The sequence below is a fragment of the Ciceribacter sp. T2.26MG-112.2 genome (assembly GCF_900492205.1).
In the GTDB taxonomy this organism is placed as follows: Bacteria; Pseudomonadota; Alphaproteobacteria; order Rhizobiales; family Rhizobiaceae; genus Allorhizobium; species Allorhizobium naphthalenivorans_A.
This window is the reverse complement of record NZ_UEYQ01000028.1, coordinates 1-43,720: the sequence shown is the minus strand read 5'-3', so window position 1 is coordinate 43,720 and position 43,720 is coordinate 1. Positions and strand designations below refer to the sequence as shown.

At 59.5% G+C, this 43,720-nt stretch carries 38 protein-coding genes; 14 read left to right on the top strand and 24 right to left on the bottom strand.

Translation table 11 applies throughout. From position 1 onward, the window contains the following. Positions 1 to 135 precede the first annotated feature (135 nt). The 11 genes from DYZ14_RS21515 to DYZ14_RS21470 form a co-directional block, all read right to left on the bottom strand. Positions 136 to 474 (bottom strand): hypothetical protein, encoded by a 339-nt coding sequence (locus DYZ14_RS21515; protein WP_232365630.1) that lies wholly within the window; start codon positions 472 to 474, stop codon positions 136 to 138. Between the two features lie 15 nt (positions 475 to 489). Beyond that, complete coding sequence (locus DYZ14_RS21510) at positions 490 to 1,320, bottom strand: hypothetical protein (RefSeq protein ID WP_232365629.1); 831 nt, start codon at positions 1,318 to 1,320, stop codon at positions 490 to 492. A gap of 3 nt (positions 1,321 to 1,323) precedes the next feature. Next, positions 1,324 to 1,548 carry a hypothetical protein gene (locus tag DYZ14_RS24480; RefSeq protein WP_232365628.1) on the bottom strand — a complete coding sequence of 75 codons (225 nt, stop codon included), beginning with the start codon at positions 1,546 to 1,548 and terminating at the stop codon, positions 1,324 to 1,326. A gap of 134 nt (positions 1,549 to 1,682) precedes the next feature. Then, positions 1,683 to 2,912, bottom strand: coding sequence for a hydrolase (locus DYZ14_RS21505; RefSeq protein ID WP_154722599.1), 1,230 nt, complete (start codon positions 2,910 to 2,912; stop codon positions 1,683 to 1,685). Beyond that, complete coding sequence (locus tag DYZ14_RS24180) at positions 2,909 to 3,109, bottom strand: hypothetical protein (protein WP_195950074.1); 201 nt, start codon at positions 3,107 to 3,109, stop codon at positions 2,909 to 2,911. Before DYZ14_RS24180 ends, DYZ14_RS21505 begins: the two co-directional genes overlap by 4 nt. Before the next feature lie 64 nt (positions 3,110 to 3,173). Further along, positions 3,174 to 4,829 (bottom strand): RNA-directed DNA polymerase, encoded by a 1,656-nt coding sequence (locus DYZ14_RS21495; protein WP_154722597.1) that lies wholly within the window; start codon positions 4,827 to 4,829, stop codon positions 3,174 to 3,176. A gap of 64 nt (positions 4,830 to 4,893) precedes the next feature. Then, complete coding sequence (locus DYZ14_RS21490) at positions 4,894 to 6,609, bottom strand: ATP-binding protein (RefSeq protein ID WP_154722596.1); 1,716 nt, start codon at positions 6,607 to 6,609, stop codon at positions 4,894 to 4,896. Continuing rightward, complete coding sequence (locus DYZ14_RS21485) at positions 6,602 to 7,798, bottom strand: SIR2 family protein (RefSeq protein WP_154722595.1); 1,197 nt, start codon at positions 7,796 to 7,798, stop codon at positions 6,602 to 6,604. The genes DYZ14_RS21490 and DYZ14_RS21485 overlap by 8 nt, the downstream gene beginning before the upstream one ends. A gap of 273 nt (positions 7,799 to 8,071) precedes the next feature. After that, positions 8,072 to 9,226, bottom strand: coding sequence for a trypsin-like peptidase domain-containing protein (locus DYZ14_RS21480; RefSeq protein ID WP_445292599.1), 1,155 nt, complete (start codon positions 9,224 to 9,226; stop codon positions 8,072 to 8,074). Between the two features lie 482 nt (positions 9,227 to 9,708). Then, positions 9,709 to 15,273: a DUF3320 domain-containing protein gene (locus DYZ14_RS21475; protein ID WP_154722593.1), complete on the bottom strand. Its 5,565-nt coding sequence runs from the start codon at positions 15,271 to 15,273 to the stop codon at positions 9,709 to 9,711. Positions 15,274 to 15,526: 253 nt separating this feature from the next. After that, positions 15,527 to 15,811: an SOS response-associated peptidase family protein gene (locus DYZ14_RS21470; RefSeq protein WP_210209313.1), complete on the bottom strand. Its 285-nt coding sequence runs from the start codon at positions 15,809 to 15,811 to the stop codon at positions 15,527 to 15,529. Between the two features lie 332 nt (positions 15,812 to 16,143). On the opposite strand from DYZ14_RS21470, the gene DYZ14_RS21465 reads away from it, so the two are divergent. Next, entirely contained in the window at positions 16,144 to 18,084 is a 1,941-nt protein-coding gene (locus DYZ14_RS21465; RefSeq protein WP_154722592.1) for a DNA cytosine methyltransferase, read from the top strand. Positions 18,085 to 18,228: 144 nt separating this feature from the next. On the opposite strand, the gene DYZ14_RS21460 is transcribed toward DYZ14_RS21465, so the two are convergent. The 5 genes from DYZ14_RS21460 to DYZ14_RS21440 all read right to left on the bottom strand — a co-directional run bounded on the left by DYZ14_RS21460 (position 18,229) and on the right by DYZ14_RS21440 (position 22,742). Beyond that, entirely contained in the window at positions 18,229 to 18,852 is a 624-nt protein-coding gene (locus DYZ14_RS21460; protein ID WP_154722591.1) for a hypothetical protein, read from the bottom strand. A gap of 21 nt (positions 18,853 to 18,873) precedes the next feature. Then, positions 18,874 to 19,620 carry a hypothetical protein gene (locus DYZ14_RS21455; protein ID WP_154722590.1) on the bottom strand — a complete coding sequence of 249 codons (747 nt, stop codon included), beginning with the start codon at positions 19,618 to 19,620 and terminating at the stop codon, positions 18,874 to 18,876. Between the two features lie 8 nt (positions 19,621 to 19,628). Further along, complete coding sequence (locus DYZ14_RS21450; RefSeq protein ID WP_210209312.1) at positions 19,629 to 20,300, bottom strand: phosphoribosyltransferase; 672 nt, start codon at positions 20,298 to 20,300, stop codon at positions 19,629 to 19,631. Beyond that, entirely contained in the window at positions 20,301 to 21,065 is a 765-nt protein-coding gene (locus DYZ14_RS21445) for a DNA-processing protein DprA (protein WP_232365627.1), read from the bottom strand. A 513-nt stretch (positions 21,066 to 21,578) separates the two neighbouring features. Beyond that, on the bottom strand, positions 21,579 to 22,742 hold the full coding sequence (locus tag DYZ14_RS21440) for a DUF2235 domain-containing protein (RefSeq protein WP_232365626.1): 1,164 nt from the start codon (positions 22,740 to 22,742) through the stop codon (positions 21,579 to 21,581). A 442-nt stretch (positions 22,743 to 23,184) separates the two neighbouring features. Between DYZ14_RS21440 and DYZ14_RS21435 the strand changes: the two genes are divergently transcribed. Continuing rightward, a complete protein-coding gene (locus DYZ14_RS21435) occupies positions 23,185 to 24,327 on the top strand; it encodes a hypothetical protein (protein WP_195950073.1) in 1,143 nt (380 codons plus the stop codon). 124 nt (positions 24,328 to 24,451) lie between these two features. Here DYZ14_RS21435 and DYZ14_RS21430 read toward each other — a convergent pair whose 3' ends face one another. Together DYZ14_RS21430 and DYZ14_RS21425 are read right to left on the bottom strand one after the other, a co-directional pair. Beyond that, entirely contained in the window at positions 24,452 to 26,326 is a 1,875-nt protein-coding gene (locus DYZ14_RS21430; protein WP_154722588.1) for an AAA family ATPase, read from the bottom strand. A gap of 10 nt (positions 26,327 to 26,336) precedes the next feature. Further along, the gene (locus DYZ14_RS21425; RefSeq protein WP_154722587.1) at positions 26,337 to 26,960 is read right to left on the bottom strand and encodes a hypothetical protein; all 624 of its coding nucleotides are present in this window, start codon (positions 26,958 to 26,960) and stop codon (positions 26,337 to 26,339) included. Positions 26,961 to 27,267: 307 nt separating this feature from the next. On the opposite strand from DYZ14_RS21425, the gene DYZ14_RS21420 reads away from it, so the two are divergent. Both DYZ14_RS21420 and DYZ14_RS21415 read left to right on the top strand, forming a co-directional pair. After that, positions 27,268 to 27,699 carry a MerR family transcriptional regulator gene (locus DYZ14_RS21420; protein WP_154722586.1) on the top strand — a complete coding sequence of 144 codons (432 nt, stop codon included), beginning with the start codon at positions 27,268 to 27,270 and terminating at the stop codon, positions 27,697 to 27,699. A gap of 493 nt (positions 27,700 to 28,192) precedes the next feature. Next, a complete protein-coding gene (locus DYZ14_RS21415; protein WP_154722585.1) occupies positions 28,193 to 28,789 on the top strand; it encodes a type II toxin-antitoxin system VapC family toxin in 597 nt (198 codons plus the stop codon). On the opposite strand, the gene DYZ14_RS21410 is transcribed toward DYZ14_RS21415, so the two are convergent. Then, on the bottom strand, positions 28,779 to 29,459 hold the full coding sequence (locus DYZ14_RS21410) for a hypothetical protein (RefSeq protein ID WP_154722584.1): 681 nt from the start codon (positions 29,457 to 29,459) through the stop codon (positions 28,779 to 28,781). The two genes, DYZ14_RS21415 and DYZ14_RS21410, sit on opposite strands and share 11 nt — an antisense overlap. A 586-nt stretch (positions 29,460 to 30,045) precedes the next feature. Here DYZ14_RS21410 and DYZ14_RS21405 point away from each other — a divergent pair. The 10 genes from DYZ14_RS21405 (at position 30,046) to DYZ14_RS21360 (ending at position 39,205) form a co-directional block, all read left to right on the top strand. Beyond that, the gene (locus tag DYZ14_RS21405; protein ID WP_154722583.1) at positions 30,046 to 30,444 is read left to right on the top strand and encodes a hypothetical protein; all 399 of its coding nucleotides are present in this window, start codon (positions 30,046 to 30,048) and stop codon (positions 30,442 to 30,444) included. Between the two features lie 92 nt (positions 30,445 to 30,536). Continuing rightward, positions 30,537 to 30,695, top strand: coding sequence for a hypothetical protein (locus tag DYZ14_RS21400; RefSeq protein WP_154722582.1), 159 nt, complete (start codon positions 30,537 to 30,539; stop codon positions 30,693 to 30,695). 93 nt (positions 30,696 to 30,788) lie between these two features. Next, positions 30,789 to 31,226: a hypothetical protein gene (locus DYZ14_RS21395; RefSeq protein ID WP_154722581.1), complete on the top strand. Its 438-nt coding sequence runs from the start codon at positions 30,789 to 30,791 to the stop codon at positions 31,224 to 31,226. Further along, complete coding sequence (locus DYZ14_RS21390) at positions 31,211 to 31,432, top strand: hypothetical protein (RefSeq protein ID WP_154722580.1); 222 nt, start codon at positions 31,211 to 31,213, stop codon at positions 31,430 to 31,432. The genes DYZ14_RS21395 and DYZ14_RS21390 overlap by 16 nt, the downstream gene beginning before the upstream one ends. After that, positions 31,422 to 31,781, top strand: a complete 360-nt coding sequence (locus tag DYZ14_RS21385) for a hypothetical protein (RefSeq protein WP_154722579.1) — start codon at positions 31,422 to 31,424, stop codon at positions 31,779 to 31,781. Before DYZ14_RS21390 ends, DYZ14_RS21385 begins: the two co-directional genes overlap by 11 nt. 712 nt (positions 31,782 to 32,493) lie before the next feature. Next, positions 32,494 to 32,844, top strand: a complete 351-nt coding sequence (locus tag DYZ14_RS21380; protein WP_154722578.1) for a hypothetical protein — start codon at positions 32,494 to 32,496, stop codon at positions 32,842 to 32,844. 82 nt (positions 32,845 to 32,926) lie between these two features. Next, a complete protein-coding gene (locus tag DYZ14_RS21375; RefSeq protein ID WP_154722577.1) occupies positions 32,927 to 33,781 on the top strand; it encodes a hypothetical protein in 855 nt (284 codons plus the stop codon). Between the two features lie 18 nt (positions 33,782 to 33,799). Continuing rightward, entirely contained in the window at positions 33,800 to 36,061 is a 2,262-nt protein-coding gene (locus DYZ14_RS21370; protein WP_154722576.1) for a hypothetical protein, read from the top strand. 79 nt (positions 36,062 to 36,140) lie between these two features. Further along, positions 36,141 to 37,214, top strand: coding sequence for an ATP-binding protein (locus tag DYZ14_RS21365; protein ID WP_154722575.1), 1,074 nt, complete (start codon positions 36,141 to 36,143; stop codon positions 37,212 to 37,214). Beyond that, positions 37,211 to 39,205 (top strand): TniQ family protein, encoded by a 1,995-nt coding sequence (locus tag DYZ14_RS21360; protein ID WP_195950071.1) that lies wholly within the window; start codon positions 37,211 to 37,213, stop codon positions 39,203 to 39,205. The genes DYZ14_RS21365 and DYZ14_RS21360 overlap by 4 nt, the downstream gene beginning before the upstream one ends. Before the next feature lie 274 nt (positions 39,206 to 39,479). Here DYZ14_RS21360 and DYZ14_RS21355 read toward each other — a convergent pair whose 3' ends face one another. From DYZ14_RS21355 to tnpA, 5 genes are all read right to left on the bottom strand, one after another. After that, positions 39,480 to 40,391: a phage exclusion protein Lit family protein gene (locus tag DYZ14_RS21355; protein WP_154722573.1), complete on the bottom strand. Its 912-nt coding sequence runs from the start codon at positions 40,389 to 40,391 to the stop codon at positions 39,480 to 39,482. 505 nt (positions 40,392 to 40,896) lie between these two features. After that, positions 40,897 to 41,142: a hypothetical protein gene (locus DYZ14_RS21350; protein WP_154722572.1), complete on the bottom strand. Its 246-nt coding sequence runs from the start codon at positions 41,140 to 41,142 to the stop codon at positions 40,897 to 40,899. Between the two features lie 83 nt (positions 41,143 to 41,225). Next, complete coding sequence (tnpC, locus tag DYZ14_RS21345) at positions 41,226 to 42,827, bottom strand: IS66 family transposase (RefSeq protein ID WP_154722571.1); 1,602 nt, start codon at positions 42,825 to 42,827, stop codon at positions 41,226 to 41,228. A gap of 69 nt (positions 42,828 to 42,896) precedes the next feature. Next, a complete protein-coding gene (gene tnpB / locus DYZ14_RS21340) occupies positions 42,897 to 43,250 on the bottom strand; it encodes an IS66 family insertion sequence element accessory protein TnpB (protein ID WP_154722570.1) in 354 nt (117 codons plus the stop codon). Next, entirely contained in the window at positions 43,247 to 43,636 is a 390-nt protein-coding gene (gene tnpA / locus DYZ14_RS21335; protein WP_154722569.1) for an IS66-like element accessory protein TnpA, read from the bottom strand. The genes tnpB and tnpA overlap by 4 nt, the downstream gene beginning before the upstream one ends. Positions 43,637 to 43,720: the final 84 nt, after the last annotated feature.

Below are 43,720 nucleotides of genomic sequence, written 5' to 3'. Positions count from 1 at the left end.
TTCAAGAACAGTTCGGCCCATCAGCCCAAAACAACGAAGGAGAAACGCAGGAACTTGACCCCGACCAACAACACGAACGATACCTAAAGGCGGGTCAATTCTCGGTGGAAACGCCGGGTCAGCTCTCAGTGGAAATCAACACTCTCCGGTTTCCGGGTGGATCAGCGTCCCGGACTTTCTGGCCTCGGCGAACTCCTCCACAGACAGCTCGTGCTCCGTGTCGTCGTCATCGACGAGCATAGCGTGGGACTCAAGGATTGCGAGCCTCGAAGACGTGAGCAGATTGACGGCCGCCAGGACTTCCATGTCGATGGTCTTCCGCCCTGCCGCCTCGGAAAGCGTGGTGAAAGTCAGAAATCGAAGCTGATCCACCGGCTTCGATGCGACGAAGTCGATGATGTCGAGGCATACCAATCCGACTGGGAACTCGCCCCAGCGCGTCCGGTATTCCTCCCTGATTTCATCAAGCTTCACGTCATGCTCCGATGACTAGCTGCCGAGGTGATGCGCGATCCTGGATCTGACGTAGTCGTAGTCCTCATGCCCCATGCATTTACGAATTACAACGCGATCAAGTACCGGGTTGGTCGAGCCGGCTGCCCTCGAACTGCTGTTTACACTCAGCTCCGGCTCTGAGTTCAATTTCTTTCCGATGACCCGGTGCCAAAGGATGCTGAGCTTGAAGGGTTCGATCGGCGTGTCTAGTGCCGCCTTCCCGCCTTTGTGGTAGGTTTCGTTCCGAAGGTCCAGCTTCCGCCTCCTCATCTTCTCGTGCTTCAGCGATGCCGTCGTCGTCCCGAAGCCGAGTTCAACGACCGTTCCCTCGGTGCTGTCGTTGTACATCTTGTCGATCAATGGAAACACGTTGATCGGCTCCGGCATCGCGACGCCGGTCAGTTTGGTGAACTGCGTGAGGGCCATTTTTCTCGCGGCAACGGCAATATCCGAAAGCGTGCCCTCCGGGAAGTCGATCCGGACATCCAGCGTGTCTCCGTTCGTGGGTATCCATATGACGTCGAAGGCATGAAAGCGGATCGTCTTGACGCCGATGATCTCCTCGTAGTCATCAAATGTAGCATCGCCTGCGTCGGATAGGGCAGCCACGTCGATGTGCTCACGGATGGTGGTCACTCTCGCCGAGGAGAAAACCAGACCGACGCCGTCTTCGTTCTCCTCGACCGAGGTGAGCACGAGACCCGCGGGAGCGGCCTTGAGCTTCGCCTCCGATAGCGTGGCTGGATAGCGTTCTGAGAACACCGTCTCCAACGGCTCGATCGAAGCGAGCTTTTTCCGGATGGCCGCGAGGTCCGCTGGATCCAACTTTTAGAAGCTGACGAGCTTCTCACCGCAGAGCTGATGAGACTTGAGGGCGTCGATCAGTTCGTCGATCTTTTCCTCGCTCGTCTTGGGGTTCTCGCTGACCTTTTTAAGGGTGTTGTTCCATCCCTTCCCACGCGCGATTCCGATGTCCGCGAATATCCGGCGACCTACCGGCCATGGCGCCCGTTCGCGAAGACTCTGCAACACATCCGAGACCGGCACGTCCATTCTGAAAGCTCCAAGAATTCGTGACTGCGAGACTATCCGTGAATCCTGTGAAGTCCAGATTATTAAGCGGTTACCCACATGAAGACGGTGGGACGTGACCGATGCCAAGCGGGAAGCATCGACAGCGCGCGTGCCTACGTGCCGGAGATGTAAATATCAAAATCCATCCGCAGCCTTCCAACGCTGTCTACCTGGATAGCGCCATGGGACCAGAAGTCTCTCAGAACCTCGGCATGGGGATGCCGGTATCGGTTGTCGGTCGGCTCCGAGCAGATGATGCTAGCCACCGGGCAGAGCCTCTCCGCAACACCTGCGTGCCAACTGCTTTTGGCGCCATGATGCATCACCTGCAGGATTCCCATCTTCGTCATTCTCGTCGACGAGCCGTAGAATTTGATCATCGCGTTCAGGCGATCGGGAGTGTCGAGCAGACCATCGCCTGGACTGAGCTGAGCAAAGCGCTCCCACACGCCAGGCTCGATCCGAGGATCCCACCCATACGCGTCGGCACGCAATGAATGGTCGAGCGGGCCCGAGTACAGGAACAGGGAGATCTGGTTGCGCCTGAAGGAAGTCTTCCCGAATGTCCTGTCGTAGAGAGACCGCAGTTTCTTCAGGGCAACTGCAGGCGACCCCCGGCTTGGGTTCACCAGCCTTCGTATCCAGGGTTCGGCTGCGGAGAGGAACGCGGCATCCGCACGCCCCCTGAGATCGGCGTCGTTGTAGGGGACGAATTCCCAGAACGGCAGAACCAGCCTCCCGCCTTTGGCCAGATAGCGGACGCGGGGATCATCGAAGGTCTTGGCGGCAGAAGCCGGTCTCTCGCTGTCGGGCGGCGCGCCATAATTGACCTTGAGTTCGCGCGGGCGATCGTCGTCAGGAACTGGGGTGAACGGCAGGTCCGGATCGCCCTCCCCTTCGTCCTCGCGCCCGGAAGCAGGCACGAATATCACCTGCCCTATCTCCTGACCGGGGATCGCGAGCAGATAGCCAGCGGGATTCACGAAGAAGCGGAAGAGTGGGTCATCGGTCGCGACGCCTTCCTGTGCTGCAATCACAAGCCTCTGCCAGAGAGGTATGTACGGCAGCAGAACCATGCGGATGGGATGCCGGGAAACGAACCTCTCGAACCCGCTTACGTGATCCCGATCGAAGTGGGACAGAACTGCGAAGTCTATCGCTCCCGCCCCCGAAGCCGTGTGCTCCTGACCGAAATGAAGCAGCGAACCCAGCAGATGGCGATCGGATGAGGCCGTGCCGCAGTCAAACACCCAACTCACGACGTGATCGTCGTACTTGAGCCGCCCGGATGAAAACAGGCCCTGTCCGACTGGCCACCAGTCAAGCTCGAGATGCACATTCATACCTGAGCAGCCATCGCCTGATCGTTGCCATCGCCGGACGTCGGAACCCAGATCTCCGACTCCTCATCACCGTAAGCTTCCGCATTCCTATCAAAAACACACGCCCCTACCCAAGCACATACAACGGCGTCCAATATGTCCTCGAACGCCTTCATTTCGTAACCTCGCGCGTCAGTCGAAGGTAACGTCAGCGTCATCGAGACCCCCTGCTCCTGCGGAAACAACGAAATTCGCCAACCTTCCTGGCAATCCGCATCCAATTTAGAAGAGGTCATCGAAATCAGGACGCTCAGGCAAATCTTCCTCGTCTTCGTCAGCCTCACTACCTCCATAGTCAGCACCGTAGTCCTCTATGGCAAAATCCGGCATGTCATCATCATCGTCAGGCTCGTCGAAAACGCGCGGCCGAGCGCTCCATTCGATAATACTGGCCTTTTGTTCATGCAGTATGCGCATCGCGAGAGGTAGGCTCCCATCAATCCAGGCCGCATCCCCTTTCTCAAGATGAATTAACTCGAGGGAAAGCGGCCATGCGCTGCCAGCCAAGGGGTTGTCTGCGACAACCTCGCGAAGCTTCGACCAAAGGCGACGGTCGGTTGTCATTCGCTTGGCGTGCATATGAGCCAGCCACGCAAGAACAAGCGATCCGCTGTTCGATAGCATAAGATCCGAGGTCGTCCTCGGCACTTTCGCGCCAAGTTCCTTGATGAGCCAAAGTGCCCATATCGCCTCCGAGTCGCGACCCAGGGAGGCGTTTTGAGTGACGGTAAGTGTCGCAACCTCATTCCACAAACCGACGTCAACCTGTTTCGGATAAATGCGGTGTCTCCAGGCAACCACGCGAGCCACGTAATCGGTCGTGTGTGGAAACTGGACAGCGCACTGCGCAAGAAAGTGTTGAAGGAGATCCCAATCGCGCGACCATAACCTGCGCTCGTCAATCACTCGGATGGCGTGACGTATGAGACCGTCGTCATTGGTGGTAGTCGCCCGCTCGATCATGCTGGTAAGCACTCCCAGAGCTTCGTTCGGATTGGAGCCAGGTTCGAGAGACGCTATGATTTCCTTGTCGAATTCGAAGGGCCAGTCATCGGCGAACACCTCCCGCATCGAAACTATCTTCGTCTTGCCTTCGTTGATGTCCAGTTCGAATTCGCGAAGGGATGCCCGGAGATTCTGCAGGTGCTTCTCGCATTCTTCGTATGTGTTGCCCGCTATCCAGTAGTCATCGACATGTCGGACATATGTTGGTCGAGCCCTTCCTGACCTCCGGACGAAGGCTCTGTCCACCGCTGCCATCAAAAGTTCCGATGCAACCTTGGAAGTGTCGGGGCCCACCGCGATACCGACCGTCTGCCGCGACTGGGAATTCCGGAGGATGAAGTCCAATCGGTTTCCGAAAACCGCGGAGGATTGCGGGCTTGAATCCGTTTTAGCCTCGCGTTTTCCGTTGATGGCCCAGGGAAAGCTATGCGTGTAGATCGACGGGAAGAAGCGCGCAACATCTGTTATCAAGCAGTACTTGAACCTCGAGAAGGCTCGCAGCCTGATACGCGGCAACTCCGAATGCGGTGTAATCCGGACGTGCCGGTTGCCAGCGATTTGGAATATTGGCTTCGATACGGAGCCGGACGATGCTTCGACCTGCGGGAGCAGCGACGGCCAATGCTTCTCGTAAAACAAGCCGGCATCACGGATAAACGCGGGGTGTGGAACCCCAAAAATCCGGCGCTGTCCTCCTCGCTTGCTTGCGTTGTAGGTCGCCGCTTCGCCTACTACCTTCGCGACTACGCCATAGGCGCCACCTATTGGGGCGAGATGAGCCCAGAGATTTCGTGTAGTGAAGACAGGCGGAAGGTTCTCCGGAAGAAGGCCTTTTGTCGCGAACAGTTCTGCGCTGGGTTGGACTGCGGCCATGCTTCCTAGTTAATCCTTCTATTCCGGGTCAGATGTCCGAGCCAGCGTGATGGCGAAATTTGAGCTACGTTGTCATCCAGGTCGCCTCAACGTTTTCCTCAAGGCGAGGCTTGTGAACGGGGGCGTTCAATATGATCGGCATCGGCATGATCGAATCCGCCCCGACGATCAATGCCTCACCGTCTCGTAGATTTGGCAGGAAGGCCGCAGTTGAAAGGTCAAGGACGCCACTTGCGTTGATGACCACCAATTGGTCTCGCTCGTTGATCAGACGATGCACGACAAACATTCCGATCTGCGACAGCACATCTTCCGGGATATCGCGAGGCCGCTGTGTGGCCAGGAGGCATGTCAGGCCATACTTCCTGCCCTCCTTGGCGATCAATCCAAATGCATCGAGCAGGACCTTGTTGTTGTCATCGCCGATGCTCTTGTTGAGGAACTGATGGGCTTCGTCGATGGCTACAACAAGTGGCGTTTTCTGGAAATCCCCTTGGCGCGCGCGCCCCAGAAGATACCGTCCGATCGCGTTCACCACCAGTTCGCGCGTGTGCTGCTCGAAAGCCAAGTACCGCATGGAAACCCTCAGTACGCGCAAGTCCGGGTCAGCGACAAATTCCCCGATCACCTTCGTAAGATCGGTCATGTATTCGGGCGGCGCGAATATAGGAGCCATCGGCTGCGATTTCTGGAAAGTGGTGATCCGCATGCAGAGAGTGATGCAACTGTCGTAGGAGTTCGGGTGCCTCGCGCCCCAGTGGTGTTTCTGCCCATTGGGATCTGTCGGATAGACGCACTCCTCCAGGACCTGCTCGACAAGATCCTTGAACTCGAAGAATGCCGAAGGCGCATGCAGCGCCTCATCGTTCACCACGATCGCATGATTGATCGGCTTTTTCGCTTTGCCCGCCTTGATGAGAACTGTCGTGTCTGCATCCACGAGCGTCGGGTCGAGCTGTATCAGCTTGAGGCTCTGGATGGCGTCGCGGAGCTTGGGAACCTGAACGCCAGGACTGGGCTGCAAGAACGCGAAGAGATCCATCTCCGTCAGGTGAAAGTAGGGGAATGATACAAAGTGCCGCTTGTCAGCGACTCCGTCACGGGTGCCGCCAAGATGGACGTGTCTGACTGGGCCTCGGAGGGTATGGTACTCACCCGTAGGGTCGAGAAGGACTATCTTCCCACCTCTCTCCGCCACCTGCTCGACCAGACGTGCTGTCGACCAGCTCTTGCCGCCCCCGGTCGTTCCGAGTACCGCGCAGTGGCGCCCGAAGATCGAAGAGGGGGGCAGGGAGACACGCGTTTCCGGCGCTCCGCTCAGATGTCCGAGCTCTATTAGCCCGCCCTTGCTGCCATTCGTTGAAACGATCGCGTGTCGGACGAAGTCCGGATGGGCAAGATATACGTAATCCCCTACCCTCGGAACTTCTCCAATCCCTCGACTTGATCGGTTGGAATTGAGATCTACCGACCCCAGGAGCTTGATCATGCCGATTGGATTCGGAATTTCGTCGCCTTCATTGCGCTCCGGCTCGACCGACAGACGATCGCGGTCTGGGAGTTGAATTTCAGTTATGCGACCAAGGATCGCACAACCATAGGATTCAATAACGACAAACTCCCCCACCTGCCCTCTCGCAACGCGGTGCCCTGCATATTGCGATGGCGTGACCTCGGTGGCGAACGGAAAGTTGACCCGCACTCCGAGCGGGCTCACGCGCGAAACCGAACCTAGATAGCGCGATCGCTCGAAAGGATAGCTAGGGGGCAATTCAGCCATGCTTCTGCCCCAAGCTGCGCATCCGCTCCGTATGCCTCTCAAGTTCGGTCTCGGCAATCACGTCCGGCACCAGCGGCACGACACCCTCGAAAGTGCCCGCGATCAGAGCGAGTCTGGCGTCGCCATTTTCGATCAACGTGCCGATCGCGTTCAAGTAACTGTTGCCATCGTTTTCGCTTGCCTTTTCGATGTCCGGATTGATTACCACCAAGTTGAGAGACAAGTTCGCCTTGATGGCACCTAATATCGGTTCGGAAATATGCTTGTCGTTAAAACCGAATCCAATGACCACAAGGGTGGTGTTCGGAGTGCGAAGCGACGCTTGGAGAGTCCCCATCATCTCAATGTACGGCTGGCTGAACGCGAGTTCGTATTTGGTTGACCGTGGGTAGATCAGGAGTGGCTTCCGTGTCCCTGGTTTTTTGGCAATCTGCCCCGTGCGAGGACTCAATTCCCAATCGATCGAACCGTGGATCTTGTAGAGATGGAAGAGGTTCTCGATGAAATCGGACTTCTCTTCCCCCGCTGAGCGGCGCACGACATCGTAGGAGAACTGGGCAGAGTCGAAATGAGCGTCACTTCCAAAAGCGAAACCATCGACGACGATGAAGCCAGACCGTTTGGCGGCGGCCTCGAAGCAGAGATCATAGTTGGTTGTAAAGAGCTTCGTCCTCGCACGTCTAGACGAACGCCTCGCCACCCTGCGTAGGAAGGCCTCGTGGATAGGAACGCCCACGGCATCTTCCATGAAATCGACTTCATCCCGGATGATGCCCTCGGCGATCGTGAGCAGTTTCCGAATAGTATTAGCATTGTCCTCCGGTAGGAACTCCGCTGCCATCGTGGCACGGGACATGAGGTACTCGAGATCAGTCGTATCCTCGGGCACGTTCGCCGACGACACAAATTTTGTCCATCGCGGCCCACCCTCGAGTTCCTCAATCATGTCATCGGCTTCGAATCTGCCCCTAATTTTGGCGAGCAGATCTCCCATGGTCGGGGCCGCCCGCTTGCCATCCTTCATGACGGAGAGCGACGTGCCCAGACCCGTAAGTATGACAAGGTTCTGGGCACGGACCGCAGACGAAAGGACTCGGCGGATGTCGGTCGATGCCGGATCGGGCGCATCGTCTACAGGATCGAGGACCCCCATCCACTTGCCTGATCCCTGCGAACTCTTGATTTTCAATGCCGACTCCCCCGTTCTGGAGAAGTCTTGCCACGTGTTCCGTCGATTGCAACCGGGTTTGAGATCACACTTGAAGTTTCACGACGTCGCCATGCTTTCGCAGCCCAATCAGATCCGTCACGGCTACGGCGACAGTAACGACTGGCTCCCTCTTATTGATGTTTCTGATCGCTGTTGCGCACGATAGCCGATGAACGTCCGGCCAAAAGACGATCAGCCGGCGCCCCTATGTCGACAAACCTCAGAAGTCGATGTTATCGTCAGTGATCTCCATCACTTCACTCCCAAGTCCACACCCTTCGTCGCCCTCGGCCGGCCGAGCGCGTTCTTCAACCAGCACTCCTTCTTCTTGGAGACATAGGCGAAGGCACGGCAGGCATTGTCGCCGACGCAAGCGACAAAGCACTCCAGATAATTGGTCTGCCTGATCCGCTTGTAGTCGCCGCCGGGAAGATCCATTCCCGAATAGCTCGTGAAGTCGGACATGATCACGTCCGCCGCCTTCGACGCCGAGTAGGCTACGATTGCGTCAGCGTTCCGGATCAGCACGACGACATCATTCTTCAGGAAGCAGAACCGATGCTTCGCGTTATAGGTCACCGCCTTGCACTGGCCGTCGCTCTCGCAGGCCGCCCGACAGCCCTGAAAGGTTACATCCTTCAGCGTGGCATAATCGAAGCCAATGGCATCGTAACCGCGGGCATCCAGCAGGACCGTCGAAACCGAGGATCGGGGAAGCGAAGTCACCGTCTCCCTCCCCTGCGGCGAGGCCTCGACTTCGGGTTTCCCGTAGCACAGAACTTGATGAACGGACGGCGTGACCTTGTCCGCGAGATCGGCGGTTGAAAGCGTGGACTGTCCGTCCTGCCGGTCTCCGGACTGGCTCGCGAGGTTCTGCGACTGCATGAAGAGATCGGCCACGGACCCTCGAATGGCGAAGTTGACGTTCTGTGCCGTGATCCCGATCTGATCGGCAGCCTGCTTCGAGAAGGTGGCGCTCGTGATCCCCAGCAGGAAACCGTCTCGATCCACGACGGGGCCACCGGAGTTTCCCGGCTGGATCGGCGTCGAAATCTGGATGTAGCGCGTGTCGTTCCGGAGGCCGGCGAGCGCGTTTACATTTCCGGTCGTGATCTTCACGGAATCCGCCAGCAGGTCCGCAAGGGGATAGCCGATAGCGACGATGTCCTCGCCGAGGCGGATAGGTGCGCGCCTGAAGGTAAGAGGAACCATCGGTGTGTCTGCGTTCACTTTGATCAAGGCGAGATCGTTGGTCGCGTCAATCCTCGGATCGGTCGCAACACCCCTGCCCTTCACCTCCACGCGGTCGCAGCCATCTACGACATGGGCGTTCGTCATGAGCCAGCCGTCCGCGGTGATGGCGAATCCTGTTCCGGAGGATCTCGGTTCCTCGGCGGAGGCATCCATCACCACGGCAACCGCAAGGATTCCGGCCACAACAATCCGCGCAAACATCTTCATCGTCAGCCCCTCAATACAAGGCAACCTAAACTCTCTGGGCGAAGGAATTCAATGAGGTCATTTGCGAAGGTAGCTCTTTGCACCACTGTCGGTGTAGCAGAACCGCCCGCCACGAGGCCCTGTTCAGAATGCCCCTGAACGACACAGGCACTCCTCATCTGCTGCCGGGGCCCTCGAATGCGATGCGCCGCCCATCAGCCCCATGGCACTGCCCATCGTGGCGGTGCATGATTTCTTGCTCGCGCTCACCGAGCCGTCGTTACAGATGAACGTATCGCCACGGCAACCTGCTATGCCGCCCTTTCTCCCACTGCAGGGAGTATTAGCGGCCTGAAGGTTCGTTGCATGCAATAGAATGGCGACGACTACGACGACGCTCCAGGGACCACGGCAAGCCCGAAAGCGTTTAGTCGCTCCGGAGAAAACCATCATGCGGATGCAGTCGCCGATCCCAAGGTGAGCATTCCATCACGAACCTGCAGGGTCCCTTGCGCTGTCAGCAGCTCGATCCGGGACACGATGAAATCTCTCAACTGACTGCTGGTTGCGCGGAATCCCAGCCCCCTGGCGATGGCATTGACGGCTTCGTCCGCGGTTGCGCCGAAGCTCGTCTCGATGATCGAGGTGAGCCCCTCGTCGATCTCCATCGGCGGGATCATGTCGCTCCTGCGCAGTCCGGACGAGGCGACCATGCTGCGGTCGCGCATGCGAACTATGGCGCCTGGCCAGAGGAGGAAATCTCCTGAGCGAAGAATCTCCCCCGAGTTCACGGCGACACGGATGGCGTTGCCGACATGTGCATCGATCCGGCTTCCCGCCCGTTGGAGACCCCAGGCAGTCCGGATCCGGGTCACCACCTCGTCCCTATGCACGGGGCCTTCAACCTCGACCGTCTCCTTGATCAACTTGACCAGCGTCCCTGTAGGAACGTCATGAAGCTCGCCCTCGATATTTGGCTTCAGCGAAGCCTCCTCGTAGAGGTTCGAGCCACCTCCATCCGTCGATACCGGTTGCAAACCGATCTCCGTCACGGTGGCGCGTTCGATTGTCACGACTTCCACCGGAACCGCCCGAGATGATGCATGCGTGTGATCTGCTCCAGACAAAGCATTCGTCTTAGCCTGTTCGATGGCGGCAATCAGGCGGTCGAGTTCGGCCTTGGGCCTCTGGAACCAATCCGAACTCCATATGCGGTGGATCGTCCAGCCATGATCCTCAAGCACCGCTTGTCTCAGTCGGTCACGGTCACGCGCCGAGCGGGAGTCATGATAGGATGCGCCGTCGCATTCGATCCCGATAAGGTAGCGGCCGGGGACCGCCTCGTCCGCGACGGCGAGATCGATGAAGAACCCGGCAATGCCGACCTGTGGATGAACCTGGTATCCCCTCTCCTGGAGGGCCGCCATCACCTGTTCCTCGAACACGCTGTCCATCGCCCGGTCAGAGCGCTGTGACATCGAAAGCCGCCCTGTCCGCGCGTAGTGAAGGAAGAGCTTGAAGGCAAACACCCCCTTCCCCTTGCCGCGTTCGAGATCGATGTCCTCGTCGGTGATGGAAGCGTATACTTCGCAGCGTCGCTTGGCGCGGCTGATCAGGACATTGAGGCGCCGCTCGCCGCCTTCGGCCCCCAAGGGTCCAAAGCGCATGCCCATGTAACCCTGGGCATTCTTTGCATATGCAACGGAGATCAGGATCACGTCGCGCTCGTCGCCCTGGACGTTTTCGAGGTTCTTCACGAAGAACGGTTCGTGGGGATGAGAGTGGAAGAATTCCTCGGTCTGGGGATTGAGACGGCGCAGCAGTTCCAGTTGGTCCTGGATTTCGCGCCGCTGCTTGATCGAGAACGCCGCAACGCCGAGCGAAAGATGCGGCGAATGCACGGCGTGGCGGATGATCGCCTCGGCGACGACCTTGGCCTCCACCTTGTTCACGCCATCCTCGAACACTCCGCCCGGCACATGATGGAAACGCAGCCCCATCCCGGCTTCCTGCGTGTATGGGCTCGGCACGATGAACAGCTTGTTGTCGTAGAATTGCGAATTCGAGACCGCAATGAGCGACTGGTGGCGGCTGCGGTAGTGCCAGCGCAGCATGCGCTCCGGCAGACCGCGGGCAGAGAAGAGGCCGAGGATGCTCTCGATGTCCGAGACTTGAGCACCTTCCTGATCATCATCGTCCTCGGATCCACCCGAGGTCATTTTCGAAAAGAACTTCGTCGGGGGTAGCTGGCGTTCGTCGCCAACGACGATAACCTGCTTAGCACGGGCGACAGCGCCGAGCGCATCGACAGGCTGAATCTGACTTGCTTCGTCCATGACAAGGAGATCGAATTCGAGAACGCCCGGCGGAAGGAACTGTGCGATCGACAGTGGGCTCATCATGAATACTGGTTTCAATGCCTGGATCGCGGGTGACGCCCGCTGCATGAGTTGCCGGATCGGCATGTGCCCGCGACGGCGCGCCATCTCCGCGCGCAGGATGCCGACAGGTCCGATACCACTGATTGAGGGGATTTTTCGATGATGCGCCCGCACGACTTCCAGGCGAGACAGGCTCATGCGGCTGCGGTCGAGCGATGCGAACTCACCGACCAGTCTGCCATGCACCTCGCCATCGAAACGGGCGAGTTCAGGATCCTGGGCATGCTGATGACGCAGGATCTTTTCGTAGAATGCCATTTCGAAATGGGGAATGATATCGGACGTGGAAATGCGGCCGTCCTCGAGACGCTCGACAACGGCACCGACACCCATGTTCGCGGCATCGCCTGCACGGGCATTGTAGGCAGCAAACTTCGAAAGCTGCTCCTCGTTCTCGATCCAACGGAGCAGCTTGGCGCCGATCTGGGACAATTGCGCGCCGGCCACATCGCCTGTTCCAAAGAGCACATCCAGGTCCGCCTTCAGGAACTGAAGGATTTCCGACATGGTGGTCGCGAAGGCATCTCCTTGAGCTGCAGCCTGCCGCGCCTTCTCGGCCACCCCCACACGATCGGCGACACGAGTAGCAAGAAGCCTGATGTCGCCATTCCGCGATATCCAGTCACAAATGACGGACAGCTCCTGCCACTCGGACAATGAATCCTTCCAAAGCCCCCCGAATGCCGCTCCGCCGAGATCCGCCGACGCATCAATGGAGCTTCTGCGAACCTGCGCGGCCGCAAGCCGCTCGAGGGCAGCAATCCGGCCTCCGGCATCATCCGGCAGAGTGCGCACAAGAGGCGAGAATGCGCGGTCAGCGCCCGCGATCTCCTTGATGACCGCGGCCGCCTGCGTCAGTACAATCTCATCCGGCCCGATGGCATTGGGAAACAATGCTGCCGTCCGGTCGCCCAGATCGCTCCAGAGCGAAAGCAACTGCCTCCGCGTCTCTTCGAGCAGCGTGCGAACCTGCTGGCCGCGCGCGGCTACGGAGGACTTGTCGGTCAGCCTGCTTGCTATCATCCTCGCTTCAGCGCCTACGCCTCGGAGACTCCTCATCCAGAGCACCAGACTCTCAAGTGGCTTCGGGTCGGATCGTTCGCCGCGCCAGTCTGCGCCGAATGCCGCGCGTCCGAGACTGTCGCCGTCCTTGATGACAGATCTGGCCTCCTTGCCCTTTTGAAGAAGGTCCAGCAACTGCACCGTTTCGGCCGGCGGCGTCTCGGACATGACGGTCTTCAGAAGAGCCTTCGCCTTCCGCCAGTCCCCGTTGAGGAACTTCAGGAACTTGTGCCCATGCATCGCGACGGCGGTCCGGGCCGGGACCAGATCGATATCCCACGCCTGATCGGCGATCTTGCCGGAAATATCCGTCCTCACCTGCCGATAGGTGGCGACCGCCTCGGCGAGATCGCCGGCCTGATCGAGGCCCCGCTCCCATATGGCAGCGACGAAGGCATCAGGGCTTGCATCGGGGGCATCCGCAACGCGCTCGCCGATCGTGACCAATCGGCCAATGGATCCCAGCGTTGCCGATGCATTCACACCCAACATCGTCTTCAGTGTGGCGGCAGCGTTCAGGAATCTCGGCAGCAGGCTGTCCAACTGCGCGAGTGTGGCAAATCCGGTCTGCGGGAATGACTTCGGCAGCCTGCAGAACGATGTCAGAAGAGGCTGCGGATCCGTCCGCCACGCATCGTCAAGCATCTGCGCCCTAACCTGCTCGGAAAGGCGCTGGAACTCCGAACCGTCGCGGATCACGCTGGCGATGTCTTGGAGCGACGTTTTCCAGACAGGATTGGCCAACGCTTCCGCCGACTGACCTACCGGGCAACTCGCGACACGCTCTGCGAGCGCGAGGTCGTCCTTGAATCCTGAAATCGAGGCCGCCGGCTCACGATGGAGCACATCGGTCACGTCCCCCATGGAAGCAGTCAGCTTCGAAAGGTCCGACGACGCATCCGACAATCTCTTCGTCAACCTCTCCAGATCGAGCGGAGTGATACCTGTCACGCCCACACCATGCCAGGCGTGCTGCGAGGGCAGACCGATGTCCTCGATCCGCTGGGCAAGTTCCGAAAGGATGGCGACAATGCGTTCCCGGAACTCGGGAGTCCACGAGATGGAATCCGCAAGCTCGATATCCGACGGAGGCATTCCCAAGCGCCTCAGGCGCGACAGATGACCCATGACCTGATACGGGGACAGTTGGTATGGGCGGTACACTTGGTGAAGCCGAGCCGGATGGGCGTTCAAGCTGTCCCGCGCCTCGACAAGTCGGCGGTCCAGGGCATCGCCGGCTTCACCCTTCGGCGCTCCCAGTTCCCAGACATGCTGCAGTTCTGCAAGGATCGCCCTTTTGTTGGCTTTGTTCGAATGCAATTCAAGGCATGCGTCGCCTACTCCTGCCTGATCGAGACGCCGCTTCACCACTTCGAGCGCAGCCATCTTTTCGGCAACGAACAGGACCGTCTTTCCATCCGCCACAGCCGAAGCGATGATGTTGGCGATCGTCTGCGATTTTCCGGTGCCCGGCGGACCCTGTATGACGAGGTTCCGCCCTCGCCTGGCTTCATGGATCGCGATGGTCTGGGAGCTGTCGGCATCGACGATATGAGTCATCTCCCTCGGAGAGATGTGCTCGTCGATGCTGGCATCGTCCGGCAGGAGATCCTCAGCGCGGGTGAAGCCGTCGGATACGAGCGAGGTGATGAGCGGCCGGTCCGTAAATTTGGCATCCCTGGGCCAGAGGTTCGGATCCAGGTCGCGATACATCAGGAACTTCGCGAAAGAAAAGAAGCCAAGGATGATATCATTTGGCTGTACCGACCAATCGGGCTTGATCGAGACAGCAGTGGCAACCTGTTCGGCATAGCGCTCGAAGGAGAAGTCATCTGACGCTTCAAAATCTGGCATGCGAATCTTATGGATGCGGTCCAGGAAGGCTTCGAGTGACAAATTGGATGCGAAATCCTCGGACCTCGCCCGCAGCTTGAAACGCTCTGCCGCACTGCCACGCTCCAGCACCACCGGCACAAGGATAAGTGGCGCGTAACGGACGTTCTCGGCATTGTTGGGGTCAATCCATTTCAGCGTGCCAAGGCCAAGGTAGAGAATGTTTACACCCTGCTCCTCCTCTAAGGTTCGGGCGTCAAAATAGAGGTCAAGGAGACGTTTCTGAAGCGCGTTCGGCGTCATTCGCGTCTGGAACTTTGTGTCGCTGTGTCGCACCAGCCTCCCCGTATCGTCCCGATCATCGTCATCGGGCAGAGGGAGCTCAATCAGCTCTTCCCCGGCATCGCCGTCCTTAGACTCCCGCCCCTTCGCCCCTGCCAGAAACGTCATCGCCTTTCCCTCAGTTACCAGGATCCTGAAGATCTCGGCAGACTGTTCATCGACGATGTCGATGGTTTTGGCACTTTTTGAGAACCGGGGAACGTTTAGAAGTCGGTTTCTCGCAGAAAGATCGAGTAGTTCTGTCCGGGCACGCTCGATTTTTACCTCGACCGACAGATTGCTCTGAAAAATCGACTCCTCGGACGTGTTACTGGAATTGACGACAGTGTCAGACATCTTGCACCTCTTCCCTTAGGGGAACTGATGCATAGTCGAGGCACGGTGGTCCAGAGCCTAACTGGCAACTTCCGCGTTTATTTTGAGTACACCTGAGTCGGGAGCGAAATGAACGATATCACAGGGTGTACCAGTTTTTGGTCCGATTGAACCCAATATTGGTTCACCAACTGTGGCAACCGCTCCTGTGTCGAAGGGCCTCCGTGGCGTTGATTGCAGCCGAACCGAATGGCATCCCTGCAGTCGATGAAGATCATATGGACAGCGCTTGCAGGTCCGCTGCGGCAGCCTTCTTCTTGACCCATAGATCCGTCGTCCGCTCCATCTCGAAGTCTCCATGCAGCCAAAGTTCGTATTCGCGCCGACGGAAAAGGACCAGCATGCGATCATGAACAGTAGAGACGGCCTCATTGGCACCTGTCATCACACCTGAGTAAACGGGTCCCCACTCGTCTGAAACACGCCAGAGCCCGGCCCAGCGAAAAACGGTTCGCCGCGGACACTGAAACATGTCCTCGTTATCTTCCGCGAGAGCCACCGCCCGTCCCTTTCAGCCATCGGGTGGGCGCATGTCACTATTCGCTTCTTCGACAGCTCCGACCTCAGGAATTCCATCGGGTGGACGCGCAGCGTCGGCCCGGTATGCGAGTAACCACGACACCTTCGAGAGTCGCCGACGAATAGCTCATGACATCCAATCGTGTTGTCCCGCGAACGGATATCACGGACATCGTATTTCATTCCGGTTAGGACAACAGTGCATCATCATGAAATCGTTGATCGATCGCATTTGAACGAATCTTTTCCCGGGCCCTTAACGCGAGTGCCGGTATCGGTCCTGTGACTGATTTCGGGACAGACGGGGACGGTATGAATTCCAAGGCGGAAGCGCTGGCGGCGGCGAAAAGACGGATCCTCGAACTCCAGGCCCAGATGTCCGACCGTATCCTGAAGATGGCGGCCGAGGTCGAGAAGCTGACCGCCATCGTCACGGAGCGCGAAGCACGTGAATTCCTGAGGGTCTCGTGCAACGTGGCCTCCGCGGAACTGTCGACCTACGTGAGGTTCGCGGCCACCTTGAAGGGCTGCGAGGAGACCCTCAAAAAGGCGCGCGCTTCCTTCCCCGTCGTGAAGGCTCTAGTCTCGGCCGAGACCGATACCCGCACCGAGATCCTGGAGCGAATGGATATTGGCGCGCGGATCTCCACGCAGGACATCATTGCGATCCGCAAGCGCCTGAAGGAGGCGAAGCTCACGCCTCAAGAGGTGATGGCAGCGCGGAACGGCAGGCTGGCGGCTGCCGCTGCTCGTCGCCAGGGCGCGATGGCCGCCATGGACTTCCAGGAGCGCCTGTATGAATTCGTCCGGGACATCCTCTCCGTCAAGCACGCATCCGAACTTCTGGATCCTGACATCCGCACAACGGCCGGGACCCTGCGGTCGGAGTTCGAGGATCTCTTCGGTGCCGATCACCGCTCGCCGGGCAACCTGAAGCCGAAGTCCCCGGAGCGGGAGCTTTCGAAGGCATACTACGCCCTCGTCCACCTTGACGAAGGTACCTTGGGGCTGGCTACCGACGTCGAGGAATGGGCGGAAGGCGATCACCACCCATGGCTGGTGTCGCTTCTGTCTCTGTCGGGCCGCCCGTATGATCGGCAGGCCTTCGGACACAGTCCCACGGAGAAGCTGTCGCATCCACTGGAACGTCTCACCGTGGTGGAGCTGTGCGCCGGAGCTGGTGGCATGTCCATCGGGCTCGAGAGAGCTGGTTTCGAGCACGTCGGCGTGTTCGAGTTCGATCCCGATGCGGCCGCAACATTGCGAGCCAACAGGCCCGACTGGACCGTGATCAAGGACGACATCAAGACCATCGACTTTACTCCCTATCGGGCGCTCGAAATCGACCTGGTCGCAGGAGGCGTCCCATGCCAGCCCTACTCGATCGAGGGACATGGCCTTGGAAAGGACGATCCCCGCGATCTCTTCCCGAATGCCGTCCGCATCGTGGCCGAAATCAAGCCCAAGGCGTTCGTATTTGAAAACGTCGAGGGGTTCCTTCACGGAAAGCATAGCGACCACGTCGCCGATATCCTGAGAGGGTTCCGGAAGGCTGGCTACAAGACCGAGATCCACCGCATCCAGTCGGCAGACTTTGGAATTGCCCAAGTGCGGCGACGCGTGCTCATCATCGGCCTGCGCCATGACATCGCGGATGCCTTCCGTATGCCTCCCGGGTTTCTCGCCCGCCGCCTCAATGTCGGCGACGCGCTCGTGGATCTGATGGCGGAAAATGGATGGGAAGGCGCCCACGAATGGGCGCGGCAGCGGAGAGAGCAGCCTGTTGTCGACCGCCATGGCGAAGTCGTCGCCTACGGAGCTCAGGCATCGACCGTCGTCACGGGCAGCGGCAAACGGCGCCGGAACGAGCAGTCTGTTCAGAAGGCGATGGGTTACGACACCACCGGATCCCCGGAGAACGCACCAACGGCCGAAGAGGCATCAAAGCCCGGCTTCATGCCGTCGTTGACGCTGCGCATGAAAGCGAAGCTCCAGGACTTCGATGACGACTGGCATTTCGTCGGCGGCAAGGTTTCGACGGCCCGACAGATCGGCAATGCTGTGCCACCGAGATTGGCACAGGCGGTTGGCATGTCGCTGTACTCCGCGATCAAAGGGGTGCAGTGGGATTGGGAGGCCGCGCTGTGGCCTAGCGAGAAAACTCGGCAGCTTGTTGAGGCTCCATCGATTGTGTCCGCACTTGGTCCGCACCGGGCCGAGGCGGAGCGTGGAGGCGCTGTGGAATTGGCATGACCATCTTCATGCCATCGCGCGCTTCCAGTTGGAGGTGGAACGCGTGCCCAGCAGCGCCGCGTTCAACCCGCAACGATTCGTGCCGTCAGTTTCAATGGCCCGACGCCGCTGGCGTGTGATCTCCATAGTAACCGACACTGTCGATCATTTCCGACAGCTCTTGCCCGTCTCCGGATGCTCCCAGCCTTCCATCAAGGCGGCAATACGTTCCGCTCTCCCCGGATGCGTCCGCCCCGGCCGCTCGCTCAAGATCGGCAGCGTGGCCAACGTCGCCTCCAGCGGCCGCTTCATCAGGCGCATGGCGGCCCCAGCGAACCTGTCGGCTTCTAGCTCCTGCTTGGGATCGGTGGGCGTCCCGATGTGGCCGCAATAGATGTGCCCGACCTCGTGGGCGACAATGACCTCGGCCCCGTCAGAGCCGACGATGGGGCTGAGACGGCGGTCGTAGACGATGATTTTGTTGCTGTCCAAGATGGTCGCGATCGCGTTGCCGCCGATCTCGCCATTCATGGGGTAGTTCATGCAGTCGTCGCCCTTGAGCCCCATGGCGTCGCAGATGTCGAACAACATGAACGAGTAGTCCTCGAACGCTGGTTCGACCTTCACGAGCTGATGATCATATAGCATGTGAACACCCGGGTTCTTCTCGCCGAGATCAACGGTCATGTCGCCGGCGTGGGCGGCGCTGGTCAGGAACCAGATAAGTTCGACGACGACGAATGCGGTCAACGCGCCTGCGACGAAAGCCTTCCAACGCTGCCAGGTCATTTCCAAAAACTTCCCTTCGATCTACTCTGCGACCTCCTGCGCCTTCGTCGTAGCGCCGGTAAAGACCTTGATCAACTCCTGCTTCTGCAGCGCGGCCCTCTCGCGCTTTGCCGCCTCTCGACGTTCGTCTTCAAGTGCATAGGCTTCTGCCTGAAGCTGCCGCTGCTCTTCTATCGCTTCGAAGTAGCCGTTCATGTGTTCAAGCTTCTTCTCGAACCCTTCTCGTGGCCTGTAGTACCGTAGGCGTTCCGGGCGCTTGATTTTGTATCGGCGGCACAGCTTGTCGATGATGTCCAACGTTGTCAGGCCGATCTTGGAATAGTCCTGTGCCCGGTGCTCGAAAAAGTTGTCGAAGTCTGGTGGAGTGACGTCGAGCGATCCATGAGCGGAGTGGACATTGCGCAGCGTGTTCTCGAGCCACAGGACATCATCCGTGAGCTTGGGATCAAGGAGCTCCCAGTTCGCGCCCTCCGGAAACTTGAGGTCTGGCGTCTCGGTTCGAAACCTGAACTCGCTGTCGTCTTGCGGGTTGAACTCCGGGATGTTGTTCATGGCCGCGCCGTAACAGAGGCCTGAGAAGTCATCCAAGATCAGCACAAGCTGGAGAGTCAGATAGCGAGCGCTGCGCTTCGACTTCCGGCGGTCGAGGTAGACGTCTTTCACGATCCCGATAGTCCCCGCGATCACCTGGCCGAACAGGGCCGCACAGGCACCGATGAGTGCCGCGATGATGGCTATGTATTCCGGCTTTGCGAGTAGTTCGAGCATATCCTTACTCACTCGCCTTCATATTCGTGAATTTCGTTCACCAGTTCGATCTCTTGGCGGCCGTATGGCTTGAGTTGGCAGTCGTACACCGTCTTGCCGCAGACGACGGCGAACAGCACATTTGCTCCTGCCTCCTCGAGCACCTCCATCATCGCCAACAGGGTTCCTCCGGTTGACAGGACGTCATCGATGAGAACGACGTCCTTGCCGTCGACGTCGGCGATCACCTCGAGATGCGGTTTCCAGTATTCCCTGTTGTGATGCCCACCTTCATGGGATTTGGCCAATTTCTTCGTCCATCGCACGCCGTCGGTGACGCGATCCTCGAAGTCCCGGCCGACCATGGCCTCTTCGAGCATTTCCAACGATCTGTAGGTGGCTGCGTTCTTGAGCGCGTCCTTCGACGGCACCGGGATGAGTAGGACGTCGTCCTCGACCTCACTGTCATCTTTGTTGAGACAGTAGGCTATGAAGAGGCCGAACATCTCCCGTGCGACGCCGATGTTGGCGGCGGTGACCTTCACCGTCCTGTTCTTCATCTGGATCAGGAACTTGTTCTTGTAGGTGCCGAACTTGACGGCCCAGACGAACATGTACGATTCCCAATACTCAGGGGGACGTTTTTTGATGTGCTTATTGGCCCGCTCTGAGTAGTAGGCACTGATGAAATGGACGCGCATTCATGCGATCCGGTCGAGGATGTCGTTGACGCTCCTAAGGACCACGGTTTTCGGCTCACGTCGAAACCGCTCAGGCCACGACAGGTCCTTGTTGTCCATCACGGACTTCATGATGAACAGCCAGCGGCCGAGCCGAATGCATTCGGATGCCTGATGGAGCGTTCCGGAGGTGTCTGATGCCTCGACGATTACGCTGCCGTCGGAGAGCGCCGCCATGAGGCGATTCCGCTTGGGGAAGTCGGATTGGAACGTCCGCTGACCCGGATGGAGATGAGAGATCAGAAGATGGCTCTCATAGATCTCGCGTTGCAACGCGGCGTTCTCGGCCGGATACACGCTCTCCAAGGGCGTGCCTATGACCGACACCGTGCGGCCGCCAGCCTTTATCGCGGCGGTGTGGGCGGCCGTATCGATACCCTTGGCAAGACCGCTGGTCACGACGACGCCCGCGTTTGCCAGCTCCCTCGCAACGCGCGACGCGCGCATCAACGCCTCAGTCGAAGCAGACCGTGCGCCGATGACGGAGATCGACTTGAGCTTGAGGAGGCCGAGATCGCCGGAGCAGAAGATCATGGGATCGCGCTCTTCTGGCTTCTTGAACAGGCCCTCCTGCTCTTTCAGCATTGGACGGCCAGCGTATTCCATGAGTTCGCCAAGCGGAATCGAAGTCACGTGCTGAGGCGGGACGTATCCCGACCGCTTCACCACTGTTTTGGATGGCGCTGATGTCGCGCCTGCCTCATGATCCAAATCCATATTTAGCATTTCTGCTCCCCTGAAATGCTTGCTTTCGCGACGCTAACGCGATTCGGGCAAGGCAGAGAAGATCAACCGTCGGTTTTGCACTGGTTCTTCGAGAATTGAGCGTACGGTCTGACCGCTACACTATCAACGTCGGATGCCATTATTTGGTTCTTCCTGCGACGACATCACGCGCCACGAATTCAGCGAGCAGGACACAAGACAACCACGCCGCCGAATCCGTGTGCGGAATTTATGTTCTCTTTATGTTCCAGTTTGGGCGGTGTCAATCTTGTCGGCGGGGTCGCACCGACCTACGCCAAAGATTGCAGTCGTCGCGGGCCGCTCTAGCGGCATCGGATTGCCAGTGAGCATGTCGACGGAAATACCGCATCCGGCTATCTCCCGGTCTAGGACAATGCCCGTATGATGTTGCGGCTATGCCTCGTCAGCCCTGTTAGGCGCTGCACGTCTGCTAATGGCGCGAAGCTGCCACCTCTTCAGGGTGAAAGGTTGAGAAATTGCAGAGTCCTTTCATCACTGCGCAGCGATGTCGGGTGAGTCTGCCCTCACCGAATCTAAAATATCCGCAGGATTGACGCCTTTGCGATTGCCCCAGTCTAAAAGATTCGGTGGGCGGTAGTTGCTATCATCCCGCCATCTTGCGAAAACTGAAGCATCGATTGTCTCATTGACCCTCGCATGAGTTCCAGTGGCTCCGGAAAATGGTTCTGGTGCAATCGGTCGGTAGTCTCTCTTGCTCACCCAGGAATACGCGCCCCTGAGGAACTCTACGTACGAGTCCGAGATAGCGCCCCGATGTTCATCTCCATCCAGTTCAAGTTCGTTGCGAAAAGCTAGTCCCAGATTTGCCGCCTTCTCCATCATCCAACGCAGCGGTATCTGCGCCAGGGTATCGTTGAAGCAACCGCCGCCAACGTTTGCATGAGCACCTACGAACCAGCGCTGTTCGACGCTCTCAATTGGCCTCATTGGAGCTGTCGTTGAGGCGCCGGTCTTCGTTCGGATTGTCCAGGGTGTTGGCGCAAATTTTGCTCGGTGTTCATCAATTGCGAGTGCATGAAACCCGTGCCTGACGGGTTTACGGAGACCGGTATGATGAAACTTGAGCGTTGACGTGCTGATCCCGGCGAAACTGAAAGCCGGAATACCAAGTGCACCAACCGTATCCCAGACTCCTACCATTTCAATCGCTACCGGTCGCGAATACTTCAGTATCCAGCGCTCCTCGAGCGTCATGCTTTGAGAATCGAAGGTTGGAAGTTTGTAAATCGTGCGATCGTCGTCGTTACGGTAACGCTCATATAGCTGGTCAACACCTAGTGCTCCGCCCGGCTTAAGAAGTCCACAAATGGAAATGAAGCCAGCGAGGCTCCTTGCCGTATGGGCTCCGCGACTGAACCCGAAGATAAAGATTTGATCGCCATCCTCGTAATTCTCGACGAGCCAGTTGTAGGCCTCCTGCACATTCTCCGTCAGGCCTTTGCCCAAGCCGCCGCCAATTACACCGTTGACGCCAGTGTCATAATAGCGAAGCTGCTGACGCCCTTCGGCGTCCTTGTCTGCGCAAAGGGAGCGGAGACGCCAAACATTTGTATTCGTGCCGACTGCATTCCATGTTCCGTCGAGGAACAAGGCGAGCTTCTTATTCGGAGCAGACTGCAGATTAGACAATTCCATTGTTTCCCACGTGATGTCTTGTTCTCCAAGCTACGCTGAGTCGGGAAAAATCGAAACGATCCCTGCGCTCCTTAGGCTACTGTCCGTTTCATGGATCGGCAGCAAGATGCGCATAGCTCTGAGTGCACCGGCCGACTAAACGTCAGCCTACATCATGCAGTCCCCAAAAAGCAGATCAGAAACGACCCGCTCTGAGCAGGACATTCAGCCATGGGCCGAGCGGCTGCTTTGGGGATATATTTCAGTCATTGTCAACGGCCGGAATGACGGCGCGAAGCGGAAGGCAATTTGGGTCCCAAAATGCACGAGGGGATCGAAGGAAATCTGGCGCACCGGGTGTTAACTGCACGCGCCAGCCTGCCAACCTGGCGCATACAGAACCTTCACATGACGGTCGCCACAACTTTTGATAATTAGTGCTCCATTCGGGATGGAGGGAACCATGAAGACTTGCGCAGCGGTATCAGCATTCGTTCTCATGGCGGCATCGGCATCGGCCGATCCGGTGACGATCGTTTCGTGGAATATAGGGCCTGGCCTCGAAGAGCCTATGCTAGAGAGGAAGGGCGACTTCGCCAGCCTCGACAGCGAGCTCAAGCCGGACGTGATCGTGATGGTCGAGGTAATCGGCAGACGCGGCGCTGAGATAGCCGCCCAAAATCTCGGATGGCCCGAGCACTACGTCGCCGTGTCGGATTTCGCCATCGCCAAGACCGATGTCTTCCAGGGACTGGAAGTCGCAGTGATCTCGAAGATCCCGATCGTCTCCGTCACCGAGTATGACGTCACTCCGGACGGCAACAAGCACGATGTCTTCGGGACATCCGGCACGGTGGCTGTTCAGGAAAAACTACTGACCTCATCCGGAATTTCGAACGTCGAACCGACAGGCGGCTTCGATCGTGGCACTCTGCGTGTCGATCTATCCAATGGTCTGACCATCCTTCCGGTGCACCTCAAGAGCAACAACAACAACGCTTGCTCTTCAGCGACGAGCGCGCGGAGCGCGTTGTCCGGAATGCAGATCGCAGTTCCCCCTGCGCTCGAGGATGCAATCCGTAATGGCTTCCCTAAGCAGGTCGCCGCCGACAAACGGAATGCTTCCGAGCGCGAACGGGTAGTGGCCGCGGTGAAAAAAGTGGCCGACGAGGCTGTCGCGGAAGGGCGTACCGTAATCATAGCGGGCGACTACAACACGAGCTACGAACCCGGAAAGGTCGGATCAGACTTCGCAGACTGCGATCTCCAGCCATTCGAATGCAAGCAGGCTCCCTTCAAGGCGTCGGCCTGCACAGGTGACGGTTTCGATGACACGTTCGCGATCCTCTCGAAACCCCTGGTTGGCAGGACCCGTTTCTCCGTCCTCACCGAAGGCCTCGGAAGAACCTATGAGGAGAAAGTATTCGCGGACGCGGCCATCGACCACATCGCCGTAGAAGCCGGGAGGGCCTCTGCTTTCCACGCTCCGCAACTGACGTGCCCTGAGCCCGAGCCGAATGGTGCGACTGCGAAAGCGGTGCGAGCGTGTGGGCTTCATGGATCCGATCACTTTCCAATCGCGACCAGTTACAATCCTCTACCTTGAGGCGAGATCCGTTGGTCTGACCTCGACCTCGTAGGAAATGGTTGAAGAGCAGGTCATGAACATATGGAGGGTGGACGAGTGCCGCTACAGCATCCTCGTCCACTGCGAATGCGGGAACTCCTGATCACGCCGCCGACGCCTTGGCGGGATTGTCCCGGAAGAGCTGCTGTACTTCCCGTCCCAAGACCACCTCTCGCTCCATCATAAAGGCGACGAGCGTGTTCATCACTGCATCCCGTTCCCGGATGATTTTCTTGGCACGCGCGAGTTGCTGTTCCAGCAGGCGCTCGACACGCTGCCGGAGTGCCAGATCAGAACGTCGCAGCTCGTCTAGGTCAGCCGCGGTCGTGACATCGTGGTACTGCAACGCCTCGAGGCCGAGGTTCGCGAACATGAGCGTGGCGAGATCAACGGCCCGCTGGATATCGGACCCGACAGGCCCGCCGGAACCGTCAAACTCGGTACCGAGATAGACCCGCTCTGCCGCCATCCCGGCCAGCAGCATGCAAATTTCATCGAGGTAGGAGTTCCTGCTGCGGTTGTGAACCCGCGGCTTGATCCACTTCACGTGTCCGGACGAGTCGTCCCCATGTCCGGTCTCCTGCGCGACGACAATCATCTCGATGACGCCGATCTCGAGAGCGAGGCCAACGACCGCATGCCCGGCCTCATGAAGGCAGACTGAATGCCGTTCCCCGCCCCGAAGTGGCAACATTGGCGGTACGAGATTGATCAGGTCGATGGCATCGACCTCCCTGCCCGCGCGCCTTGCGATCCGTCTCGCGTCTCGGACGAGCTGCTCGATGTGTGCGCCCGTATAGCCTCCGAGCGCGACTGCGATCTCCTTGAGATCTTCCCGGGGGATTTCGTCTTCGAGGTGAAGCGAGAGCATCTGCTCCCGCGCCGCCCTGTCCGGGAGCTGGATCTCGACATGGCGGTCGAGGCGGCCAGGTCTTCGAAGCGCGGGATCGACATTTTCGGGAAAGTTGCTAGCAGCGACGACCACCACGCCTTCACGGCCATCGGCGCCGTCAAGCAACTCGAGTAAGGCATTCACGACCTGCACCGAATAATCAGCGTTGTCGCCTCGAAACCTCTTGCGGTTCCCAATGGCATCGATTTCATCAATGAAGAGCACGGTGGGGGCCTGATCGATCGCAGCCTTGAAAGTCGCCCGCATGGCACCAAGCATGTCTCCAAGGTGCCCCCGAGATTGCCATTTCGCACTTGAGGTGGGCATGAAGGTCGCCCCACACGACCGCGCCAGCGCGCTCGCGAACAGTGTCTTGCCGGTCCCCGGCGGCCCCGATAGCAGAAGCCCTCCATCGACATCCCTCCAGCGGAGGTTGCCTTCCTTCCACGCGGTGAGGTCCTGGATGACGTCGAGCGCCCAGTCCTTCGCGAGGCCGTATCCTTCGAGCTCTTCGATCCGTGGCTCCCATGCACCGGTGACGGGAGCAGCGGCCTCGTAGAGCTTCCTGAGAACGGCGTCGACGGGCCGACCCCTTCGCATGGCCAGGAACAGATGCCTGGCAGGATGAGAGCACAGCGTCCGGGCATCGTCCGGAGTGATGTCCATGCCCCACGCCTCCTTCGCGGCCGCGACCAGGTGCCGTGGCTTGACGGGGCCAACATCGACGACACGGTCGACGGCCAGCAGGATCTCCTGAGGGATGACTGCGCCGTGTTCTACGAGGACAATGACACCTTCTCCTCTCGAAACCTCAAGCACCGCCTCTGCGGCGTAGGTCCGCTCCCGCTTGTCGATCACGATCCTCGCGACCGAATACTGCTTTAGGGGTTCGAACTGCTTCAGGAGCTTGCCGAGAGCTACCTCGTAGCTCTCGAACACCGAGTCCGGAGGCAACACGAGCGCCGCCGCCCGGTCCCGGTCAGGTGCCTTGAGGAGGAGGCCGCACCTTCTGAGAGCGACCTTGATAGCGTGGGCATAGGTGAGGGTCTCGAGCGTCGCTGGACGCTGGACGGCTGTTCTGGACATAGCGACATCCTCACTTCGACGCGCGGCGGACGACGCTGTCCGGTCCGAGGAGAGCTAGCGATAGGTCGACTTCCAGAATGCCGGAAATAATCAGTGCCACGATCGAATGCATCGGCATGCTCTCGCGGATGACCGACAGGCTCTCGGCAAATGTGAGAGAACCGATCTCGTCGAGGGCGGCGAGCACGCGCACCCTGTCCCCCAGCGGAACCTCGGAGCCCACGTACCGCATGAGATCCTTGGCGTTCTGCAAGAGGATGGGATCGATCTCGTGCAGCGACAGGTTCTGGAGCCGGTAGCCCATCCGCTCGGCCACCCTGGGCAGCCAGGTTGGCCCGCCTGTCGTTGTCTGCCAGATATCCACTAGCAAGGCTTCGGTCGAGGTTTCGACCGCGAAGTCCACATGCCACCAGCGCGGCCGCGCGGCGTTGCTGTCGTTCACGATGGCAGCAGGCATGCACTTCCAGGAGATCACTTCGGGATCAAGGTCCAGAATGCACGCATAGTCGCGCGCATACTGGTTCCGGAACAGTGGCTGCCCGACGCATTTCAAAGTGGGGTACGGAGGAAAAGGACGATAGATCTTGCGAAAGTCGCTAGGTTCATTTGCGGCACGAGCACGGGAGGTCGTCATGACCATGTCTCCAACCAGGAACAAAATAGGTGGACCGCGGGATCGGTCCCGCATATCCGTCAGCCTATTCGTATCGTGTGGGTGCAGATGTTGCTCATATCGGAACATATAAAGAACAAACTTTGGCCTGTCAACGCGATCTCGCAAAGATTTCCGGCGACGCGATTTCAACGCAGGCGGATATTAGTACTCGCGCGAGGCATCGAATCCTTCGAGTTGGAGGAGTCCTTACTGCCTACGTTGCACTAACATTCGCCAAGCCCGGAAACTGTGCTAGGCTTGCACTCGCGGACCTCCGGAGGATTCAGTGCTTACGATCGGTGAGCTTGCCAGGGCGACAGGAGCCAACATTTCCACGATCCGACACTACGAGCGTGTGGGACTGCTCTCGCCTCCCGAGCGCTCCGATGGCAATCAGCGACGCTACCGCGAGGAAGACCGGATCCGCCTATCGTTCATCACTCGGTCGCGAGACTTGGGCCTGTCCATCGATGCAATCCGGGACATGCTCCAGCTTGGTCAGCGCCCCGCGATGTCCGCCACTGATGCCGACCGCATCATTGACGAGCAGCTATCCGCCATCCGGACGAAGATCACGCGGCTGCGCAAGCTCGAAACCGAACTGGAGCGCCTTTCGAAGCGAGAGGCCGGTGACGGCGATGGGTACGACGGAGTTGTCGCAGTACTCGCCAGGGATGAGGCAGACCCTTCGCCCGCCATCCACGGCGGAGGCACCTGAGTGGCATAACTAGTTACATCGCAAAACAAATCCAGCACTTCGTTGAGGCGGAATGCGCATTCGAGGCGACTCGACTCGCTCGCCCGAGAAATTAAAGCCGAGCAGAGTCAATCCTATAACTATAACAGCTATAGATTCTTCAGCGACCTCTCTTGTCGAAATTCCGTGACGCCGGCTATGATCCCCAACATGAGAGCTGATTGTCTATCGGATCTCTGGCCACTCTGACTTGATCGGATCCACCTGGGACAATCGCCATCACACGCGGCCTCCTGGGGCGGAAGACAATTGCAGGTGGCCCTCGGCATCATCAGCCACATTGGGTCTTGAGCCCTTCGCAGCATCAAACACAACCCGGGTGCGGTCGATGACCTGCGTCCTGCGCCACGTGCTCCATTGCCTGACGGACCTCCGCCGGAGGAACGCGCAGACGTGCCTGAGATGGGGCCGATCCGATCCGCACCCGCAGCTTGATCAGGAATAGGAATGCGACATGCCAGAACAGATCCTTCTTCTTGATACGGATATCGTAAGTCTATCGGGGAGCCAGCACTCTCCTCCCGGCCTGCGGCCCTGGCTGCTGGAGGCGGGGATCGGGCGGCTAGGGATCGGCTTTCCGGTCATCACAGAGCTGATGCGCGGCGCCTATCTGCTAGGAGAACGAAATCCGGAGCGGGCGGCGGCCATCAGGCGCTGGATATTGCAGATCATGGCCGAAGATTTCGTCGTTCCCTCGATGGGGCCCGAAGTGGCCGAGATCTACGCACGGATGACTTCGATACCCAGCCTGCGGCACATGTGGACTGCGGATCGAAGCAGTCGGAACAGCAGGCTCGGACACGACTTGATGATCGCCTCACTCTCCATCGTTCACCACGCTCCGATCATCACGGCCAACCCGAGGGATTATGTCAGGATCCATCACTGGTTCGAATTGCCCGGAGTGTATCACCCGCTAGAGGCCCGCTGGTATGTGGAACCTGACCACTACGTCTTTCTGCCGCCGTTCGAGCCGGAGGACACAATGCCGCCGGAACGGACCCTGCCCCGCATCCTGAGGGAGGAAGCTAATGTCGTCGCTACATACTGACACCCCTGCAGGCCAGCCCCTGCAAGTACTGGACCAAATCATCGCTGAACCAGGGCGGCGGAGTGTCGCCATCGACTGCCTTCTCGATGAAGCCGTCGCGCAGACCCACACCTCTGAGGACCCCATCCTCATCGATGAACAGGTCTTCGTAATTTGCTGCTCCGAGAAACCGATCGCCTTCCGCATCGGAAATGTGTGCCGCGAGCGTGCGTGGAAGCAGTTTAAGCGAGATCACGGCCCCTCCGACCGGGCATTGCAGAAGGCACTTGTGGACGTAGTGAAATCCGTTGGCGATCGCCCACTCGCTGATGTCCGGCCACACGAGTCCGCGGCCGTTCCCGCTACTTACACCCGAAAGTTCTCGAAGGGCGTCCGCAGCATGCCGGAGAGGAAACCAGGAGGGAACCTCGCCACCGCGATGCATGCGGCTCACAAACCTACTCTCGAGTCCCGCGCCCTGGATCATGCCATTGGAGTCGACCTCGATCATCTCCGGACGCGTCCTCACCAGGATTTCGGCCTCCTCACCACGCATGAGGTAGCTCGTGAAGTACTTGTGACCAAACACGATCCTCGCCCGCATGTCTTCATAAGGAGCCTCATAAGCATGCAGGCCTGCCGGATGGAATCCGCGTGCCAACCCCCAGTCGATGATATCCTGCTTTTCCATGTCGAGCTCCCGTTTAGGAGGAGTTTTCTGGACCAGGTCGCAAGTGACAATGACCCGTTGGAAAACCACCGTCTGTCGATTTGCGACAGACATGAATTGCAATGAAATCAGCAGTTTAGGACGTGTCGACAAAACTGGCTCTTGAAGCGGAATTGGCGCTCAAAGCGATCGACACCGATGGCGGGTTGTAATACGAACGCCGCCCGGCTTATCCCCACGACGGGGGCAGACCTTATAGGAAAGAAGTCATGGCAATAGCGACTATAGCGATAAACAGGCGGGACGGCCGCCTCTCCTTGATCTAGGGCATCGCCTTGAACTGGCCGCTGCCTGATCCGGGCAACGGCCGTCCCCCTCGCGAACTTGAAGCGAACCAGGGGACACCAGCAATGACTTCGACCACCACCTCCCACCTCAACTCCCGCAGACGTCATGACGACGTTGCCGCCAGCTCGCTCCGTCCGGAATACGTTCCGGCCGATCACAGCGATCGTGCGCGCTTCACACTAATCCTTTCCCTCTCGAACCTGATTTTAAGGCACGCACCTGCGCGCCGGTCCCAAACTGCCAGAGAAAGGCGTCTGCCATGACCACCTACCACCCGCTGCCCCGTCTCCCGCTCGTCGACCTGTCCAGCAACTACCTCGCGTACCTGGACGGGATCGACGCGGAGAACCAGGAGCGCCACCTTCAGGGTGAGCCGCTGCTGGACAACCCGTCCTACGACGAGTTCGTCGAACTGTGCCGCGAGAACGGCTTCCGTCACAAGGCGCAGGTCAGCGCCCACGTGATGGACTTCGATAGCTTCGACCGTGTTCTCGATGAGGAATTCAGTGACGAGCCGGAGCTGAAGTGGCTCCTTCCGCTGCCGTCCGTCGGAGCATTCGCTGACGAAGACATCACCGCCTTCATCGATTCCGATGAGGTGGAGGAGTGGATCAGCGAGCTCGGGACCTTCGCATTCCCCTCCTCGGCACGCCACTGAGAGCCGTCCCAACATTACCGGAGCCGCCCGCGGCTCCGGGCACCAACGCGGACCATCGGGTCTGCTCAGATATGAGATCAAGGGAGACCACCATGGGTCCGGAGTTCATCGTTCAGACCATCCACGAGCGCCGTCAGGGCATCGACCTGCTGGCCCAGCCTTACAAGCGCGAGACTGTCTACGCAGCTCCCGACAATGCGTGGGTGCACGAGATCGGCGTTCGCGAAGGAGGCTTTGAAATACTACGATAAAGATCCCACAGCGAGATCTTCTGGCGCAGCCAGCCGTCTGCTAGTCACGCTGACCGTAACGTCGCTCTCCGCAACACTCCCGGCACGATCCCTGTGGAGGAACGTAACAGCATCGCGACCAACCACGTCACGATGGTCAACGAGGCGACCGACACCTATCACCGTCTGGAGAGCTTGCTCGAGGCCAACGCCATGGAGATCCTGATGGCCAGCGATCCCGGCGTACGCATCCAGGCACAATACGGATGGATCAAGTTCCGTCGCAACCGGCTGCCGAAGCGGCACATGATCGATCTGCTGGCGTGCTTCAGCAACGGATGCCGGTCCCTGTATGCAGTCCGGCACTCGGACGGGGTCGGCGATCTCGAGACAGATCTTGAACTCATTCGTAACCAAGAGCTGAGGAAGCATGGCCATCGCCTCATCCTGCTGACGGAAAAGGAGATTTCGAAACCCCGCCGTTTACCGAGCCAGGGAAATTCTCCGCGCACGCAACCTGAAGAACGAGAAGAACAATGCGCTTGCGATTGAAGCCCTCCGCAAACTTGGCGGCCGTGCCCAAATGTTTCGACGTCATGCTGAACATGCCCGACACTGCCTTCTCCGTCACATGGAATGCAGTCTGGACGCTGATCGACGTCGGGCTCGTCATCCACGATCATCCGGAAGCAGTTTCCACTCCGCTCTCGAAACTCTCCTGGCTCCGGATCGTGGAGGAGGCCCGCCATGCAAACTAGCTTCCTGACCAAGGACGAAGGGTTCACGCGGTACGGGATCGGCCCGAACGACCGATGCCGCTACCTCGGCCGCCTGTGGGACTATTCCACCGAGTTCGAAAACGGCGTGGTCCTCCGGTACGTGGAGGAAGACAGGCCAGTGGAATTCGAGCCGCTTGAATGGAGGGAGGTCGCCAGGAAGGTCGAGATCGGCATCCTCGAGATCCTCTACGACTACCACACCGAGCGGAACGCCATCCTGCGGCTGCAGGAGGCGAAGATCTTCGAGCTTCCGCCTCGGGTGATCCTGCGCGCCCGCATGGGCAGCGAGTTCCTAGCGGCAGAGTTCGACGTGTACGACACCGGGTGAAGGTCAGCAGGTCGGATGGCTGCATCGCCAAGTTCCTCGCTGCCTTCATTGCGGAACGCGAGGAGCACACTCATCGCTTTGGCCCCATCCAACCCGTGGGTCATGGAACATCGATGGCTACCTCCATATAATGCAGCCGGACCAAAGAGAATAACTATTTTGTCGACGTCTTGAGGCACTCCTAGACCTCTGTAATTGGCATGCTGTCGGCTTCTTTACTTTCTATACTATAGAAACACCTAACTATCTGCGATTGTACCTTCATGAGTAATTGAAAATTAATCATTAATTACTAATTAACATCGCTAACTTATTGATTTTATTCATTGAAATATGGACGCACATGTCTTAGATGATGACTGCGGCATGGTGCCGCCCGAGAAGGAGCAGGACATGGAAAAGGCAAGATCTACCATCGCCCCCAGGTCGGCCTGCGACACCTTCCTGCGCGCGATGCCCGGGCTTCACGTCCTGCGCGCCTCCATGCCTGCGCATGCCCCTGCAACGGAGCCGCCGTTCGATCAAGGCTCGGATCCGGGCCCGGCGACACCGCCGATAGCAGGGAGCTGACGAAGGCCCCGCCATCCGGCTGAACATGAATACGGTGCCTCGACCTGCTCGCGCGGGACCGGGAACCCGTGTCCTCGTGTCCGGTCGGTCCGCTCCCTCCCATCCAAACCGCATCCACCCACACGCACCAAGGAGTGTTCTCATGACCAAGACCAACCGCCTTCCCGCCCTCGACCGCGACCTCCTCCAGCACATCGAGGACTACCTCGTCCGCCGCACGGAGGAGGCCGCCCGCCTGGACTATCTCGGCGAGGTTGCGCCCGAGCCGGAGGAGATCGAAGACATGTTCCCGGGCAATTTCCTCCCCGTGCGCATGCCGAAGCGCGTCCTCGACGGCGCTGTGAACCTTTTCGACGGGATCGACGAGGTCGACTACGAGGTTCGCGCCGAGATCACCGATGCGATCTCGTGTTTCCATTCGAAGGCTTGCGGCTTCGAGGAATGGGATACCGACTACGGCACCTTCCTGATGGACCCCTCCAGCATCCACTAGGCCGCCCACCCGATGCCACCTGTGCCGCCGTCCCCTGAGGAGACGGCGGACGGGATCCCCTTGCCCGAAAACGGAGACCACCATGAAGTCCGTCCGCGTTCTCACCCACATCAAGGACCTTCGCCGCGGCTTTGATGTCACGAAGATGGCCACCCCTCTCTCGGCCGCGATGCTGCGCCCGGACCGCCCCCTTTCGGGCCGTCTCGTCACCGTGACCGATGGCGTTCTCGACCATGCGACCGCGCTCACCTTCGAGGAGGCAGGCGACCGCACCGATGTCGCCTGGGTGCGGCCGTTCCGCTCCACCGGGACGCGCCAGCCTGCGCCGCGCACCCGCGGTTCGCTTCGCGGCCACGACTACGACGTCCGGCTGAACCGCGCCCTCGGCTTCGAAAGCGGCATCGAACTGAAGTTTGCCACCCTCCTGCGCGCGGACCGCAGCGTCGTCAACATCGAGGACCAGCCCGCCGCGGTGAAATTCTGGCGGCCGGGGGCAGAGGTGAAGACGAAGCACACCATCGACCTGCGCGCGACATTCGCCAGCGGAACCAAGCTCGGTTTCGTGATCAAGCACTCGTCGCAGCTTGAGCGCACGAACATCCTGGAGGATGTCGACCTGATGCGCGTGCAGTGCTGCGACTTCGCGGACGACTTCGTCGTCGTGACCGAACGCGAGGTCACTCCTGAGCTGGTCGAGAACGCGGAGGCCGTTGCCTTCGCCAACGCCGCCCGCAACGACCGCGACTGCCGGGCCGTCCTCGCATTCATGCAGGGGACGGAAGGTCCGGTGTCGATGTTCGACGTGGCGGAATCCTTCGACGAACCCGGCTGCGCCTGGTCGGCACTCCTGTGCCTGATCTTCGACGGCGTGGTCGAGCACCTCGACCCCGGGCAGCTCTTCGAAGACGCGCCTTTCGTTCGCATCACCGTCAACTGACAGACAAGGAGTCAGACAGTGCCGAAGCCCGTATCCGCAGCAGTCATCAAGTCCGTCGCCCGCATCACCGAGCTCGACAAGGTGCTCATCGACGACGTGGAATACATCTGGGACTGCGACGTCCCCGGTGGCAAGGTGTTCATCGAGATGGCCGGAAGCCACCGCGCGGTGACTTTTCTGGACGAGCGCATCCATGAGCTGCTCAGTGACGACCGCATGATCGTGCACCAGGGCTATCACTCCGCGCGCATGGCCGAGCGCCGCGGCACGATCGCGCTCGAGCATATGTCCATGATGGACGAGAAGAAGCTCGCCAAGGCGATGAACCGTCTGACCTGGGTGGAGCTCTACCTCCAGGTCAAGGCCGTCGGCCGCGGCAAGGGTCCCGGCTCCGACGCGACCATGGAGCCGATCATGGACGCGGTCAAACGCGAGTTCATGAAGAAGGCCAAGCTGTCGGAGAAGGCGAACGAGCGCAAGCTCCAGTACACCAACGCCGGGAAGTTCGAGCTCAAGGCACCGTCCGCCAGCACGCTCCGCGGCTGGCTCCGCCGCTATTTCGCAGCCGACTGCGACATCAGTGGCCTCATCGACGGCCACAAGGGCGACCGCAGCACCAAGTACACTGCCGAGGAACGCAACCTGCATGCGCGCTTCGTCCTGAAGTACGCGAGCACGACCAAGCCCTCCATCAAGCACCTGCACCGCCGCATGGTGGCGACGTTCAACCGCCTGAACCGCGGCCGCCGTCCGCAGGACCGTCTGCGTGCGATCTCCGAGACGTGGCTGCGCAAGAAGATCAACGAGCTTCCGGACTTCTACAAGATGGCCGGACGCGAGGGGCAGCGCAAGGCGCGCATGTATTTCCAGGCGGCGATGCGCGGGGTTGACCGCGGTGTGCCGCTGCAGCGCGGCGAAGGCGACGAATGGACGATGGACATCCACGCCTTGCTGGCTGAATCCTCGGTCTGGGCTGAACTCACCCCGAAGGAGCGCAAGGCATTCGAGAATGTCCGCCTCACCTTCTCGGGTGTGATCGACGTCGCGACCAAGTGCATTTTCGGTCTGCGCATCACCGATGGCGCACCCAGCATCGAGACGGCGTACGCCACCCTGGACATGACCACCCGCGACAAGACCTTCCTTGCGGAGGCCGCGGGCTGCCGCTGCCCCTGGGAGATGAGCGGCACCTTCCGTTCGATGGGCCTCGACTCGGCGACGTGGTTCGTCTCGGAGGGCATCAAGGGCGCGCTTCTGGATTCGGGATGCCGCTCCATCTACCCGCCCTCGGGAGAACCCTACTTGCGCGGCACCATCGAGCGCTTCTTCCGCACGATCGCGTCCCTCGGCCTGCAGGAATTCAGCGGCCAGACCTTCAGCAACGTCGTCGAGAAGGGCGACGGCAAACCGGAGGAGGAGGCCTCCGTCCGGAAGGACCTGCTCGTCAACATCTTCATCCGCCTCATCGTGGACGTGTACCACAACACGCCGCATGCGGGACTTGGCGGCATGACCCCGCGCCAGGCATGGCTGGAGATGACCCGCAAGCATCCCGTCCCCCCGGCTCCGACCGGATGGCTGCGCCGCAACATCTACGGGATCCCGCTCCAGCGCAAGATCACGAAGCACGGCATCACCTTCGACGACATCCAGTTCCAGTCGCCGCAGATCCAGGCGATGCGCCGCGACGACAAGGACCAGTGGGTCGACGTCAAGATCGACCGCTACAGCCTCGAAGAGATCTCGGTGATCCACGGCGACGCGATGTACCGCGTGCCTGCGGTCATGAAAGGTCTCAGGAACGTCTCCATCTGGCAGTGGAAGGCGGCCAAGGAGCGTCTGCGCGTCAGCGACCGCCAGTATTTGGAGTTCACGCAGTCCGCGGTGGACGACGCGATCGAGTGGGCGGCCGAGCAGGCTGACGTGGCGCGCGCCGAGCTCGAACTCGGAACGCCGGTCCTGAGCGGCGAGACGTTCGAGCAGCTCGAGGCGAAGATGGACCGCTTCATCCGCATCGTCGGTGTCAGCACCGAGCACGTGCAGGCGATCCGGAACCAGATCGCCTTCCGACCGGAGCTGTGCCGCCTGTTCGGCATGACCTCCACGCTCAGGGAGAAGGCGGAGATGACCCCTGCCCTCGCGAAGGTCCTCACGCCTCTTCCCGTTCCGCCGCAGAATGCCGCGGCACCCGAAGCCAAGGCCGTCAAGGTGACGCGCAAGGCGGTGTTGAAGGCGAAGCCCGTCACCCCGCCGGACGACGAGTTCGGCATGCCGAACTGATCCTACGCCCGGTGCCGCGGCTCACGCGGTCGGCACCGGGCTCACCTCCATTCATTCGTAAAATCGCAGAGGAACCACGATGCCCCTGAAGAATCTGCCTGCCAGCGCCATCGAAGCCATCTCGCGCGTGCGTCAGTCGATGCCGGACAGCCAGCTCGACATCGCAGACCGGATGGCCACGATCAGTGCCCACCACATCCCCACCTTCCGTGACGATGCCTTGAAGAAGCGCATCGACCGCATGAAGCGCAGCCTTGTTGCCCATTATTCCGGTGACGAGAAGCAGCACCGGATCCTGTTCGTCATCGGTGACTCCCATTCCGGAAAATCGAGCCTTATCGAACATGTACTGGCGACAGACCCCGCTTTCGATACCTACGTCGATTCCGACGGTGTCGATGCCATGACGGTGCTTTTGATGGACGGCCCGTCCCCGTGCACGCTGCGCAACATCGCTTACGACGGACTTGAGAAGCTGGGCTACCCTGTCAAGGCCAACCTGACGGAGAGCCGCATCTGGCCGCTTTTCCGTGAACAGCTCAAACGCCGTAAGGTCCTCTTCATCGTAATCGATGAGGCTCAGCATGCGGTCAAGAACAACACCAGCGACTACGAGATCCAGAAGGTGCGCGACACCTTCAAACACCTGGTTCAGATGCCCGACTGGCCGATCCGCCTTATCCTCTGCGGGGTGTCGCCGCTCGAACGCCTGCGTGAAGGCGACAAGCAGATCGAGACGCGCTCGACCATGATGCGGCTTGGCTCGCTGACGGCACAGCACACGGCTCACGTCGTCAGCTACATCGAGTTGGTCGTGACGCGCCATGCCGAGCTCAGGCTCGGTGACTTTCTCGGCGGCGACTTCGCCGAACGCGTGATCCATGCCTGCGGCGGCTGCTTCGGTTCCATCGTCAAGCTTATTCGTCTTGCGGTCGAGAACACACTGCTCAAGGGGGACGCCACGGTTACAGCCGAAAGTTTCGCGGCGGCCTATGGGGAGATGTCGGGTTGCTCGCCGACCAGCAACATCTTCACGGCCTCCGAATGGCAGGCACTCGAAGCGGGGGCTGCCAAGATCGTCGACCACAGCGACGAGGACACTCCGTCCGCACCGAAGCCCAAGCGCATCCGGGCGGGAGAGCGCCGCGCATGACCAGACTCGCAACCACGGTCCCCTTTCATGATGACGAAACGCTGGCTAGCTTCTGCTCCCGTACCGCGGCGGCGCACGGCATCCAGACCGCGAAATCCTTCTGTCTCCACATGGGCTTTCGCTTTCAGGGCATCATCGATGGCGACGAGCAGGCAATTACCGAGTTCGCCTACCTCACCGGGCACGATCCGGAGCATCTCCGTTCCCGCGCGCTCGTGAAGGACGACGGGAGGATCTGGCTGGGCCGCGATAGTCTTTCGAAGTTCGAGTTCATCCGCACCCGGGTGCGCTACTGTCCCCATTGCCTCGACGAGGACCGGGCGGATAGGTACGGGGCCGTCGAGACGCGGATCTACGGCCGCATGGCCTGGATACTGAGCAGTGTCCGAACCTGTCAGCGACACCGTGTCTTCCTGACGGAAGGAAGGGTCCGTGCCCGTACCGCCATCATGAACGATTTCGTCGCCATGGTCCGCGAAGTCGGTGCGTCGGATCCCATCTCCTTCGAGGGATATGCGCCTCGGAGCCGTTACGAGGAGTACCTGACCAACCGGATCTGCGTTCGGCGCCCGCCTGAGACATGGCTGGACTCCCTTCCCCTGCAGGTGGCGCTGCGTCTTCCGGAGGTCATCGGCGGCATGATCCTTCACGGCCGCGATTTCTGGTTCGAGTCGCTCGACGTCCGTCAGGCCGTGGAGGCGGCCGAGATCGGTTTCGAGGTGCTTGCCGCCGGGCAGCACTCCTTTGTCGCGTTCCTGGTATCACATCACGAACAGGCGCTTTCCGCAGGCGGCGAACTCGGTGGAGCCAGGCTGTATGGAAGGCTCTACGAGCTGCTTGCCCATGGGACGTCCGACCCGAACTACGACGAAATCCGGAGGATCATGAAGGACACCGCGATCGACCATACCCCGCTTGGTCCGGGCGCGAAGATGTTCGGGCCGATCGATCGCAGGCGCTGGCACTCCGTGAATTCGGCAATGGTGGCTTCGGGCCTGCATTTCATCCGGCTCAAGAAGCTCCTTCTTGCCAGGAGGCTCATCGCGAAGGCGGACTTCGACCGCAGCCCGAACAGCATTCTAGTCGACGCTGAGGTCATGGAGGCCTTCATCGCCAGGATCATCACGGCAACGGGCGCAAGCGAGACGGCCAGCCTACTGAACATTCCGCGTCACGAGTTCGACGCGATCCTGTCGTCGGGGTACCTGAAACCGTTCATTCCATGGACCCCGGAAACCCAGACACTGCCCGTGTTCGACCGGGAGACGGTCGAGGGCTTCGTCTCGACCTGCCTCGGAAAGGCCACCATCCCCTTCGACGGATCGGGATCGATGCTCCGGATTCCCAAGATTGCGAAACGCTCGCTGTGCAGCCTGGAGACCGTCTACCGTCTTCTCCTCGAAGGCGCGCTCGAGCGCGTAGCCGTCGATCCCGGAGCACGGGGTCTGGCCTCCCTGCGCCTGGACCTGCGCGAGGTCCGCAAGAAGATCAAGCTCTCGGATCACGGCGGTATAAGCTCGAGGGCGGCTTCAAGGTCGATCGGAGTTAGCGAGCTGGTCCTGATGGCGCTGATCCGCACAGGCCACATCAAGGCGAGGGAAGTGACTGGACGCGCTCCGTCCCGGCTCCGCACCGTCATCGCTCCGGAAGAGATCCAGGCCTTCAAGAAGAGATACATCTCGCTGTACTGGCTGGCCAACCATTCCGGTGTCCAGATCATGAAGCTCAAGACGAGGTTGCGGGAGGCTGGGGTCGCACAGGCCATCACGAATGCGGAAGTGGGTTCGACCTTCTATCTTAGGGAGGACGTGAGTGGATGGATGACTGCGGATTCGTCTGACAGATCCGCGAACCCGACGTTGGGCCGAGAGCGAAGTGGTGAAGCCGAACGGCCTCGAGCCCGCGGACGCAAACCGGAGGGGAAGCGAAGCAGGCGCAGTGCCTCTAGCTGTGCGCACGAATGTTCGGATACCGGAACTACCACGACCTGATCGCCAATCAGTGACGAGCCGTCGCTGCCGGACGCAGCCGTAGAACCGGGAGAACTTCGGGCGCGGGCGGATCAGTACATGGCGGAGATCGTCCAGATGGGGTTCAGCGACGAGGAGGCCTGGAACCTGATGTGCGGCTTCCAGCGCGGCTCCTGGTTGGGATCCCACGTTTTTTAAGCTGCCAGCGACCTGAGTAGACAGCACCAACCCGGGCGCGTTCAAATGAGCTACATCGTCCCCCACGCTCCGTTGCTGCGATGCCTGCGGTCGTTACCTAGCTGGATTTCAGTTGATCACAAATGTGAAATGCGAAGTCGCGGAAGCTCTTCACCGACGGTATGTAGTCGATCTTCACCCCTGCCCGTCGAGCGAATGCCAACAGCATAGAAGTTACCGTTATCCAAAACCAATCTGGACTGGGCTCAGTTGCTGCAGAAAGCACCGTATGCATTCGTTCACTGACTGGCGGGTGATCTGCTGAATTATCCCAATTCTCGCGTGGTGTGAGCGTGGTAATCGTGAGCTGCGCAATGATGATTCCCATGAGCCGTTTGCTTCGGACAAGCTCGGGTGCCCAGCCGCTGGCGACGGCATATGATGCGACTTGGTCAAGCATCAAAGAAAGCGCCCATTCATCGCAGGCACGCTCTTCGCCCATCTCATCGGCAGGGGTATCCCCAGCATGCTCGAAAAGGCCGTGGCGAATTTCGTGCGCAAAAACGTAAGCGCCCGCCATGCATACGAGATCGAATGTTCCCTTCTTCTCCGGATCCGAAATCTCCAGACCCTCGCGAGGGTAAGGCACATCTTCTGGCCAATCGAATCCTTCGACGCCGTGATCTCCGATCTCGATGATCTTGTCGAACAAGCGCTCGAAGGCGGCCTCCTTCTCGGCCTGGGCAGGTGATTGGCTCCATTGATCTGGAGCGAAATCCGCCAAAGGGAAGACTGCAAGTGGTATGTTGTAGGCTTCGATCGCCCTCCACGCAGCATATCCAGCAAGCCATAGTTGTCGCAGAGCAAGTTCGCTGACTTGGATTGTTCCCCACCTCTGCTGAAGAAGGAAACGGGGAGTGTCGAGCAACCGAACCCGGTCCTGCTGCGCGCCCCATAGTGCGCTTAGTTCATCAATCCTTTCCGGGACGACGCCGGAGAAAAGCCGGTCCACAGCTTCAGAAACGTCCATATTGCCCTACTCGATCTTCTGCGGTGTGTATTTGCGGGCACAACCACTCATAACCAATTGCACTCTTGACAGAGATCTTACCGATGGCCGAGTTGGTCTTTCAACTCATCAATCATTCGACCGAACCCCTCGTCTTCTACCGGATAGAGATGCTCATGGGCGTTTTCTGAGATGCCGCTCCGGAGCCAGAAATCCCGTGGTCTGAACTTGATCTTGGAGATTAGTCTGAGGCTGAAGTCCGTTTCCTCGTACGGAATTAAGCTCTTAGTTTCCATCGCATCAATCTCAGGGTATTCCCCCAGCAGGTACCCTTCTTGAACACCTGGACGCATCGCCACGTAGGGACAAACGTAAGCGCTGTTTGCCTCGCACCTTGACTGATGCCTGGTGAGGCATTTGCAAGACCGTCAATGCTCGACAAGTGACAATGTGCTTGGGCTTGGGCTTGGGCTTGGGCTTGAAGACAGTTTAGCTGTCTCTGGGCGATACGAGAGCCGAGCCGATCTCATATGAGCTTCTTGGAGGCTTGCGGAGGAGCCGTCGTAGGATAATCCATGGACGCAAAACAGTGGTCCGCCAGAACCACGAGAATAACCGTGTAAACAGGCACCGTAGCCAGCGCTGCAGATAGCAATGATCCGATAATCCCTGCGAGGCCGACCCACAGTAGAAAAGCACGCGGGCCAGCGACACTGTTGTAGGCGAACAAATACATCATCTCGATGATAACGTTCACGACCGTTCGCAACATGCATTGCCCTCCGAAGCCTGAGCAATATGACATCGGCCGGTTAGTGACAGGTGAAGGGGAAAATTAAGATTGTCCGTCCGCTTTCAGTGAGCGGCAGTGTTTACCGCCGTGCTGTTTTTGTGGTTCCAAGGCAGGAGTTCCCCGATCCGGCTCTGCTTGTGGCCGTTTACGATGGCGGTGAGCGTCGTGGTCAGGTAGCCCTGCGGATCGACGGCATTGAGCTTGCAGGTCTCAATCAACGAGGCGAGTGTCGCCCAGTTCTCTGCCCCAGCGTCATGTCCCGCAAAGAGTGCGTTCTTCCGATTAAGGGCAATCGGCCGGATGGTCCGCTCGACGCTGTTATTGTCGATCTCAATGCGCCCGTCGGTCAGGAAGAGCTTCAGGCCGTCCCAGTATTTGGCGATGTAGGCCAAAGCCTCGCCGAGCGGCGACTTCGTTGCCACGCGTGCGCGGTTATGGACGAGCCAAGTATGCATGTCGACGACCATTGGCGCTGACCGCTCTAACCGACCTGCAAGGCGAGCCTCTGGACCAAGGCCCCGAAGTTCGGCTTCGATGCGATACAGCTCGCCGATCCGCTTGACGCCTTCCTCGGCAATGGGCGCTGAGCCGTTGCGAGTGATCTCCACCAGCTTGCGACGGGCATGCGCCCAGCAATAGGCAAGCTGAATGTCCGGACCAACGCGTTCCGGCGCGATCAGCCTGTTGTATCCGGCATACCCATCGACCTGCAGAATGCCCGAGAAGCCCTGCAATATCCGTTCAGCATGCACTCCTCCTCGACCGGGCGCATAGGTAAAGGCGACACCCGGCGGAGCGCCGCCACCCCATGGGCGATCATCTCGTGCTAGCGCCCAGAAGTATCCGGTCTTGGTTTTGCGCGAGCCGGGATCGAGAACCGGCGCACGGGTCTCGTCCATGAACAGCTTGGTCGAGCGCTTCAGGTCGGCAATCAGTGCATCGAAGACGGGACGCAATTCGAATGCTGCCCGACCAACCCAGTCAGCCAGCGTAGAACGGTCGAGATAAACGCCGTGGCGGCTCATGATCTGGGCCTGACGATAAAGCGGTAGATGATCGGCGTATTTGGAAACCAGTACATGGGCGACAGTCGCTTCCGTCGGCAGTCCTGCCTGGATCAGCCGTGCTGGAGCTGGGGCCTGGACGACGCCGTCGGTGCAGGCGCGGCACGCATATTTGGGGCGACGAGTGACGATCACGCGGAACTGTGCTGGGATCACGTCCAGCCGTTCGGAGACATCCTCGCCAATGCAATGCAGGCAAGCGCCGCAGGCGCAGATCAGGCTTTCCGGCTCGATCACCTCCTCCACACGGGGAAGATGCTTCGGAAGCGAGCCGCGATTGATCGCACGTGGCTTGGCAATCCTATTTGCCGCAGGAGCGTCCGCCTCATCCTCGGCATGGATGACAGCCATGGCCGTCTCCAGGTCTTCCAGCGCCAGGTCGAATTGGTCAGGATCGCTCTTCTCGGATTTGCGTCCGAAGGCTGCCTGTTTGAACGCTGCGACCAGCTTCTCAAGTCGTTCGATCCGCTCATCCTTGCGAGCGATATGTTCGTCCTTGCTGGCTATCGCGACGTCCTTGGCCGCCTCGCTTAGCCGCGCCGCGATCAGCATCGCCTTCAGGGCGGCAATATCGTCGGGAAGGTCGGCGGCATCAAGCATGGTCGGAAGCTACCAAATCCGCAGCCGATTTGCCCTCGGAATTTGCGGTGCTGAGTCATCGTGCCGCAGCTATTCGACGGCCACCGGCGCTCTCGTCTGGACGGCATGAACCCGCCGCCAGTCGAGGCCCGCAAATAGGGCTTCGAACTGAGCATGTGTGAGTGTCATCAAGCCATCCTTGATGCCAGGCCAAGTGAATGTGTGCTCTTCAAGCCGTTTGTAGGCCATGACGATTCCGGAGCCATCCCAGTAGATCAGCTTCAACCGGTCCGCCTTGCGCGACCGGAAGACAAAGACCGTTCCCGTAAACGGGTCCTTATGCAACTCGTTTTTTACCAAGGCCGCCAAGCCGTCATGACCCTTGCGGAAGTCGACAGGTTTGGTCGCCACCATGATCCGTACGCGGTTCGACGGAAAGATCATGTCGCTGCCGCCAAGGCGCGGGCGATAGCCGCGATCCGGGACGCCGACGCGCCTTCCTCAAGACGGATCGTAACTGGACCCACGACAATCTCGGCGCGGGAAGCGACCTTGACGGTCTGCGGCTCCGGCGCTGGAGCATCAACAACGATGGCCGCAAACTCGACTGCGTCTTCCGGCTCTGGCAACACCAGCTTGCCCTGCCGCGCAAGGGTTCTCCACGATGACAGGTGGTTGGCCTTCAGCCCGTAGCGTCCCGCTACTTCATTTACTGTCGCGCCCGGGCGCAAACTCTCCGACACGATCCGCGCCTTGACCTCATCAGGCCACTGGCGATGCGTCTCACGCCTGCTCCGCGCCGTTGTGAAAACCTCCAACGTAGACTCCATGGAGAAACTCCTTGTCGCTCATCCATGGAATGTCGATCACAAATCAGAAGCCTGCAGACAATGTGGGGGTAGAACACCGGTTAC

Excerpts from the sequence above, each read along its gene's own strand:
- DYZ14_RS21385 (WP_154722579.1), top strand. The coding sequence starts at position 31,422 with ATGCAAACTAGCTTCCTGACCAAGGACGAAGGGTTCACGCGGTACGGG.
- DYZ14_RS21410 (WP_154722584.1), bottom strand. The coding sequence starts at position 29,459 with ATGGAAAAGCAGGATATCATCGACTGGGGGTTGGCACGCGGATTCCAT.
- DYZ14_RS21465 (WP_154722592.1), top strand. The coding sequence starts at position 16,144 with ATGAATTCCAAGGCGGAAGCGCTGGCGGCGGCGAAAAGACGGATCCTC.
- DYZ14_RS21380 (WP_154722578.1), top strand. The coding sequence starts at position 32,494 with ATGACCAAGACCAACCGCCTTCCCGCCCTCGACCGCGACCTCCTCCAG.
- tnpB (WP_154722570.1), bottom strand. The coding sequence starts at position 43,250 with ATGATCTTTCCGTCGAACCGCGTACGGATCATGGTGGCGACCAAACCT.
- DYZ14_RS21435 (WP_195950073.1), top strand. The coding sequence starts at position 23,185 with ATGAAGACTTGCGCAGCGGTATCAGCATTCGTTCTCATGGCGGCATCG.
- DYZ14_RS21490 (WP_154722596.1), bottom strand. The coding sequence starts at position 6,609 with ATGGCTGAATTGCCCCCTAGCTATCCTTTCGAGCGATCGCGCTATCTA.
- DYZ14_RS21355 (WP_154722573.1), bottom strand. The coding sequence starts at position 40,391 with ATGGACGTTTCTGAAGCTGTGGACCGGCTTTTCTCCGGCGTCGTCCCG.
- DYZ14_RS21375 (WP_154722577.1), top strand. The coding sequence starts at position 32,927 with ATGAAGTCCGTCCGCGTTCTCACCCACATCAAGGACCTTCGCCGCGGC.
- DYZ14_RS21445 (WP_232365627.1), bottom strand. The coding sequence starts at position 21,065 with ATGCTAAATATGGATTTGGATCATGAGGCAGGCGCGACATCAGCGCCA.
- DYZ14_RS21450 (WP_210209312.1), bottom strand. The coding sequence starts at position 20,300 with ATGCGCGTCCATTTCATCAGTGCCTACTACTCAGAGCGGGCCAATAAG.
- DYZ14_RS21365 (WP_154722575.1), top strand. The coding sequence starts at position 36,141 with ATGCCCCTGAAGAATCTGCCTGCCAGCGCCATCGAAGCCATCTCGCGC.
- DYZ14_RS24480 (WP_232365628.1), bottom strand. The coding sequence starts at position 1,548 with ATGGACGTGCCGGTCTCGGATGTGTTGCAGAGTCTTCGCGAACGGGCG.
- DYZ14_RS21425 (WP_154722587.1), bottom strand. The coding sequence starts at position 26,960 with ATGACGACCTCCCGTGCTCGTGCCGCAAATGAACCTAGCGACTTTCGC.
- DYZ14_RS21400 (WP_154722582.1), top strand. The coding sequence starts at position 30,537 with ATGGGTCCGGAGTTCATCGTTCAGACCATCCACGAGCGCCGTCAGGGC.
- DYZ14_RS24180 (WP_195950074.1), bottom strand. The coding sequence starts at position 3,109 with ATGACGCTGACGTTACCTTCGACTGACGCGCGAGGTTACGAAATGAAG.
- DYZ14_RS21350 (WP_154722572.1), bottom strand. The coding sequence starts at position 41,142 with ATGTTGCGAACGGTCGTGAACGTTATCATCGAGATGATGTATTTGTTC.
- DYZ14_RS21495 (WP_154722597.1), bottom strand. The coding sequence starts at position 4,829 with ATGGCCGCAGTCCAACCCAGCGCAGAACTGTTCGCGACAAAAGGCCTT.
- DYZ14_RS21505 (WP_154722599.1), bottom strand. The coding sequence starts at position 2,912 with ATGAATGTGCATCTCGAGCTTGACTGGTGGCCAGTCGGACAGGGCCTG.
- DYZ14_RS21360 (WP_195950071.1), top strand. The coding sequence starts at position 37,211 with ATGACCAGACTCGCAACCACGGTCCCCTTTCATGATGACGAAACGCTG.
- DYZ14_RS21390 (WP_154722580.1), top strand. The coding sequence starts at position 31,211 with ATGCGCTTGCGATTGAAGCCCTCCGCAAACTTGGCGGCCGTGCCCAAA.
- DYZ14_RS21415 (WP_154722585.1), top strand. The coding sequence starts at position 28,193 with ATGCCAGAACAGATCCTTCTTCTTGATACGGATATCGTAAGTCTATCG.
- DYZ14_RS21480 (WP_445292599.1), bottom strand. The coding sequence starts at position 9,226 with ATGGATGCCTCCGCCGAGGAACCGAGATCCTCCGGAACAGGATTCGCC.
- DYZ14_RS21460 (WP_154722591.1), bottom strand. The coding sequence starts at position 18,852 with ATGACCTGGCAGCGTTGGAAGGCTTTCGTCGCAGGCGCGTTGACCGCA.
- DYZ14_RS21455 (WP_154722590.1), bottom strand. The coding sequence starts at position 19,620 with ATGCTCGAACTACTCGCAAAGCCGGAATACATAGCCATCATCGCGGCA.
- DYZ14_RS21440 (WP_232365626.1), bottom strand. The coding sequence starts at position 22,742 with ATGGAATTGTCTAATCTGCAGTCTGCTCCGAATAAGAAGCTCGCCTTG.
- DYZ14_RS21430 (WP_154722588.1), bottom strand. The coding sequence starts at position 26,326 with ATGTCCAGAACAGCCGTCCAGCGTCCAGCGACGCTCGAGACCCTCACC.
- tnpC (WP_154722571.1), bottom strand. The coding sequence starts at position 42,827 with ATGCTTGATGCCGCCGACCTTCCCGACGATATTGCCGCCCTGAAGGCG.
- DYZ14_RS21475 (WP_154722593.1), bottom strand. The coding sequence starts at position 15,273 with ATGTCTGACACTGTCGTCAATTCCAGTAACACGTCCGAGGAGTCGATT.
- DYZ14_RS21405 (WP_154722583.1), top strand. The coding sequence starts at position 30,046 with ATGACCACCTACCACCCGCTGCCCCGTCTCCCGCTCGTCGACCTGTCC.
- tnpA (WP_154722569.1), bottom strand. The coding sequence starts at position 43,636 with ATGGAGTCTACGTTGGAGGTTTTCACAACGGCGCGGAGCAGGCGTGAG.